The 56,729-nt window shown below is 70.0% G+C and carries 52 protein-coding genes, 1 pseudogene and 1 riboswitch (2 of these 54 running past the window's edge); of the genes and pseudogenes, 6 read left to right on the top strand and 47 right to left on the bottom strand.

The features are described 5' to 3' along the window. The 9 genes from AB0D57_RS10775 to AB0D57_RS10735 all read right to left on the bottom strand — a co-directional run. On the bottom strand, positions 1 to 1,129 hold the 5' portion of the coding sequence (locus AB0D57_RS10775) for a hemolysin family protein (RefSeq protein ID WP_362070042.1). It extends 197 nt beyond the left edge of the window; the window shows 1,129 of its 1,326 coding nt (coding positions 1-1,129); its start codon is at positions 1,127 to 1,129; the stop codon falls past the left edge of the window. A gap of 198 nt (positions 1,130 to 1,327) precedes the next feature. Then, positions 1,328 to 1,783, bottom strand: a complete 456-nt coding sequence (locus tag AB0D57_RS10770; protein ID WP_362070039.1) for a PH domain-containing protein — start codon at positions 1,781 to 1,783, stop codon at positions 1,328 to 1,330. A gap of 14 nt (positions 1,784 to 1,797) precedes the next feature. After that, the gene (hisG, locus tag AB0D57_RS10765) at positions 1,798 to 2,655 is read right to left on the bottom strand and encodes an ATP phosphoribosyltransferase (RefSeq protein WP_362070036.1); all 858 of its coding nucleotides are present in this window, start codon (positions 2,653 to 2,655) and stop codon (positions 1,798 to 1,800) included. A 67-nt stretch (positions 2,656 to 2,722) separates the two neighbouring features. Further along, positions 2,723 to 2,995, bottom strand: a complete 273-nt coding sequence (locus AB0D57_RS10760) for a phosphoribosyl-ATP diphosphatase (RefSeq protein ID WP_020128904.1) — start codon at positions 2,993 to 2,995, stop codon at positions 2,723 to 2,725. Between the two features lie 34 nt (positions 2,996 to 3,029). Beyond that, the gene (gene ribH, locus AB0D57_RS10755; RefSeq protein WP_362070031.1) at positions 3,030 to 3,515 is read right to left on the bottom strand and encodes a 6,7-dimethyl-8-ribityllumazine synthase; all 486 of its coding nucleotides are present in this window, start codon (positions 3,513 to 3,515) and stop codon (positions 3,030 to 3,032) included. 19 nt (positions 3,516 to 3,534) lie between these two features. Next, positions 3,535 to 4,833 (bottom strand): bifunctional 3,4-dihydroxy-2-butanone-4-phosphate synthase/GTP cyclohydrolase II, encoded by a 1,299-nt coding sequence (locus AB0D57_RS10750; protein WP_362070028.1) that lies wholly within the window; start codon positions 4,831 to 4,833, stop codon positions 3,535 to 3,537. Beyond that, on the bottom strand, positions 4,830 to 5,474 hold the full coding sequence (locus AB0D57_RS10745; protein WP_362070025.1) for a nicotinamide mononucleotide transporter family protein: 645 nt from the start codon (positions 5,472 to 5,474) through the stop codon (positions 4,830 to 4,832). Before AB0D57_RS10745 ends, AB0D57_RS10750 begins: the two co-directional genes overlap by 4 nt. Then, positions 5,471 to 6,106 (bottom strand): riboflavin synthase, encoded by a 636-nt coding sequence (locus AB0D57_RS10740; protein WP_362070022.1) that lies wholly within the window; start codon positions 6,104 to 6,106, stop codon positions 5,471 to 5,473. Before AB0D57_RS10740 ends, AB0D57_RS10745 begins: the two co-directional genes overlap by 4 nt. A gap of 150 nt (positions 6,107 to 6,256) precedes the next feature. Next, positions 6,257 to 6,387, bottom strand: a riboswitch (FMN riboswitch). Positions 6,388 to 6,833: 446 nt separating this feature from the next. Beyond that, positions 6,834 to 8,027: an ROK family transcriptional regulator gene (locus tag AB0D57_RS10735; protein ID WP_362070019.1), complete on the bottom strand. Its 1,194-nt coding sequence runs from the start codon at positions 8,025 to 8,027 to the stop codon at positions 6,834 to 6,836. A gap of 193 nt (positions 8,028 to 8,220) precedes the next feature. Between AB0D57_RS10735 and AB0D57_RS10730 the strand changes: the two genes are divergently transcribed. Continuing rightward, positions 8,221 to 9,411: an MFS transporter gene (locus AB0D57_RS10730; protein ID WP_362070016.1), complete on the top strand. Its 1,191-nt coding sequence runs from the start codon at positions 8,221 to 8,223 to the stop codon at positions 9,409 to 9,411. Here the strand turns inward: AB0D57_RS10730 and AB0D57_RS10725 are convergent. Then, a complete protein-coding gene (locus AB0D57_RS10725) occupies positions 9,371 to 9,832 on the bottom strand; it encodes a thioesterase family protein (RefSeq protein ID WP_362070013.1) in 462 nt (153 codons plus the stop codon). The genes AB0D57_RS10730 and AB0D57_RS10725 overlap by 41 nt on opposite strands. A 177-nt stretch (positions 9,833 to 10,009) precedes the next feature. Between AB0D57_RS10725 and AB0D57_RS10720 the strand changes: the two genes are divergently transcribed. Then, on the top strand, positions 10,010 to 11,401 hold the full coding sequence (locus AB0D57_RS10720; RefSeq protein ID WP_362070010.1) for a solute carrier family 23 protein: 1,392 nt from the start codon (positions 10,010 to 10,012) through the stop codon (positions 11,399 to 11,401). Here AB0D57_RS10720 and AB0D57_RS10715 read toward each other — a convergent pair. Beyond that, positions 11,383 to 12,501, bottom strand: a complete 1,119-nt coding sequence (locus tag AB0D57_RS10715) for a glycoside hydrolase family 6 protein (RefSeq protein ID WP_362070109.1) — start codon at positions 12,499 to 12,501, stop codon at positions 11,383 to 11,385. The genes AB0D57_RS10720 and AB0D57_RS10715 overlap by 19 nt on opposite strands. 181 nt (positions 12,502 to 12,682) lie before the next feature. On the opposite strand from AB0D57_RS10715, the gene AB0D57_RS10710 reads away from it, so the two are divergent. Together AB0D57_RS10710 and AB0D57_RS10705 are read left to right on the top strand one after the other, a co-directional pair. Further along, positions 12,683 to 13,387, top strand: a complete 705-nt coding sequence (locus tag AB0D57_RS10710) for a DUF5995 family protein (RefSeq protein WP_362070007.1) — start codon at positions 12,683 to 12,685, stop codon at positions 13,385 to 13,387. 67 nt (positions 13,388 to 13,454) lie between these two features. Further along, positions 13,455 to 14,384, top strand: coding sequence for a TIGR03619 family F420-dependent LLM class oxidoreductase (locus AB0D57_RS10705; RefSeq protein WP_362070004.1), 930 nt, complete (start codon positions 13,455 to 13,457; stop codon positions 14,382 to 14,384). A 23-nt stretch (positions 14,385 to 14,407) separates the two neighbouring features. On the opposite strand, the gene AB0D57_RS10700 is transcribed toward AB0D57_RS10705, so the two are convergent. The 11 genes and pseudogenes from AB0D57_RS10700 to fmt all read right to left on the bottom strand — a co-directional run bounded on the left by AB0D57_RS10700 (position 14,408) and on the right by fmt (position 24,977). Continuing rightward, positions 14,408 to 16,117, bottom strand: coding sequence for an NAD(P)/FAD-dependent oxidoreductase (locus AB0D57_RS10700; protein ID WP_362070001.1), 1,710 nt, complete (start codon positions 16,115 to 16,117; stop codon positions 14,408 to 14,410). Positions 16,118 to 16,162: 45 nt separating this feature from the next. Then, positions 16,163 to 16,975, bottom strand: a complete 813-nt coding sequence (locus AB0D57_RS10695; RefSeq protein ID WP_362069998.1) for a carbon-nitrogen hydrolase family protein — start codon at positions 16,973 to 16,975, stop codon at positions 16,163 to 16,165. A gap of 209 nt (positions 16,976 to 17,184) precedes the next feature. Then, the gene (locus AB0D57_RS10690) at positions 17,185 to 17,637 is read right to left on the bottom strand and encodes an Lrp/AsnC family transcriptional regulator (protein WP_362069995.1); all 453 of its coding nucleotides are present in this window, start codon (positions 17,635 to 17,637) and stop codon (positions 17,185 to 17,187) included. 10 nt (positions 17,638 to 17,647) lie between these two features. Further along, positions 17,648 to 17,818, bottom strand: a pseudogene (locus AB0D57_RS10685) (amino acid permease C-terminal domain-containing protein); the annotation flags it as partial. 118 nt (positions 17,819 to 17,936) lie between these two features. After that, positions 17,937 to 19,403: a GuaB1 family IMP dehydrogenase-related protein gene (locus tag AB0D57_RS10680; protein WP_362069992.1), complete on the bottom strand. Its 1,467-nt coding sequence runs from the start codon at positions 19,401 to 19,403 to the stop codon at positions 17,937 to 17,939. Positions 19,404 to 19,650: 247 nt separating this feature from the next. Beyond that, a complete protein-coding gene (locus tag AB0D57_RS10675) occupies positions 19,651 to 19,983 on the bottom strand; it encodes a barstar family protein (protein ID WP_362069989.1) in 333 nt (110 codons plus the stop codon). Beyond that, positions 19,980 to 20,408, bottom strand: a complete 429-nt coding sequence (locus AB0D57_RS10670; protein WP_362069986.1) for a ribonuclease domain-containing protein — start codon at positions 20,406 to 20,408, stop codon at positions 19,980 to 19,982. Before AB0D57_RS10670 ends, AB0D57_RS10675 begins: the two co-directional genes overlap by 4 nt. A 124-nt stretch (positions 20,409 to 20,532) precedes the next feature. After that, a complete protein-coding gene (locus AB0D57_RS10665) occupies positions 20,533 to 21,579 on the bottom strand; it encodes a sugar-binding domain-containing protein (protein ID WP_362069983.1) in 1,047 nt (348 codons plus the stop codon). 78 nt (positions 21,580 to 21,657) lie between these two features. Beyond that, positions 21,658 to 22,344, bottom strand: coding sequence for a ribulose-phosphate 3-epimerase (gene rpe / locus AB0D57_RS10660; protein ID WP_362069980.1), 687 nt, complete (start codon positions 22,342 to 22,344; stop codon positions 21,658 to 21,660). A 173-nt stretch (positions 22,345 to 22,517) separates the two neighbouring features. Further along, complete coding sequence (locus AB0D57_RS10655; RefSeq protein ID WP_362069977.1) at positions 22,518 to 23,948, bottom strand: transcription antitermination factor NusB; 1,431 nt, start codon at positions 23,946 to 23,948, stop codon at positions 22,518 to 22,520. A gap of 96 nt (positions 23,949 to 24,044) precedes the next feature. Further along, on the bottom strand, positions 24,045 to 24,977 hold the full coding sequence (fmt, locus tag AB0D57_RS10650; RefSeq protein WP_362069974.1) for a methionyl-tRNA formyltransferase: 933 nt from the start codon (positions 24,975 to 24,977) through the stop codon (positions 24,045 to 24,047). A gap of 570 nt (positions 24,978 to 25,547) precedes the next feature. On the opposite strand from fmt, the gene AB0D57_RS10645 reads away from it, so the two are divergent. After that, positions 25,548 to 26,090, top strand: a complete 543-nt coding sequence (locus AB0D57_RS10645) for a hypothetical protein (protein WP_362069971.1) — start codon at positions 25,548 to 25,550, stop codon at positions 26,088 to 26,090. Positions 26,091 to 26,169: 79 nt separating this feature from the next. Here AB0D57_RS10645 and AB0D57_RS10640 read toward each other — a convergent pair whose 3' ends face one another. The 14 genes from AB0D57_RS10640 to pyrR all read right to left on the bottom strand — a co-directional run bounded on the left by AB0D57_RS10640 (position 26,170) and on the right by pyrR (position 42,926). Continuing rightward, positions 26,170 to 28,317: a primosomal protein N' gene (locus AB0D57_RS10640; RefSeq protein ID WP_362069968.1), complete on the bottom strand. Its 2,148-nt coding sequence runs from the start codon at positions 28,315 to 28,317 to the stop codon at positions 26,170 to 26,172. 227 nt (positions 28,318 to 28,544) lie between these two features. After that, on the bottom strand, positions 28,545 to 29,753 hold the full coding sequence (gene metK / locus AB0D57_RS10635) for a methionine adenosyltransferase (RefSeq protein WP_362069965.1): 1,209 nt from the start codon (positions 29,751 to 29,753) through the stop codon (positions 28,545 to 28,547). A 240-nt stretch (positions 29,754 to 29,993) separates the two neighbouring features. Then, entirely contained in the window at positions 29,994 to 31,196 is a 1,203-nt protein-coding gene (coaBC, locus tag AB0D57_RS10630; protein ID WP_362069962.1) for a bifunctional phosphopantothenoylcysteine decarboxylase/phosphopantothenate--cysteine ligase CoaBC, read from the bottom strand. A gap of 126 nt (positions 31,197 to 31,322) precedes the next feature. Next, complete coding sequence (rpoZ, locus tag AB0D57_RS10625) at positions 31,323 to 31,595, bottom strand: DNA-directed RNA polymerase subunit omega (RefSeq protein ID WP_003982715.1); 273 nt, start codon at positions 31,593 to 31,595, stop codon at positions 31,323 to 31,325. A gap of 47 nt (positions 31,596 to 31,642) precedes the next feature. Beyond that, positions 31,643 to 32,200 (bottom strand): guanylate kinase, encoded by a 558-nt coding sequence (gene gmk / locus AB0D57_RS10620; RefSeq protein WP_362069959.1) that lies wholly within the window; start codon positions 32,198 to 32,200, stop codon positions 31,643 to 31,645. A gap of 37 nt (positions 32,201 to 32,237) precedes the next feature. After that, complete coding sequence (locus tag AB0D57_RS10615; RefSeq protein ID WP_016638838.1) at positions 32,238 to 32,561, bottom strand: integration host factor; 324 nt, start codon at positions 32,559 to 32,561, stop codon at positions 32,238 to 32,240. A gap of 310 nt (positions 32,562 to 32,871) precedes the next feature. After that, positions 32,872 to 33,714, bottom strand: coding sequence for an orotidine-5'-phosphate decarboxylase (gene pyrF / locus AB0D57_RS10610; protein ID WP_362070106.1), 843 nt, complete (start codon positions 33,712 to 33,714; stop codon positions 32,872 to 32,874). Between the two features lie 32 nt (positions 33,715 to 33,746). Then, a complete protein-coding gene (locus tag AB0D57_RS10605; RefSeq protein WP_362069956.1) occupies positions 33,747 to 34,853 on the bottom strand; it encodes a quinone-dependent dihydroorotate dehydrogenase in 1,107 nt (368 codons plus the stop codon). Between the two features lie 70 nt (positions 34,854 to 34,923). Further along, positions 34,924 to 38,232, bottom strand: coding sequence for a carbamoyl-phosphate synthase large subunit (gene carB, locus AB0D57_RS10600; RefSeq protein ID WP_362069953.1), 3,309 nt, complete (start codon positions 38,230 to 38,232; stop codon positions 34,924 to 34,926). Further along, positions 38,225 to 39,361, bottom strand: a complete 1,137-nt coding sequence (gene carA / locus AB0D57_RS10595; protein ID WP_362069950.1) for a glutamine-hydrolyzing carbamoyl-phosphate synthase small subunit — start codon at positions 39,359 to 39,361, stop codon at positions 38,225 to 38,227. Before carA ends, carB begins: the two co-directional genes overlap by 8 nt. Continuing rightward, positions 39,358 to 39,936: a hypothetical protein gene (locus AB0D57_RS10590; protein ID WP_362069947.1), complete on the bottom strand. Its 579-nt coding sequence runs from the start codon at positions 39,934 to 39,936 to the stop codon at positions 39,358 to 39,360. Before AB0D57_RS10590 ends, carA begins: the two co-directional genes overlap by 4 nt. Beyond that, on the bottom strand, positions 39,933 to 41,219 hold the full coding sequence (locus tag AB0D57_RS10585; RefSeq protein ID WP_362069944.1) for a dihydroorotase: 1,287 nt from the start codon (positions 41,217 to 41,219) through the stop codon (positions 39,933 to 39,935). Before AB0D57_RS10585 ends, AB0D57_RS10590 begins: the two co-directional genes overlap by 4 nt. A gap of 4 nt (positions 41,220 to 41,223) precedes the next feature. Next, positions 41,224 to 42,201, bottom strand: a complete 978-nt coding sequence (locus tag AB0D57_RS10580) for an aspartate carbamoyltransferase catalytic subunit (RefSeq protein WP_362069941.1) — start codon at positions 42,199 to 42,201, stop codon at positions 41,224 to 41,226. Between the two features lie 137 nt (positions 42,202 to 42,338). Further along, positions 42,339 to 42,926, bottom strand: coding sequence for a bifunctional pyr operon transcriptional regulator/uracil phosphoribosyltransferase PyrR (gene pyrR, locus AB0D57_RS10575; RefSeq protein WP_362069938.1), 588 nt, complete (start codon positions 42,924 to 42,926; stop codon positions 42,339 to 42,341). Positions 42,927 to 43,179: 253 nt separating this feature from the next. Between pyrR and bldD the strand changes: the two genes are divergently transcribed. Next, positions 43,180 to 43,680, top strand: a complete 501-nt coding sequence (bldD, locus tag AB0D57_RS10570) for a transcriptional regulator BldD (RefSeq protein ID WP_361540868.1) — start codon at positions 43,180 to 43,182, stop codon at positions 43,678 to 43,680. Positions 43,681 to 43,881: 201 nt separating this feature from the next. Here the strand turns inward: bldD and nusB are convergent, their stop codons facing one another. The 11 genes from nusB to alaS form a co-directional block, all read right to left on the bottom strand. Next, positions 43,882 to 44,316, bottom strand: coding sequence for a transcription antitermination factor NusB (nusB, locus tag AB0D57_RS10565; RefSeq protein WP_362069935.1), 435 nt, complete (start codon positions 44,314 to 44,316; stop codon positions 43,882 to 43,884). 2 nt (positions 44,317 to 44,318) lie between these two features. Then, entirely contained in the window at positions 44,319 to 44,885 is a 567-nt protein-coding gene (efp, locus tag AB0D57_RS10560) for an elongation factor P (protein ID WP_010988257.1), read from the bottom strand. A gap of 59 nt (positions 44,886 to 44,944) precedes the next feature. Next, positions 44,945 to 46,051 (bottom strand): aminopeptidase P family protein, encoded by a 1,107-nt coding sequence (locus AB0D57_RS10555; RefSeq protein WP_362069932.1) that lies wholly within the window; start codon positions 46,049 to 46,051, stop codon positions 44,945 to 44,947. Positions 46,052 to 46,230: 179 nt separating this feature from the next. Then, positions 46,231 to 47,106 (bottom strand): Pro-rich N-terminal domain-containing protein, encoded by an 876-nt coding sequence (locus AB0D57_RS10550; protein ID WP_362069929.1) that lies wholly within the window; start codon positions 47,104 to 47,106, stop codon positions 46,231 to 46,233. Positions 47,107 to 47,314: 208 nt separating this feature from the next. After that, entirely contained in the window at positions 47,315 to 48,406 is a 1,092-nt protein-coding gene (aroB, locus tag AB0D57_RS10545) for a 3-dehydroquinate synthase (protein WP_362069926.1), read from the bottom strand. Beyond that, positions 48,403 to 48,918, bottom strand: coding sequence for a shikimate kinase (locus tag AB0D57_RS10540; protein ID WP_362069923.1), 516 nt, complete (start codon positions 48,916 to 48,918; stop codon positions 48,403 to 48,405). Before AB0D57_RS10540 ends, aroB begins: the two co-directional genes overlap by 4 nt. After that, positions 48,915 to 50,099, bottom strand: coding sequence for a chorismate synthase (aroC, locus tag AB0D57_RS10535; protein ID WP_362069920.1), 1,185 nt, complete (start codon positions 50,097 to 50,099; stop codon positions 48,915 to 48,917). Before aroC ends, AB0D57_RS10540 begins: the two co-directional genes overlap by 4 nt. Positions 50,100 to 50,276: 177 nt before the next feature. Then, positions 50,277 to 51,116 (bottom strand): shikimate dehydrogenase, encoded by an 840-nt coding sequence (locus tag AB0D57_RS10530; RefSeq protein ID WP_362069917.1) that lies wholly within the window; start codon positions 51,114 to 51,116, stop codon positions 50,277 to 50,279. A gap of 1,365 nt (positions 51,117 to 52,481) precedes the next feature. After that, positions 52,482 to 54,230, bottom strand: a complete 1,749-nt coding sequence (mltG, locus tag AB0D57_RS10525) for an endolytic transglycosylase MltG (RefSeq protein ID WP_362069914.1) — start codon at positions 54,228 to 54,230, stop codon at positions 52,482 to 52,484. Between the two features lie 123 nt (positions 54,231 to 54,353). Continuing rightward, a complete protein-coding gene (gene ruvX, locus AB0D57_RS10520) occupies positions 54,354 to 54,818 on the bottom strand; it encodes a Holliday junction resolvase RuvX (RefSeq protein ID WP_362070103.1) in 465 nt (154 codons plus the stop codon). Between the two features lie 38 nt (positions 54,819 to 54,856). Next, positions 54,857 to 56,729 carry the 3' portion of an alanine--tRNA ligase gene (gene alaS / locus AB0D57_RS10515; protein WP_362069911.1) on the bottom strand. It continues 800 nt past the right edge of the window, so only the last 1,873 of its 2,673 coding nucleotides appear in the window; its start codon lies beyond the right edge, outside the window — the gene reads right to left on this strand; its stop codon occupies positions 54,857 to 54,859.

Here is a 56,729-nt window from a genome sequence, read left to right as displayed (position 1 = left end):
GCTGCAGGACATCCACCCGGCAGCTGCCGTCGGCGTCCCACGCGGGCCGCCCGTCCTCGCTCGGCGCGGCGGCGAGTTCCGGCAGGTCCTGACCGTCGTGCTCGTCGCGGACCTCGCCGACGAGTTCCTCGACGATGTCCTCCAGGGTGACGACACCGGCCGTGCCGCCGTACTCGTCGACAACCACGGCGATGGGCTGCTGGTTGCGCAGCTGCTCCAGGAGGGGCTGCACGGGCAGTGTCTCCGGGACGAGCAGCGGCGCCTGCGCGATCCGGCCGACGGGGGTGCGCAGCCGGTCGTGCGCGGGGATCGCGAGGGCGTCCTTGAGGTGCACCATGCCGACGATTTCGTCGATCCGCTCCCGGTAGACGGGAAAGCGGGAAAGGCCGGTGGCGCGGGTGAGGTTGACGACGTCCTCGGCCGTCGCCGACGACTGGAGCGCGCTGACCTTCACGCGCGGGGTCATGACGTGCTGCGCGGTCAGGTCGGCCAGGGAGATGGTCCGTACGAAGAGATCCGCGGTGTCCTGCTCCAGGGTGCCTGCCTGTGCCGAGTGCCGGGCCAGGGAGACGAGTTCGCCGGGGGTGCGGGCGGAGGCCAGCTCCTCGGTGGGCTCGACGCCGAGGGCTCGGACGAGCCGGTTGGCGACCGTGTTGAGCGCGGCGATCACCGGGCGGAACAGGCTGGAGAAGACATGCTGCGGGCCGGCGACGAAGCGGGCGACCTGCAGCGGCTTGGACACCGCCCAGTTCTTGGGCACGAGTTCGCCGACGACCATCTGCACGGCCGCGGCGAGCAGCATGCCGACCACCACGGCGACGCCGGCCACGGCGCCCTCGGGCAGTCCGGTGGCGGTGAAGGGTCCGTGCAGCAGTTCGGCGAGCGCCGGTTCGGCGAGCATGCCGACGACGAGTGAGGTGATGGTGATGCCGAGCTGGGTGCCGGAGAGCTGGAAGGACAGCTCCTTGAGCGATTCGACGACCGTAGCGGCCCGTCGATCGCCGTCGGCCGCGGCCTTCTCGGCGTCGGGCCGCTCGACCGTGACGAGGCCGAACTCCGCCGCCACGAAGAAGCCGTTGGCGAGAATCAGCAGGAACGCCGCCCCAAGGAGCAGCAGGGGGATGGTCATGCCGCCGCCTCGATATGTCGGGAGGGGGCGGCGCAGGTACTACAGGACGATCCGTCCATCGCTGGAGGGAGTCACTCCTCGGGTAGCAGGGGGCCTCTGAATGCCGGGGGGCACATCAGTGGCGGAGGCGCAAAGAAACGCCTCCGCCAACAGATTAATCAAGACATGGGCCACTGCGGCAGGTTGGAAGGCCGCGAGTCAGCCGTGATGTTGCTCGGGGTCACGGATGGAGCGGGCTTCGGCCAGTGCGCGTAGGGTGCGGGCGTCGTCGATGGCGTGCTGTTTGGCGATGCCCGGCTGGATGCCGAGGGCGGGCAGGCTGGTGCCGTCGCTGAGGTTGAGGAACACCCAGGGGTCGCCGGGGCGCAGGTTGACCTGGAGGATCTCCGCCCAGTCCAGATGGCGCCTGCTGGTGATGTTGACGACGGTGACACCGCTCTCGTCGGCGACGACCTTGGGCCGGGAGAGCATGAGGAGCACGCCGAAGAGCAGCGCCGCGGTGAAGACGAAGCTGAGGCGCTCCCCCGGGCTGAGTTGCTCCAGAAGCATCGCGACCACCGTGATGACCACGAAGATCGCGGCGCCCGCGGTGAGCAGGACGGCCCGGGTGCGGCCCGGCCGAAAAGTGACGGGAAGTTCGGGAAGGTCGGACATGGCTCGGAGGATCCTCAGAGGCGGCAGGCGTGGATGGCCGTGGTCAGGATGGCCCGTGCGCCGAGTGCGTACAGGTCGTCCATGATCCGCTGGGCCTCCTTGGCGGGAACCATGGCGCGGACGGCGACCCAGCCCTCGTTGTGCAGCGGCGAGATGGTCGGCGACTCCAGGCCCGGGGTGAGCGCGACGGCCTTCTCGAGGTGCTCGGCGCGGCAGTCGTAGTCCATCATCACGTACGTCCGTGCGACCAGGACGCCCTGGAGGCGGCGCAGGAACTGCTGCACCTTGGGCTCGGCGTCCTCAGAAGTGTCGGCTCCGACCCGGCGGATGACGACGGCCTCGGACTTCATGATCGGGTCGCCGAAGACCTCCAGGCCCGCGTTGCGCAGCGAGGTGCCGGTCTCGACGACGTCGGCGATGACCTCGGCGACGCCCAGCTCGATGGCGGTCTCGACGGCGCCGTCGAGGTGCACGACGGAGGCGTCGATGCCGTGGTCGGCAAGGTGCCCCGCGACAATGCCCTCGTACGAGGTGGCTACGGTCAGCCCGGCGAGGTCCTCGATGCCCTTCGCGGTGCCGGGCTTGCCGGCGAAGCGGAAGGTGGAGCGGGCGAAGCCGAGCGGCAGGATCTCCTCCGCCTTGGCCCCGGAGTCGATGAGCAGGTCACGGCCGGTGATGCCGATGTCGAGGCGGCCGGAGGAGACGTAGATCGCGATGTCGCGGGGGCGGAGGTAGAAGAACTCGACCTCGTTCTCCGGGTCGACGATCCTGAGCTCCTTGGCCTCCCGACGCTGCTGGTAGCCGGCCTCATGCAGCATCTCCGCCGCAGGGCCTGACAGGGAACCCTTGTTGGGGACGGCGATGCGCAGCATGAGGTCGGCTTCCTTTGTTCGTGCGTACGGTTGTTCGTTCGTACGGTGTGGGTGTGGCGGTTACGGCTCAGAGGTGGGCGTACACGTCGTCGAGGGAGATCCCGCGCGCCACCATCATCACCTGGACGTGGTACAGGAGCTGCGAGATCTCCTCGGCGGCGGCTTCCTTGCCCTCGTACTCGGCGGCCATCCAGACCTCGGCGGCCTCTTCGACGACCTTCTTGCCGATGGCATGGACACCCTTGCCGACGAGCTCGGCGGTGCGTGAAGTGGCGGGATCGCCGTTGGCGGCCTTCTGCTGGAGCTCGGTGAAGAGCTCCTCGAACGTCTTCTTGGACATGGTGGCGCCCACTTTACGCGTTGTGCCGGCCGACCTAACGCCACGGTTCAGATACTGAGCGGAGGGTGGCCGCCGTCGCCACGGCAGCCGTCACCGCCTCGTGTCCCTTGTCCTCGTTGGAACCCTCGATGCCCGCACGGTCGAGCGCCTGCTCCTCGGTGTCGCAGGTCAGCACGCCGAACCCGATGGGGACTCCGGTGTCGATGGAGACCTGGGTGAGGCCCTGGGCCACGCCCTGGCACACGTACTCGAAATGGGGGGTGCCGCCGCGGATGACGACGCCGAGCGCGACGATCGCGTCGTAACCGCGCCCCGCGAGGACCTTGGCGACGACCGGCAGCTCGAAGCTGCCCGGGACCCTGAGCAGGGTCGGTTCGTCGATTCCCAGCTCGTGCAGGGCGCGCAGCGCGCCGTCGACGAGGCCATCCATCACCTTTTCGTGCCACTGTGCCGCGATGACCGCGACGCGCAGGTCGCCGCAGTTGCGTACGGACAGTTCAGGTGCACCCTTGCCGCTCACGTCTCTCCTCAGTTCTCTGTTACTGGTTGCCGCAGGCCGACACGGTGGTCGTGTCCAGCCAGGGCAGGTCGTGACCCATCCGGTCCCGCTTGGTGCGCAGGTAGCGGAGGTTGTGCTCGCCCGCCTGTACGGGCATCGGCTCCCGGCCGGTGACCTTGAGGCCGTGCCGGACGAGCGCGTCGGTCTTGTCGGGATTGTTGGTCATCAGACGCAGGCTGTGGACACCGAGGTCCTTGAGGATCTGGGCGCTCGCGCCGTAGTCCCGGGCGTCGGCGGGCAGACCGAGCTCAAGGTTGGCGTCGAGGGTGTCCCGGCCGCGCTCCTGGAGCTCGTACGCGCGCAGCTTGGACATCAGACCGATGCCGCGCCCTTCGTGCCCGCGCAGGTAGACCACGATGCCCCGGCCCTCGGCCTGGATGCGCTCCATGGATGTCTGGAGCTGGGGACCGCAGTCGCACCGCAGGGAGTGGAAGATGTCGCCGGTCAGGCATTCCGAGTGGACGCGCACGACGATGTCCTCGCCGTCGCCGATCTCCCCGTGGACGAGGGCGATGTGCTCGACTCCGTCGACGGTGGAGCGATAGCCGTACGCCGTGAACTCACCGAAGGCGGTGGGCAGTTGAGTCTTGGCCTCACGGCGGACGGTGGGCTCGGCGGCACGGCGGTAGGCGATCAGGTCCTCGATGGAGATGATCGTCAGGCCGTGCTTGCGGGCGAACGGGATCAGCTCGGGCAGTCGTAGCATCCGGCCGTCCTCACCGGCGATCTCGACGATCGCGCCCGCGGGGCGCAGTCCGGCGAGGCGGGCGAGGTCGACGGCGGCCTCGGTGTGGCCGTTGCGGGCGAGGACGCCGCCCGGCTTGGCGCGCAGCGGGAAGATGTGGCCGGGGCGGACGAAGTCGTCCGCCCGGGCGCTGCCGTCCGCGAGGAGCCGAAGCGTGGTGGCACGGTCGGATGCCGAGATGCCGGTACTCACACCGTGAGCGGCGGATGCGTCCACCGAGACCGTGAACGCGGTTTTCATCGACTCGGTGTTGTCGTCGACCATCTGCGGAAGCCGGAGCCGGTCCAGTTCGTCGCCCTCCATGGGCGCGCAGATCAGCCCACGGCACTCGCTCATCATGAAGGCGATGATCTCGGGGGTCGCCTTCTCCGCGGCGATGACGAGGTCGCCCTCGTTCTCCCGGTCCTCATCGTCGACGACCACGATCGGGCGGCCTGCCGCGATGTCGGCGATGGCCTTCTCGACCGGGTCGAGCGCGAAGTCCGAAGCATCCAGATCGTGTCCGGTGCTGTACCAGGCGGGGGTGGTGGTCATGCCGGGGCTCCTTCCGGGACGGGCTGCCCGGCCTTACGGGAGCGCAGCCACCAGTCGCGCATGCCCCACAGGACGAGCGCGCCGTAGACGACGTAGACGAAACCTGAGAACGCGTAGCCGTTGGCGAAGTTGAGCGGGACGCCCACGACGTCGACCAGCAGCCAGGCGAACCAGAACTCGACCATGCCGCGCGCTTGCGCGTACATGGCGACGATCGTGCCGACGAAGATGTAGGCGTCCGGCCAGGGGTCCCAGGAGAGGGTCGGGAACGCCTTGAACAGACCGCCCACCACGAGGGTGCCGAGCGCGGCGGCGCCCACCAGGTAGGCGCGTTCACGCCAGGTGGCGAACCGTACGGCGATGGAGCCGTCCTGGCCCTCACCCTTGCCGAGGTTCCACTGCCACCAGCCCCACAGGGCGACGACGATGACCACGACCTGCTTGCCGGCGCTGCCGGAGAGGTGACTGTGGGCAAAGGCCGCGAAGAGGATGACGCCGGACAGGAGCTGCACGGGCCAGCTCCATATGGAGCGCCGCCAGCCGAGCCCGAGGGCGATCAGGCCGAACGTGTTGCCGATCATGTCGGACCACTTGATGTGCTGTCCGAAGAGCGTGAACGCCTCGGAGTCGAGCCAGTTCACTGCGCGCTCCCCTGGATGTCCGGCAGCGCGACCGGCTGCTCGCCACGCGCGCCGAGCAGTCGCTCGACGTACTTGGCGATGACATCGACCTCGAGGTTGACCGGGTCGCCGGGCTGCTTGCGGCCGAGCGTGGTCAGGTCGAGGGTGGTCGGGATGAGGCTGACGGTGAAGTAATCGGGACCCGCGTCGACGACGGTGAGGCTGATGCCGTCGACGGTGATGGAACCCTTCTCGACCACGTAGCGGGAGAGGTCCGCGGGGAGCGAGACCTTCACGATCTCCCAGTTCTCCGACGGCTTGCGCTCGATGATCGCGCCGGTGCCGTCGACGTGACCCTGGACGATGTGCCCGCCGAGGCGCTCGCCCACGGCCATGGGGCGCTCCAGGTTCACCCGCGAACCGACGGTCAGGGCGCCGAGGCTGGAGCGGTCCAGGGTTTCGGCCATGACATCGGCGGTGAACCAGTCGTCCTCGTGTTCGACGACCGTGAGACAGACTCCGTTCACGGCGATGGAGTCGCCGTGCTGTGCGCCCTGAGTGACGACGGGGCCGCGCAGACGGAAACGGGAGGCGTCGTCGAGACTCTCGACGGCGGTGACCTCACCCAGCTCTTCGACGATTCCGGTGAACACTTCCCGGGTCCTCCTGCCTCATGGGGCACGGACTCCGGGGCCTGTCGATGACGACAGAATGAACGGACCGCGACATCGGGAGCGAGCCGCATGGGACACATCCCGAAGGACGCGTCGAAACAAACGGCAGCGCGCACGAATGCCCGCCCGCCGCGCACTGCCTCCCATCCGGACTTTAACCGTCGGTCCAGGAATTTCACCTGGTCAACCGGCCGCTGGAAGCGACCGGGTCGCGGACTATAACCGCCGGTTCGGACTTTCACCGACCCCGGAGTGCGCTGCTTCTGGTACAGCATCAGTGTGCCACGCCCGATCCACAGCCATGCGGGTGAACGCCTGTGGGTTGGCTCACAGGTGATCCGGATGGACTTCTGCGGCGACGCGCCGGAGGCCAACTCCCCCGGGGCCTTTCGCCCTTGACAGCGATCCACGCATTGGTCCATACCTATTGACATGCTTTGGTCCAGCCCTCTTAAAGTCGGGCGCTCGATGTGTCGTTGCAGCCGAGATGTGCAACCCGAGGCGTGCGGGAGTCGAACCTGCCCACGAGCGACCCGGCGGCGGTGACGGAGGCCCTTGCCCCGCCGCCGGGTCTCCGCCCCGGCCCCTGCCAGGCTGGAGCCGCGCCGACGAGCCTTGCCGAAGACGCCGTGGGAGTCCCCCTGCTCGAAGAGCTTGGGGGAGCGTGCATGGCGTCGCGAGGCAGGCGGGAATGTGACGGCAGGACCTAGCGCGGCGGCGGCGCGAAGAGTTCGTCCTGGGCGCCGTCGCGCGCGGTCAGGAGCGCACCGCGCAACACCGCACCCCCACCCAGCCCACTCGCCCGCACCTCCACGGGCAACGGCGACATCCGGACCAACCGCCGCTCGACCCGCGCGGCGAGCACGTCCCCGCCCGCCTGCCCGACCTCGCCGGCCAGCACCACGCAGCCGGGATCGAGAACGGCCACAACGGACGCGGCACCGATGGCGAGACGATCGGCGAGCGCGTCGAGGAAACCGTCCGCGGCCGTCGCACCTTCGCTCCGGGCCGCCACCGCCGCCCGCACCATCGCCGCCGCCTGCGGTTCACCGGGGGACGCCGGCGCCACCACCCCGTACCTCGCCGCGAGTTCCGCGACAGCGGCGGCCCCTGCCAGGGAGTGGAAGCCCCCCTCGCAGTCCGTCGCCGACGGCAGTGTGGCGGTGCCGGGGACGGGCAGGAAGCCGATCTCGCCGGTGCCGCCGGAGGCACCGCGGCGGAGCCTGCCGTCGAGGACGACGGCCGCGCCGGTGCCGTGGCCGAGCCAGAGCAGGACGAACGTGTCGCGGTCGCGGGCGGCGCCTTCGCGCTGTTCGGCGAGGGCGGCGAGGTTCGTCTCGTTCTCGACGATCACACGAGCCGGGAGTCGTTCCTGGAGGGCGGCGACCAGCCGGCGATGCCACTCGGGCAGACCCGAGGAGTTGCGGAGTTCGCCGGTGGCGGGGTCGATCAGGCCGGGCGCACCGATGCCGACGGTGTGCAGCCGCTCGGCCCCGGCCTCCTTCGCCACGCGCTCCACCAGGGCGACCGCCTGTTCGACGGCGGGGCCCGTTCCCGTGTCGTCCGTGATGGGCACGGACGCGCGCGCGAGTTCTGCGCCGAGCAGGTCGGCGACGACGACGGAGACGCCCTCGGTACGGACGTCGAGAGCGGCCAGCTGCGCGCGGTCGGCCACGATGCCGTACAGCCGGGCGTTCGGACCGCGCCGCTGCTCCCCCGATTCCCCCACGACAGAGATCAGCCCGGCGGCCGTGAGGCGTTCGACGAGGTCGGCGACGGTGGGCCGGGACAGTCCGGTGAGCTGCTTCAACCGCCCTGCGGTCAAGGGACCTTCCTGCTGGAGCAGGCGCAGGGCGAGCCGGTCGTTGATGGCCCGGGCGGTACTCGGTGATGCGGGCATGGCGGGATCCTCCCAGATCACGGGTTGCTCCCGGACGCGTGGGGCACATGCCGCCCGGCCACCCCCGGCTCTCAAACGTCTATTTATCAGGCAGGGTTCCTGATAGTTTACGGCGGCAGCGCGGAGAGGACATCCGGGGAGGGGCAGCGGCACCATGGGTGAAATAGGCAAAGCGGTGGACATGGTCGAAGACATGCGCGAGTTGAAGCGCGCGCGGTACGCCGTGGCCGCCGTGTTCGCGGTGCACGGTGCGGTCACCGGGTCCTTCGCGACCCGCGTCCCATGGATCCAGGACCACGCCTCGGTGAGCGCGGGCCAGCTCGGGTTCGCGCTCGCCTTCACGGCGTTCGGCGCCTCCGTGTCCATGCCGCTGGCGGGACGCATCAGCCACCGCTTCGGGTCCCGCTCCGCACTGCGCGGCCTGATCGCCCTGTGGACGCTGGCCCTGATCCTCCCGTCCCTCGCGCCGAACCTGCTCACCCTGTGCCTGGCGATGTTCACCTACGGCGCGACGGCGGGCATGGCGGATGTCGCGATGAACGCGCTGGGCGTCGAAGTCGAGCGCCGGCTCGGCAAGTCGATCATTTCCGGACTGCACGGCATGTGGAGCGCGGGCGCCCTGATCGGCTCCGCGGCGGGCACCCTCGCCGCGCATCTGGGTTCGGACGCGCGCCTGCACCACGCGCTGGCGGCCGCGAGCCTCACCCTCCTCGGAGTGATCGCCTGCCGCTGGGTCCTCGATCTGCAGCCGACCGAGGACGAGGAGCCGCCGCCGAGGTTCGCGCTACCGCCCAGGTCCGCGCTGCTGATCGGCGCGGTCGGGTTCTGTGCGGTGTTCGCGGAGGGCGCGAGCCTGGACTGGTCGGCCCTCTATCTGCGGGACGAGCTGGGCACGTCGGCCGGCCTCGCGGCGGCGTCGACGACCGGCTTCATGCTCACCATGGCGCTGGCCCGGCTCGTGGGCGACTCCGTCGTGAACCGCTTCGGCGCGGTGCGCACCGTGCGGGTGGGCGGTGTGCTGGCCGTGCTCGGCGGGCTGCTCATCGTCGTCGCGGACAGCCCCGCCGTCGCGATGAGCGGCTTCGGCCTCCTGGGTCTCGGCATCGCGGTGGTCGTCCCGCTCTGCTTCGCGGCGGCGGGTCACAGCGGCCCCAACCCCAGCCAGGCCATCGCGGGCGTCGCCACCATCACGTACACCTCGGGCCTGATCGCGCCGAGCGCGATCGGCGCGCTGGCCCAGGCGACGAGCCTTGTCGTGTCGTTCGGGCTGGTCACGGTCCTGGCGGGCGGACTCGCCGCGTTCGCGGGTGTGCTGCGCGCGGGCGACCGCGACCGCCCGCGGGTCAGCCCCGCGCGCGCAGAAGTTCCCGACCTACGGCCCTGAAGCGGTCGCTCCATGGCGTCGGGCGCAGCGTTCCGGCCTCCAGCCGGACGAGAACCCGCGTGCCCTGCGCGTACGTGAGCGCGCCGTCGGCCGAGCAGAAGCGGAAGCCGTACGTCAGTCCGGTGTTCCCGAGCCGCTCCAGCCAGAGATGGACGGCGTACCCACCGGGCCGGTCGACCGGGGCGTCGTAGCTGATCCGCAGTTCCTTGACGGCGTTGCAGAAGTCGCCGGCCGCCTCCCAGTCGCCCTCGAAGCCGAAGCCGTGGCCGTTCCACAGCGTGGTCCAGGCACGCTCCACCATCACCGGGTAGCGGGCGTTGTGGAGCAGCCCGAGCGCGTCCAGGTCGTCGAAGTGAACGGTGACGGGGACCAGCCGGCCGTAGCCGAGGGTGGGGGCGGCGAGTGATGCTTCGGCGGTCACGGGCGGGGCTCCTGGGCGTACGGGACGAGAATCGATTGGCTCAAAACAACACCCCATCCTAAGCAAACGCTCAGACGCCATGCTCCGCGGGCTCACTCCACCCGCGGTCGAAAGGTCCTGGTCAGCCCGCGACAATGGTCCAGACAGATTGACGTACGAAGAAAGCGAAGCCTCACCATGGACCTCGGCGTGCGCTGGAAACTGCACGGCGACGGGCGTACCCCCGCCCCCGGAGCGGTCGTCCGCCCCGACGAACGCCTCTCCTGGCCACGCACGGCCGGGCTCGGCGCCCAGCACGTGGTGGCGATGTTCGGGGCGTCCTTCGTGGCGCCCGTACTGATGGGCCTCGACCCGAATCTCGCGATCATGATGTCGGGCTTCGCGACCGTCATCTTCCTGCTCGCCACCCGCGGCAGGGTGCCCAGCTACCTCGGCTGCTCGCTGTCCTTCGTGGGCGTCGCGGCGGTGATCCGCGCCCAGGGCGGCAGCAGCGCGACGGTGACGGGCGCGGTCTTCGTGGTCGGCGTCACGCTGTTCCTGGTGGGCCTGGCCGTACAACGGTTCGGGGCGCGGATCATCCACGCCACGATGCCGCCGATCGTGACCGGCGCGGTCGTCATGCTGATCGGCTTCAACCTGGCGCCGGTGACCGCGTCCACGTACTGGCCGCAGGACCAGTGGACAGCCCTGCTCACCATGCTGTTCACCGGTTTGGCCGTGGTGTGCCTGCGCGGTTTCTGGTCACGGATCGCGATCTTCCTGGGGCTGGTCTTCGGGTACGGGATCTCGTGGGCCTTCGACCGGATCTTCGGCAAGATCCATTCGGTGGACGCGAGCGGCAAGGTGACGGACCACTGGCGCCTGGACCTCTCCGGCGTCGGCAAGGCCGACTGGATCGGTCTGCCGTCCTTCCACGGCCCGTCCTTCCAGTGGTCGGCGATCCTCGTCGCCCTGCCGGTCGTGATCGCGCTGGTCGCCGAGAACGCGGGGCATGTGAAGGCGGTCGGCGAGATGACCGGGGAACGGCTGGACGACAAACTGGGCACCGCGATCTCCGCGGACGGCGTGGCCTCGATGCTCTCCACGGCACTCGGCGGGCCGCCCAACACCACGTACTCCGAGAACATCGGCGTGATGGCGGCGACCCGCGTCTACTCCACGGCCGCCTACTGGGCCGCAGCGGGCTTCGCGCTCCTGTTCGGCCTCTGCCCCAAGTTCGGCGCGGTCGTGGCGGCGATCCCCGGCGGTGTGCTCGGCGGCATCACCGTCATCCTGTACGGCATGATCGGCCTGCTCGGCGCCCAGATCTGGCTCAACGGCAAGGTCGATCTGCGCAACCCGCTGAACCTGGTCCCGGCCGCCGCGGGCATCATCATCGGCGTCGGCGGCGTCACGCTGGAGTTCACGGACAACTTCTCCCTGAGCGGCATCGCGCTGGGCACGCTCGTCGTGATCACCGGCTACCACGCGCTGCGCACGATGGCCCCGGCCCACCTCAAGACGCAGCACCCACTGCTGGACGAGGGCACCTCCTCGTACGACGAGGACTCTCAGCGCGCCAGCTCATAGGCGTAGTCCGCCGAGAAGGTGCCCGGCGTGCCCTTGCACCCGTCGGACTCCCCCGGCAGCTTCACCCACAGATAGGCGTCGATCCTGGCCTCACCGGTGTTCAGGGTCGGCGCCTCTCCGATCTTCCGGCCCGCGGGATCGCACCACTCGCCGTCGGCCGGGGCGCCGTTGCCGTTGCGGCTGGTGTCGATGACGGCGCCCAGGCTCGCGGGGCCGCCCAGCGCGGACAGCACCTGCCGGGCGTACGCGATCTCCGCGCTCGTACGGTGGAAATTGGACACGTTGGTGAAGATGCCGTCGGATGAGACGGCCGAGGCGGCGCCCGCCTGTTTGAGGAACGCGGCCTGGGCGGCGGCCGGTTTCCAGCCGGAGTGGCCCGCGTCGTAGTAGACCCGGGCCTTCGGGTTGGCGGCCTTGAGGACGCGGCCGGCGCGGGCCAGCGAGGCGAAGCGGTCGGCCCGCACGCCCGCCGAGAGGCAGTCGGCCTGGGCGATCGAGTCGGGCTCCAGGATGACGACGACCTCGTCGGAGCCGAGGCCCGCCGCGAAGTTGTCGATCCACCCGTCGTACGCGGCGAGGTCACTCGCCCCGCCCTGGGAGGCGCCGCCGCAGTCGCGCTGCGGGATGGCGTACGGCACGACGACCGGGACCCGGCCCTCGGCCACGGCGCCCGCCGTCACCGCCCTGACCCGCGCGGTGATGGTGGCCGGTGTGAAGTCCGCGAACCAGACGGCGGCCGGGCGGTCGGCTATGCGGGACTCGATGACCGTGCGCCGGGAGTCGCCGGGATGGGACGCGACCCAGTCGAGGACCTGGGACTCGGGGTGGCGGTAGAGACGGACGGGGGCGGCCACGGCCTCCTGCTTCGGTTCGCTCCTGGCGGGCGTCGGGCTCCGCTTCACGGCAGCGGACTTCGACGGAGACGGCGAGGCCGACGTCGGCGTGGGCGACGGAGCCGGTACGTCGGGCGGTGGCAGCAGCAGGCTGGGCGATCGGGTCACCAGCGGTTCGGCGTCGTCGGAGGGACGTCCATCGCCGAACGCGGACATCATCCCCGTCACCGCGCCGACCGCCGCGACGAGCGAGGCGGCCGCGACCATGGCACCGCGCCGGGCGGCACGCCTGCGCTCGGCCCTGCGTGCGGCCAGGCGCTGACCACGTAAGCCTGACACGTACTGATCCCCCCACTTCCACCCTCCCGCCACGACCGCGTTCCCCCATTCCGGGGAAGTGTCCGGCCCGGCGGCACTCGAGTCAGCCTAGGACTGGGACCCTGCCCCCATGGCGCAGTTGGAACAGTTCGCCCATCGCGTGAACACCGTGGACGCAGTCGTCGCCCGTATGCGTGTGCTGGCGGCGACCCTGCCGGAGCGGGACGGGGTCGCGGTCTTCAACCGCGTCTACCTCGCCGTCACCGAGGAGTTCGACCGGCGCCTGGACACCGGGGAATTCCCCGACGCCGAGGCCGCGATCACGCTGGATGTACGTTTCGCCGAGCGCTATCTGAGGGTGGCCGAGGAGGGGCGCCCGCCCGCCTGTTGGCGGCCGCTGCTGCAGTTCCGGCGCCATCCCGGAGTACGCCCGCTGCAGTTCGCGCTCGCGGGCATCAATGCGCACATCGGACACGATCTGGCCCTGGCCGTCGTGGACACCTGTCGTACGCTGGGCTGCGAACCGGCCGATCTGGAGGATGAGTTCGACCGCGTGGGCGACCTCCTCGTCTCGATGGAGGAGCGCATCCGCGAAGATCTGATGCCGGGCCCCGATCTGCTCCAGATCGCCGATCCGCTCACCCATCTGCTCGGCTCCTGGAGCCTGGAGCGGGCGCGCGACGCCACCTGGTCGGCGGCGCGGGCCCTGTGGGCGCTGCGCGGCCTCCCCGAACTCGCCCAGGAGTTCGGCGACGGCCTCGATGCCGCGGTGGGCCTGGCGGGCCGGATACTGCTCACGCCCCTACGGGACAGATCTGGCCATACCACCGCATAGGACACAGAAATCGACGCCGTACGCGATACGTTGACGATTCAAAGGCCTGATGCAAAGGAGCACAAGCATGGCTACTCGACTGGGTCTGAGTCTTCCTCAAACGCGGCAGTACGACATCGGACGTGATGTGCCGGACGTGGCGCGCGTGGCCGAGGAGATCGGCTACGAGAGCCTGTGGGTGTTCGAGCGCGCCCTGTTCCCCGAGCCCGCGACCCAGGGGCTGTACAACGTGCCGAACCTGCCCTGGCCCGATGCGTACCGCGGCGTCGCCGAACCGCTGGTGACGCTAACCCTGGCCGCGGCGGCCACCCGGCGGGCCCGGCTCGGCACCAGTGTCCTGGTCGCCCCGCTGCACGGCCCGTTCCAGCTGGCCAGGACCCTCGGCACGCTGGACGCGGCGAGCGGTGGCCGGGTCGTGGCGGGCCTCGGCACGGGCTGGTCGCTCGACGAGTACGCCGCCGCGGGGGTGGCGCCGTTCGAGGAGCGCGGCCAGGTCCTGGACGAGATCCTCGACGTGTGCCACGCGGTCTGGGGCCCGGACCCGGTGTCGTACGAGGGCCGCCTGACCAAGATCGCATCGGCGGTCGTCGCCCCCAAGCCCGCCCGGCCGATCCCGATCCTGCTGCCCGCCTTCAGCAAGAAGGCGATGACCCGGCTCGTCGAGCGCGGCGACGGCTGGATGCCGGTGGCCATGGGCGTCGACCAACTCGCCACGCAGTGGCAGCAGTTGCGGGACTTCGCGGCCGAGCGCGGGCGCACCGAGCCGCTCCGGTCGGTGGGGCGGATCAATCTGCAATACACGGCCAAGGCGTACGACGGCACGGACCGCCGGCCCTTCCAGGGCAACATCGACCAGATCGTGACGGACCTCGCGGCGCACGCCGAGGTCGGCCTCGACGAATTCTTCCTCGACTTCGTCGACGCCCCGCGGGACGCCGAGGAGCTCAAGGACCTGGCCGCCGAGGTGTACTCGGCGGCGCGAGCTGCCGGGGTGTGATCCGCCGGCGGACCGGCCCGGCCTCAGTCCTCGGGCAGTTCCACCGGCGCGATCTCGTCGTAGACGTCGCCGGGCCCGGGGTTGGTCGGGTCGGTCGCCCCACCCAGCTGGTGCATGACCCCCCAGACCGCGTTCAGCGCGGTCTGCACGGCGCCCTCGGCCCAGCCGGCCGTCCAGGAGATGTCGTCGCCCGCGAGGAAGATGCCCCGCTTGTCCTCGGGCAGCGCATCCTGCATGAAGTGGGTGAACAGGCGGCGCTGGTAGCGGTAGTGGCCGGGCAGGTTGGCCTTGAACGCGCCCATGAAGTAGGGCTCGTTCTCCCAGGAAACGGTCACCGGGTTGCCGATGATGTGCTTCCTGATGTCGACCTGCGGATAGATCTCGCCGAGCGACTTCAGCATGACCTCCATCCGCTCGTGCGCGGACAGCGGCAGCCACTTCAGGCTGTCGTCGCACCAGGTGTAGGAGAGGCAGATGACGGCGGGCCTGTCCGGGCCGTCGTCCAGGAGGTAGGTGCCGCGGGTCATCCGGTCGGTGAGCGTCATCGACATGACGTCACGGCCGGTCGGATTTCCCCTGTCGTCGACGGCCTTGTCGAGCCAGAAAGGCCGGTCGACAGGCACGAACAGCTTCGAGCTCTCCATGTAGTGCGTCCGCTCGATCGCCGTCCAGTGGTCGATCGGGAAGAGCGAGTCGTCGCAGTCGATCTTCGACAGCAGCATCCAGGACTGGGCGGTGAAGATCGCCGCCTTGTAGGTACGGATGTCGCCGTTCGCGTCCGTCACCGTGATCCGGTTGCCCGCGGTGCGGTGGAGGCGGGTCACGGCGGGCCTCGGGGCCCCTTCGTGCAGCGTGGCCAGCGAGGTCCCGTACGCCCAGTGCACGATCTTCTGCGGCTCACGCTCCCACAGCCGCAGCGGCAGCTGCTGGGAGCCGCCGACGATGCCGCGGTGGTGGTCGTCGGCCTCGGTGTAGACGACACGCAGGATTTCGAGGATCGAGTTCGGGAAGTCGGTGTCCCAGCCTCCCGTGCCGAAGCCGACCTGACCGAAGATCTCACGGTGCCGGAAGGACTTGAAGGAGTCCGACGCGCAGAGGAAGCCGTAGAAGGTCTGGTTGTCGAGCTTCTCGACGAGCTTCGCCCAGATCTCACGGATGCGCGGCACATCGCGCTCGCGCATGGCCTGGTTCATGTCGGAGAAGTCGGCGCCCTCTTCGAGGCAGGCGTTCCAGGCGTTCATCACGTCGCGATAGACCTGCGGCAGGTCGTCGACGGTGGTCGCGTAGTGCGACTCGCCCTTGAGGTCCACGACCGTCGAGGGCGTGGACTCGGCGAGAGGGTTGGGGAACGGCCGGGTCTCCAGGCCCACCAGATCGATGTAGTGCTGGAGGGCGGTGGAGGACGGGGGAAAGCGCATGGCGCCCATCTCGGCGGTGAGCGAGGGGTCGCACCCGTCGAAGCCGACCGTCCGCAGCCGTCCGCCGATCTGGTCGGCCTCGTACACGACGGGCTTGAGACCCATCTTCATCAGTTCGTACGCGGCCACGATGCCGGACAGACCGCCACCGACGACCGCGACCTCGGTACCGAGTTCGGTCGCGGGTATCTGGCCGAGGCCCGCGGGGTGCGCGAGGAAGTCGTCGTACGCGTACGGGAAGTCCGGGCCGAACATGGTGATCGGCGGCTGAGCCGCGTCGGCGTGCTGGACGGCGGTGGGCACCGTGGACGTCATGGGGTACGGACTCCTTGCACGAAATTCAAAGAAAAGACAGGGGGGTCAGACCAGCGAGCCGTAGAGGCCGGGGCGGCGGTCCTGCAGATACGGGTTCGCCGCACGGGAGGCCGCGAGGAGGACGGGGTCCGCGTCGGCGAGGACGAGTTCCTCGGCGCGTCCGGCCCGGGTGCGGGCGACCCCGTCGGGCCCGGCCAGCGTGGACAGCCCGACGAACTCGAACTCCCCCTCCGGGCCGACCCGGTTGACGTACGCGATGTACATCTGGTTCTCGAAGGCGCGGACCGGCACGACGGACTCGGCGACGAACTGGAAGGGGTGCATCTGCGCGGTCGGTACGACGAGGAGGTCGGTGCCCGCGAGGGCGTGCGCCCGGACGTTCTCCGGGAACTCGACGTCGTAGCAGATCATCAGGCCGACGCGGAGGCCGTTCAGCTCGGCCTGGACGACCGGCTGGTCCCCGGGCGTGAAGTGGTCGCGCTCGAAGCAGCCGAAGAGGTGGGTCTTGCGGTAGTTCGCGAGCCTCGTGCCGTCGGCGGAGATGAGCTGCACGGAGTTGTAGACCCTCCCCCCGCCTTCGGTCTCGCTTCGCTCACCGGAGCGCTCGGGGTAGCCGTAGGCGACGGCGATGCCGTGGCGGGTGGCGATCTCGGCGATCGCGTCCGCCGAGTCTCCGTCGGCGGGCTCGGCGAGGCGGGCGATGTCGTCGCCGATCGCGTACCCGGTGAGGAACATCTCCGGCGCCGCCAGCAGCCCGGCACCCGCGGCGGCGGCACGGCCCGCGGCCTCGTCGAGGACCTTGAGGTTCTCGACGATCGAACCGGGGCGGCCGGGGCTCTGGAGCAGGGCTGTGCGCATGCGTGTTCCTCACCGGTACGGAGGGGTTGGGGGGCCAGATAGACGGTACGGTCGGCAGTCACGACCGGACAAGAAGCACCCGTTGCGCGCCGACGAACGATTCATTGCGTCCACCGCGGCCCCGGCAGCGATTCGTTGTGCGCCCGGCCCGACAGGGGCGCGACCAGCCACCACCGACCCGCAACCGCCGACGCCCCCCGGAGCACCCCCTACGTGGGCGACCCGGAAGAAAACCTCCGCAGCAACGGCGACAGCACCAGCACGGACTTGGTCCGCTCCACGAACGGCTCTCCCGCAATCCGCTCCAACACCCGCTCAAAATGTCGCATATCGGATGCGAATACCTGAACGACCGCATCCGCCTCACCCGTGACGGTGGACGCGGCCACGACCTCCTGGTACCGCTCCAGGCCCCGCTGGATGGTCTCCGGCGAGGTGTTGCGTCGGCAGTAGATCTCGACGAACCCCTCGGTTTTCCAGCCGAGCGCCGCCGGGTCGACCCGTACGGTGAAGCCGGTGATGGCCCCGGTGGCGCGTAGCCGGTCCACGCGCCGTTTCACGGCGGGCGCGGACAGGCCGACCAGTTGCCCGATGTCCGCGTAGGAGCGGCGGGCGTCCTCGGCGAGGGCGTGCACGATGCGTTCGTCGAGATCGTTCAGCACTGCGGGTGGTTCACTTCACTTCTGATACGGCTGTTACAGCAAGACGGGCACGGCGAAAGCCGTACAGGAAGTAGAACACGAGACCCGCGGCCATCCAGCACCCGAAGACGACCCAGGTCACGGTGTCGAGGCTGAACATGTCGTACGCGCAGAAACCGAAGCCCAGGACGGGCAGAACCGGCCCGAACGGGGGGGGTCGTTTCAACGCCCCGCGGACGTCAGGTGCGCCCACCGCATGCGCACGGCCCCCAGTTCTCCCGGCGGGCGGGACAACGGGGGCCGTATGCAAGGGAGTTGCGTCAGCTCCAACTGGCGTGCAGCGGCTTGCCCTCGGCGTAGCCCGCAGCGCTCTGGATGCCGACGACCGCCTTCTCGGCGAACTCCTCGAGGGAGCCCGCGCCGGCGTAGGTGCAGGAGGAGCGGACGCCCGCGATGATCGAGTCGATCAGGTCCTCGACGCCCGGACGAGCCGGGTCCAGGAACATGCGGGAGGTGGAGATGCCCTCCTCGAAGAGGGCCTTGCGGGCGCGGTCGTACGCCGACTCCTCGCTCGTGCGGTTGCGGACCGCGCGCGCGGACGCCATGCCGTACGACTCCTTGTACAGACGCCCGTCGGCGTCCTGATGGAGGTCGCCGGGGGACTCGTACGTCCCGGCGAACCAGGAGCCGATCATGACGTTGGAGGCGCCGGCGGCCAGCGCCATGGCGACGTCGCGCGGGTGGCGGACACCGCCGTCGGCCCACACGTGCTTGCCGTACTTCCTGGCCTCGGCGGCGCATTCCAGGACGGCGGAGAACTGCGGTCGGCCGACGCCGGTCATCATGCGGGTGGTGCACATGGCGCCTGGGCCGACCCCGACCTTGATGATGTCCGCGCCCGCCGCGACGAGGTCGCGGACGCCTTCCGCCGCGACGATGTTGCCCGCGACGATCGGGACCTGCGGGTCCAGCGCGCGCACGGTCCTGATCGCGCTGATCATCGACTCCTGGTGGCCGTGCGCCGTGTCGATGACGAGCGTGTCGGCTCCCGCGTCGAGCAGCTGCTTGGCCTTGCTCGCGACATCGCCGTTGATCCCGACGGCCGCGGCGATGCGCAGCTTGCCGTCGGCGTCGGTGGCCGGGGTGTAGAGCGTGGCCCGCAGGGCGCCCTTGCGGGTGAGGATGCCGGCGAGCTTGCCGTCCTTGTCGACGGCGGGGGCGTAGCGGCGGTTGGCGTGGTCGAGCTGGTTGAAGGCCTCGCGCGGCTCGATGTCCGCGTCGAGCAACAGCAGGTCCCGGGACATGACCTCGGTCAGCTGCGTGAAGCGGTCCACGCCGGTGAGGTCGGCGTCGGTGACCACGCCGACCGGGCGGCCGTCCTCGTCCACGACGACGCCCGCGTTGTGCGCGCGCTTGGGCAGCAGTGCCAGAGCGTCGGCGACGGTCTGGTGGGGGGCGAGGACGATCGGGGTGTCGAGGACCAGGTGGCGTCCCTTGACCCAGGAGATGACCTCGGTGACGACCTCGATCGGGATGTCCTGCGGGATGACGACGAGGCCACCTCGGCGGGCTATGGTCTCGGCCATCCGTCGGCCCGCGATCGCGGTCATGTTGGCGACGACCAGCGGGATCGTGGTGCCCGTGCCGTCCGGGGCGGTGAGGTCCACACTCTGCCGCGAGCCGACCGCGGAGCGGCTGGGAATCATGAAGACGTCGTCGTACGTCAGGTCATAGGGGACCGGAGCTGAATCTACGGGCCGTCCCGTACCGGGCTCAAGAAAACGCATGAGTCTCACATTTTCACGCGAAACGATGCAGGTCACTCCCACAGAGACACAACAAAACACCCCCGCCGTCGTGTGGTCCTCCAAAGCGGAGGTGCGGGGGCTCCGGTGCCGACAGGGAACCTGCCTTACGTCGAAACGTTACCCGAGTGGTCGCACGGCCCGCGAGCCGGGAACCCTCCCGGTCAGTCTCGGCGACCGCTCCGCCGCGTGCATCGGATACCGCTGTCGTCGAGGTTGCCGGCGCCCGCTAGCGGGCCGCGCCCCCGAGGACGAGCACCACGGTGAGCGTCTCCGTCCGGTCCACCGCCTCGGCGAACACGTCCTGCGCGATCCCCCACTCGTCCGGCCGCGCCTTCGCATACGGCCGCCAGCCCCGTACGACGACCAGCAGTCCCTGCTCGACGGCACCTTCGGGCCAGACGGAGTGGTCGCTCAGGGAGTCGGCGAGCGCGTCCCAGTTGCGGCCGAACCAGTCGGGCAGCTGAAGGGCACGGGCGCAGCGGTCCATCAGGCCCGCCTTGTCCGTGACCCCGTCGAGGTCCAGCGTGACCGTGTACCGATCCGCCGGGTCTTGCGTCATCTCAACACCGCCCTGAACGAGTTGTAGTGATCGTCGGTGTAGTAGATCTCACCGCCCTGCCCGGTGACAATGCGGCGGGCTCCGCGATCGCGCTCACCGGGGGTTTTGACCGTGTACTCGCGGTAATAGCCGCGTGGGTGCTTCGGCAGCAGTCGCTCGAAGTTGCCGAAGACGGCGCCGTCCCTGGCGTACGGGAAGGGGCCGCCCTTGTCGATGAGGGCGAGGGTCTCGCGGGCTTCAGCGGGAAGCCGGGCCGCGGTGACCGTCCGCATGCCGCCGACCCAGGACGGGGTCGACACGGCCGAAGCCGTGGCTGAAGGGGTGCCGGCGGTACCGGGATCCGTCGACGAGCAGCCCGTCAGCAGGACCGTCAGACAGACGACCAGAAGGCCCGCGCGTACGCGGGGGCCGGACCGCAGCAACATGACGCCGATGCTGCCACGCCCGTCCCCTCGCGGCGCGCCGTACAAAGCCCTCACGGCACTCCGTGGGCCAAGCCCTCACGACGCGCCCCGTACAGAACCGTTCACGACGCGTCGTACGCAACCCTCAGGGCCCGTCCGGGTCCGCCCGGTTCAGTGCGGGGCGCGGCGCGGGGCCCGCCGCCATCAGGTAGTCCGCCGCCGACGTGTCCGTCACCAAGCTCGTCACGAGCCCGGACCGCAGCACCGCGTCGATGGCGGCCGCCTTGCGCTGTCCGCCCGCGATCGCGACGACCTCGGGGATGCGCCGCAGCCGGTCCGCCTCGACCGTGATGCAGCGCTCGCCCAGGTCCCTGCCGACGCGTCGGCCCTCAACGTCGAAGAGGTGCGCGGACATCTCGGCGGCCACGCCGAGGGTCGCGTAGTGGGAGCGCTCGTCCTCGGTGAGCATGTCGTGCACCGTCGAGATGCCGGGCTCCCAGGAGCCGATGGAGACGCAGGCGACGGTCACCTTGTCGAAGTACTCGAAGGCGCGCGCGATCCCTGTCTGGTTGCGCAGCGCGGCCGCGGTGGCCGCGTCGGGCAGCAGCATCGGCGCGTAGATGGGGTGGGCGTCCCCGCCCGACACCTGGGCGGCCCGCCGCACCGCCTCCACCGAGCCGCGCTCGGCGGTCCCGGCGTCGTACACACCCGTCAGCTGTACCACCGTGCACGGCGGGAGCCGGTCGAGGGCCGCCGCCATGTGAATGGTGGAGCGGCCCCAGGCCAGGCCGAGCACATCGCCTTCGTTGACCAGCTCACCGAGCAGGTCGGCGGCCACTTCGCCGAGGTTCTCGGGGTCGGGCGACGTCTCCTCGGCCTCGGCCGGGGATTCGACCACCACAGCGTGCCGAAGGCCGTAGCGGGCGCGCAGCGCGTCGGAGCGCTCCGCGTCCAGCTCGGCCGGCACACGGATCTCGATCCGCACGAGATCACGCTCGAGAGCGGTTTCCAGTACCCGGGCCACTTTGAAGCGGCTGACGCCGAACTCCTCGGCGATCTGGATCTTGGATTTGCCCTCGAGGTAGAAGCGGCGGGCCATGGCCGCCGCCTGCACCAGCTCAGCGGGTCCCATCCGCATGGCTGACCGGCCCGCCGACATACCCGACACGGCGATCTCCTCACTTCTGTTCACACTGTGGGTTCGCCGTTCATCCTTGCAGATCCGGCGTACTTGATCAGCCCTGATGGGCGGCGTTCACGTTCCCTTGGTTCAGTGGTCGCACGCCCACGCCGCGGATGCCGTCGCGGCCTGAGCCTGGGTGCGCAATGCACGTACCGCCTGGGCCGGGTCCGCGGCGCCGTACACCGCTGAACCGGCGACAAAAACGTCCGCGCCCGCCTCGGCGCACCGCTCGATGGTGGAGGCCGACACACCGCCGTCGACCTGGAGCCACAGCTCAAGACCGTGCTTGCCGATCAACTCACGGGTGCGGCGGATCTTCGGCAGCATGATGTCGAGAAACGCCTGGCCGCCGAAACCGGGCTCGACCGTCATGATCAGCAGCATGTCGAGCTCGGGGAGCAGATCCTCGTACGGCTCGATCGGGGTCGCGGGCTTGAGCGCCATGGAGGCGCGGGCGCCCTTGGCCCGGATCTCGCGGGCGAGCCGCACCGGCGCGGCGGCGGCCTCGGCGTGGAAGGTGACGGAACCGGCACCCGCTTCCACGTACTGGGGCGCCCACCGATCGGGGTCCGCAATCATCAGATGGCAGTCCAGCGGTGTGTCCGTCGCACGGGCCAGGGACTCTACGACCGGTACACCGAGCGTGAGGTTCGGTACGAAATGGTTGTCCATGACGTCGACATGGAGCCAGTCCGCCCCTTCTACCGCCCTTGCCTCCTCGGCAAGACGGGCGAAGTCGGCGGACAGGATGCTGGGGTTGATCTGCACGGCCATGCCCCAAGCCTGCCATGTCCCGGACCGGTTGCTCTCCCCGGTCCAGGACTGGGCCGTTCCGCGGAGGTACGGGCCCGGGGTTCTGCGGACATACGGGCTCGGGCGGCTCGACGCCGCGGGCGGTTTTGCCCCTGCGCCGCCTTCGCGCCTTCGCCCCCTTCGCCGCCTGGAAATCAGGCGGTCCGCCGGATCAGCGCCAGGTACATGGCGTCCGTCCCGTGCAGATGCGGCCACAGCTGTACGTCGGGGCCGTCGCCCAGCGCCGGTACGTCCGGCAGGAGCGGGCGGGCGTCCAGCAGCTCGGTGTCGCCGTCGTAGTGCTTGAGCACGTCGTCGACGACCGCGCGGGTCTCGGCGAGGTGCGGCGAGCAGGTCGCGTACCCGACGACACCGCCGACCCGCACCGAGTCGAGCGCCGTGCGCAGCAGCCCGCGCTGCAGCGGTGCGAAGCCTGCCAGATCCTCGGGGCGGCGCCGCCAGCGGGCCTCGGGACGACGGCGCAGCGCGCCCAGCCCCGTACAGGGCACATCCATGAGCACCCGGTCGAAGGTGCCGGGCAGCCACGGCGGACGGGTGCCGTCGGCGGCGATGACCTGGTACGGCCCGGGGTTCCCAGCGAGCGCCTTCGCGACGAGCCCGGCCCGGTGCGGCTGCTTCTCGGAGGCGAGCAGCACGGCGCCGCGTTCGGCGGCGAGCCCGGCCAGCATGGCGGCCTTGCCGCCGGGTCCGGCGCAGCCGTCCAGCCACGCCTTGTCGGGTCCGTCGAGCGGCGCGTTCGCGAGGGCGAGCGCCACCAGCTGGCTGCCCTCGTCCTGGACGCCCGCACGGCCCCCCCGTACGGCGTCGATGGCACCCGGCTCGCCGCCCTCGGTCAGTCGCACGGCGTACGGCGACCAGCGACCGGGCAGCGCGGACTCGTCCCCGAGTACGTCGAGCAGTTCGTCGGCGGTGGAGCGTCCGGGCCGGGCGACGAGCGTCACCTCGGGCCGCTCGTTGTCGGCCTCCAGCAGATCCTCGATCCCGGCCCGCCCGCCGCCCAGCGAGTCCCACAGCGCGGAGACGACCCACCGCGGATGCGAGTGCACGACGGCGAGATGGTCCTCCGGGTCCGCGTCGTAGGGCGGCGCGACCTGTTCCAGCCAGCCGTTCAGGTCGTGTTGCGCGACCTTGCGCAGCACGGCGTTGACGAACTTGGCGCGCCCGTCACCGAGCACGACCCGGGCGAGCTCCACGGAGGCGGAGACGGCGGCATGGGTCGGGATGCGCGTCCCGAGCAGCTGGTGGACGCCCAGGCTGAGCACATCCAGCACCGGCGGGTCGACCTCGCGCAGCGGCCGGTCGACACAGGCCGAGATGACGGCGTCGTACGTGCCCTGGCGGCGGAGCGTCCCGTACACCAGCTCGGTCGCCAGCGCCGCGTCCCGTCCGTCGAAGTCGCCCTTCTCGCGCGCCTTGCGCAGCAACGGCGGCAGGACGAGGTTCGCGTACGCGTCCCGCTCGTCCACGGCCCGCAGCGCCTCGAAGGCGAGCATGCGGACCGGGTCCTTCTGAGGACGGCGGTAGGGCTTGCCGGGCTTGTGCGGCCGACGGGACTGCTCACTCACGAAAAAGGTGCTCCGGATCCAGGAAAAAAGGTGCGTCTATCAGCGTACGCCGCGAGGTTCGTGCCCGGCGGTGACGGTGTCGGGGCCGGCGGTGGTTCAGGCCCCGAGGCGCTCCCCGGAGACGATGCGCACCCCGCGCGCCCAGTCCGCGGCGCGCATCGGCTTCTTGCCCTGGGCCTGGACCCAGAGCAGTTCGACGGCGCACGAACCGGTCCCGACGTACACGTTGTTCTTGCCGACGGACAGCTCGCCCGGGGCGAGGTCGGTGCGCTCGGGCACGGGCGCGGCGTGGATGAGCTTCAGCCGCTCGCCGCGGAAGGCGGTCCACGCGCCGGGCGCGGGGGTGCAGCCGCGCACGACCCGATCGACCCGCAGCGCCGGTGCGGACCAGTCGATGTGCGCGTTCTCGACGGTGATCTTCGGCGCCAGGGTGACGCCGTCGGTCGGCTGCGGTACGGCCTTCAGGGCGCCGTCCTCGATGCCGTCCATCGTCGCGACGAGCAGCCCGGAACCGGCGAAGGCGAGCCGGGTGAGCAGGTCCCCGCTGGTGTCGGTGTGCCGGATCTCCTCGGTGACGGTTCCGTACACGGGCCCCGAGTCGAGCCCCTCCTCGATGAGGAAGGTGGAAGCCCCGGTGATCTCGTCCCCCGCCATGATCGCGTGCTGGACGGGGGCGGCTCCGCGCCAGGCGGGAAGCAGCGAGAAGTGGAGATTGACCCACCCATGGACGGGAACGTCGAGGGCGACCCGAGGCAGCAGCGCACCGTACGCCACCACAGGGCAGCAATCGGGTCCGATCTCCCGCAGCCGCGCCAGGAATTCCTCGTCCCGCGGCTTGACCGGCTTCAGCACTTCGATCCCGGCCTCCTCCGCCCGCTCGGCGACCGGACTCGCGACAAGCCGCCGTCCCCGCCCGGCCGGCGCATCGGGCCGGGTGACAACAGCGGCCACCTCATGCCGCCCGGAGGCGATCAGGGCGTCCAGAGCCGGAACGGCGACCTCGGGGGTACCTGCGAAGACAAGCTTCATGGGTGGCGGTTGGCCTCTCGGACGGGAGCTCTTCAGACCCCGCACACGTGCCGGTCCAGGCGGGGTACGGGACAGCGCACCAGTCTATGCGGCGTGGGGGTGTTGCGGCGTGCGGGCGTTGGGGCTCGAGGGCGTGGGCCTCGATGGCTCGCGACTCGGGCGCTCAGGGGCTCGCCGCTCAGGCACTCAGGGGCTCGCGTTCTCGGCGCACGGGCGCTCTGCGCGCGCCAGGGCCGGACGACCCGCGCGGGCATCCGCGACCCACACCACGGAGCTCGTCACACTTCCATGTCACCCGCAGCAACCGACGGCGACCCCCGCAGGACAATCGGCACCCGGCAACGCACTCGCACGGGCGATCCGGTTGGGAACACCCGAGCCAAGGCCGAAAGCGAGGCGAGTCAAGGCCGCACCGGGGGCGTACGCCCCTACTCGCGCCCCGTGCATATGCCCCTACGCCCCCGCAGCGTGACCACTCACCCGGAAATGCGTTGGTCAAGAGAGAGTTGACCACAAGGGGCCGCAATCGCGGCCCGATCCTTTTCAACGCCGGTTTCGAGAGGCTTGTTCATGGCCGACCACGCAACCCACGACGCCCAGGCTCGGGCCAGCCTGCACTTGCTGGTGCGGGACATCGAGCGGGTCCGCCGGCAGGTGGACGCACTGCGCACGCTCACCGCCCAACTGGGCAACGTCTATCGCCCGCGCCGCTCCGGCCCCTCCACGGGCTTCGTCGTCTACGGACGCGCCCCCGCCCCGACCGTCCGCCTCGCCCAGGAGCTGCGGGACAGCGTCGAGACCCTGGTCACGGCCGCCGTGGACTTCGACCGCTCACTGGGCTTCTCGTGGGACGCGGTCGGCTCGGCACTCGGGGTCACCAAGCAGGCGGTGCACCGCCGTTACGGCGCCCGCCGCGCCGCCGCCCAGGCCGCCGCCGATGCCGAGCGCGCCACGGAGACGTCGGGCACCCGCGCGGTAACCGTCAACACCGGCATTCCCACCGTCCCGACGGTCCCCGCGGCCCGCTCCATGCCGACCCAGCCGACGGCGGGCAGCCCCACGCTCCGCGACGAGGTCAGGCCCACGGCGTTCCCGGGCCCACGCAACGGCTGACCCACTTTCGGCCTGCCTCTCGGAGCCACCGAGCCCCGGGAGGCAGCCCCTTGCTCACGCCTCCGCTCATGTCCCGGCGTCACCCGATGTCCGGCGGATCGATCCGAATCCGTACGGGCTCGCTCCCCCCACGCGCCATCCGCGCCGCCTGCGCGGCCTTCAACGCGGCCGCCAGCGCCGCGCCACTGCCCGGGGGCACCCGAACGAGCGCCCGCTCCCACTGCTCCCCCGGAGGCGGCGCCCCCACCCGACGCGGCCGCCCGGCATCCGTGACAGGCAACGGCACGGGCCCCAACACCTCGGCGTCACCGGGAAGTTCAACCACGGCGAGAAACCCGCCGACAGCCTCCGCCGTCCCCGAGACGGCCGCCATCCGCGACACCGGCGGAAACCCCAACTCGGCCCGCTCGGCGAGCTCCCGCACCGCGTGCCCGACCGGATCCCACCGTACGAGCGCCTGCACGGGCCGCAGGGTCGGCTCGGCCACGACCACCACCGTGCCCCCCGCGCCCTGGCCGCGCACGAGCGACGCCGCCCCGATCCACCGCCGCAGCGCGTCCTCGCCGGCCCGCAGATCGGGCCGCGACAGCATCGCCCAGCCGTCGAGGAGCAGCGCGGCGGCGTACCCGCCCTCGGCGACGGGCTCGGCCCCCGGAGTGCTCACGACGAGCGCGGGCGCCCCGGGCACGGTGTCGAGCACTTGCTCCCGCCCCGACGTTCGCACGGGCACGGCCGGGAACGCCCGGCCCAGCTCCTCCGCGGTCCGCCGGGCGCCCACGACCTGCGCCCGCAGCCGGAACCCGCCGCACTCGGGGCAGTGCCAGGCCGCCTCGTCCCGTCCGCACCACGTACACCGCGGCACCCCGGCGTCCGGCGCCTCCAGCGGCCCGGCACAGTGCCGACAGCGCGCGGGCGCCCGGCACTGCGCACAGGCCATCCGCGGTACGTACCCACGCCGCGGCACCTGCACCAGGACCGGCCCGTGCCGCAGCCCCTCTCTCACCACCTGCCAAGCCATCGTCGGCAGCCGGGCGGCCCGCGCGGCCTCGTCCCGGGCGAGGTCCCCGTCCCCCACGGTCCGTACGAGCGGCGCCGCCTCCCGCACCTGCTCCCGGTCCGCGATCAGCGGCAGCGCCCAGCCGCTCTCGACCAGCTGCGCGGCCTCGACGGTGCAGCCCCAACTGCCCAGCAGGAAGGCGCACTTGTCATGGGCCGCCCGCAGTAGCAGCACTTCCCGCGCATGCGGCTGCGGCGCGTGCGGTTCACTGTGGCTGTCGTCCCCGTCGTCCCAGATGGCGACCAGCCCCAGATCCCGCACGGGCGCGAACATGGCGGCCCTGGTCCCCACCACGGCCCGTACGGACCCACGGCGCACGGCGAGCCACTCCCGATACCGCTTCTCGGGCCCGGCCTCGGCGGTGAGCACCGCGTGCCGCCCCTCCCCCAGCAACGAGGTCAGCGCGGCGTCCACGCGGGACACGGCCCGACCGTCCGGCACGACGACGAGCGCGCCGCGCCCCGAGGCGAGCGTCGCGGCCACGGCTCGCGCCAGCTCCTCGGCCCAACCGGGACCCGGCAGCGCGTTCCACACGGCCCGCGGCGCCCCACCCGCGGCGAGGGATTCCAGAAAGGCCGCCCCCCGCCCGTACCGCACCCAGGACCCGACCGCGGGCACGCCGGGAGGGGGAAGCGGCGGGGGTGAGGGCTTCCCCTCTGCTCGCGCGCTGCGCGGCGGCAGGGCGAGCTGCAGCACATCGGCGAGACTGCCCGCGTACCGATCGGCGACGGCCCGCGCGAGCCCCAGCAGCTCCGGCCCGAGCACGGGTTCGGGAGACACCACCTGGGCCAGCGCGGCGAGCGGGCCGGAGTAGTCGGACTCGGCCAGCCGCTCGACGAGAAACCCGTCGATCAGCCCGCCGCCCTCACGCCGCCCGTCCCGCACCCGATGCCGCCCGGCCCCGAACCGCACCCGGACCCGGACGCCCGGCTGCGCATCGGCGTCAAGCTCCTCGGGCACGGCGTAATCGAAGTACCGATCAAGATGCAGGACGCCCTTGTCGACGAGCACGCGCGCGACAGGCAACTCCTTGGCGAGTGCCGCCCCCCGCCAGGTCCGCGGCTTCGCCTTGGGCGCCCTGGCCTGCCGCACACCCTCTCGAATCAACGCAAGCTGCTCGGGCGGCGCACCCTCCGTGCCGCCCTCTCCCCGCCCATTCACGCTGCTCACACCACCATTCCTACCAGAGCGCACTGACACCGCCGCGAGCCCGAGATCCAGCGCGATCACCCGCGCGAGATCCGGCCCACGACGAGCCTGATCGCGCTGACCGTGGGGTCTGGCGGGGGGGCAGAGAAGGGTTCCGTCCTGCTGAGGACGGGGAGAGGCACGGCAGGTGACACAGCGAGGCCCGGCACCCCCGAGGGGCACCGGGCCTCACCACAAAACCGCAAGGACTACAGGCCGACAGCCTTGCGCAGCGCCTCCACACGGTCCGTCCGCTCCCACGTGAAGTCGGGCAGCGCCCGCCCGAAGTGGCCGTACGCGGCCGTCTGGGAGTAGATCGGGCGCAGCAGGTCGAGGTCGCGGATGATGGCCGCCGGGCGAAGGTCGAAGACCTCGGTGATGGCGGTCTCGATCTTCTCGGCGTCGACCTTGGCGGTGCCGAAGGTCTCGACGAAGAGACCGACCGGCTCGGCCTTGCCGATGGCGTAGGCGACCTGGACTTCGCAACGGGAGGCGAGGCCCGCGGCGACCACGTTCTTCGCGACCCAGCGCATCGCGTAGGCGGCGGAACGGTCGACCTTGGACGGGTCCTTGCCGGAGAAGGCACCACCGCCGTGGCGGGCCATGCCGCCGTACGTGTCGATGATGATCTTGCGGCCGGTGAGGCCGGCGTCGCCCATGGGGCCGCCGATCTCGAAGCGGCCGGTCGGGTTGACGAGGAGGCGGTAGCCCTCGGTCTCCAGCTTGATGCCGTCGTCGAGGAGGGCCTTCAGCTCCGGCTCGACCACGAACTCGCGGATGTCGGGCGCGAGCAGGGACTCCAGGTCGATGTCGCTCGCGTGCTGCGAGGAGACGACGACCGTGTCCAGGCGGACCGCCTTGTCGCCGTCGTACTCGATGGTGACCTGGGTCTTGCCGTCGGGGCGCAGGTACGGGATGGTCCCGTTCTTGCGGACCTCGGAGAGGCGACGGGAGAGGCGGTGCGCGAGGTGGATCGGGAGCGGCATCAGCTCCGGGGTCTCGTCCGTCGCATACCCGAACATCAGGCCCTGGTCGCCGGCGCCCTGCTTGTCCAGCTCGTCCTCATCGCCCTCGACACGCTGCTCGTACGCCGTGTCGACGCCCTGCGCGATGTCCGGAGACTGCGAGCCGATCGACACGGACACGCCGCAGGACGCTCCGTCGAAGCCCTTCTTCGACGAGTCGTAGCCGATCTCCAGGATCTTGTCGCGGACCAGCTGGGCGATCGGCGCGTACGCCTTGGTCGTGACCTCTCCGGCCACGTGCACCAGGCCGGTCGTGATCAGCGTCTCCACGGCGACCCGGGACTTCGGGTCCTCGCGCAGAAGCGCATCGAGAATGGTGTCGCTGATCTGGTCAGCGATTTTGTCGGGGTGACCCTCGGTCACGGACTCCGAGGTGAACAGGCGACGGGACACAACGCTCCCTGTGGTTGCAGCGGCTGCTGGCTGATCATTGGCGGACGGGACGGGAGCTGCGCCCGGCATCGTCCGAGAACAGTTTATCGGTCACGCTCGCCCGCAGGCTCCCTTGTCTCGCTTCTCGGAAGCGCTGTGACCTGCGGCACGCGCATTCTGCGCCATGACGACCGGCTTCCACCAGTGCCGTCACGCCAGATTTCGCGCGGATGGAGGCATCCGTTGAGGCGAATGAGACATTCACCGCAGGCGGGGTGTCACCAGATCCCACACGGTCTCGGCCAGAGCTTCCTTGGGCCCGTACGGCACCGGAGTCTCGCTGCCGTCAGCGCCGAGAACCACCGCCTCGTTCTCCTCGGAACCGAAGGTCTTGCGCTCCCCCACCTCGTTCACGACGAGGAGGTCACACCCCTTGCGCTCCAGCTTCGTACGACCGTTGGCGAGGACGTCGTCCGTCTCGGCGGCGAAGCCGACGACCACCTGGCCGGGGCGCGGACGGTCCGCGGAGATCTCCGCGAGGATGTCCGGATTCCGGACCAGAACGATCGGCTCCGGTTCCTGGCCGTCCTTCTTCTTGATTTTTCCGGCCGCGTACGTACCCGGGCGGAAGTCCGCCACCGCCGCCGCCATCACCACGGCGTCGGCGTCCGAGGCCGCCTTCAACACCGCCTCGCGCAGCTGCACGGCCGTCCCGACCTGGACGACGTCCACGCCCGCCGGGTCCGGCAGCCCGGTGTTCGCGGCGATCAGCGTGACCCGGGCGCCCCGCGCGACCGCCGTGCGCGCCAGCGCGTACCCCTGCTTGCCGGAGGAGCGGTTGCCGAGGAAGCGGACCGGGTCGAGGGGCTCGCGGGTGCCGCCCGCACTCACGACGACGTGACGGCCGGCGAGATCCGGCTCGGTCACGCCCCGGGCGAGCACGCGGCGACAGACCTCGAAGATCTCCGCGGGGTCGGGCAGTCGCCCCTTGCCGGTGTCCACACCGGTGAGGCGCCCCACCGCGGGCTCGATGACCACGGCGCCGCGGCGGCGCAGCGTAGCCACGTTCTCCTGGGTCGCCGGGTGCTCCCACATCTCGGTGTGCATGGCGGGCGCGAAGACGACCGGACAGCGGGCGGTGAGCAGGGTGTTCGTGAGGAGGTCGTCGGCCAGGCCATGGGCCGCCTTGGCGAGCATGTCGGCCGTCGCCGGGGCCACGACCACCAGGTCCGCGTCCTGCCCGATGCGGACATGCGGGACCTCGTGGACGTCCGACCAGACCTCGGTGGACACGGGGTGGCCGGAGAGCGCGGACCAGGTGGCCGCGCCGACGAAGTGCAGTGCGGACGCGGTGGGTACGACGCGTACGTCATGGCCCGACTCCGTCAGCCTGCGCAGCAGCTCACAGGCCTTGTACGCGGCGATGCCACCGCTGACCCCCAGCACGACCTTCGGCTTGTCCACCGGGCCTCCCCACACTCGAAAACGTACAACCCCATGCTGCATCACTGCGTGGGACGACCTCCGCGCCCCCGAGCAGACCACAGGCCCGACAGTCGAGCTGCCGGGCCTGCGATGAGCAAGAAATGATTACTGCGCGGGGCCCTCGACGGCCTCCGACGTCAGCAGACCCGCGTTGATCTCGCGCAGGGCGATCGAGAGCGGCTTCTCGTGGACGTGGGTGTCGACGAGCGGACCGACGTACTCGAGGAGACCCTCGCCGAGCTGCGAGTAGTACGCGTTGATCTGACGGGCGCGCTTGGCCGCGTAGATCACGAGGCTGTACTTCGAGTCGGTGGCCTCGAGGAGCTCGTCGATCGGAGGGTTGATGATGCCCTCGGGAGCAGTGATGGAAGAGGACACGCTCTGCCTTCCGAAAGGTGGAAATTGACCTGAAGGTGACCTAAAGATCAAACAACTTCCATCAAGGCTAGCAGCTCACGCGCCACGTCCTCGACGGAGGTGTTGACCAGGGTGACATCGAACTCGGGCTCGGCCGCCAGTTCGATCTTGGCAGCCTCCAGACGGCGCTCGATCACCTCGGGCGGCTCGGTGCCCCGCCCGGTGAGCCTGCGCACCAGCTCCTCCCAGGAGGGCGGAGCCAGGAACACGAGCAAGGCCTCCGGCATGGACTCGCGAACCTGTCGGGCCCCTTGGAGGTCGATCTCCAGGAGGACCGGCACGCCCGCCTCCAGGTGCTCGATGACGGCCGCGCGGGGCGTCCCGTAGCGGTTGCCGGCGAATTCGGCCCACTCCAGCAGCTCGCCGTTGGCGATCAGCTTGTCCATCTCCTCGTCGGAGACGAAGAAGTAGTGGACTCCGTGCTTCTCACCGGGGCGCGGCCTGCGGGTCGTCGCCGACACCGAGAGCCAGACCTCGGGGTGTTCCTTGCGCATATGAGCGACGACCGTGCTCTTGCCGACCCCTGAGGGGCCGGAGAGCACGGTCAGCCGCGGACGTTCACTCATGCAGCGATTATTCCAGCAATCCCGGTGTGCCCAGGACTCAAGCGCCGGAGCCGCCGAACTCGCGCTCCAGGGAGGCGATCTGGTTCGAGCCGAGGCCGCGCACGCGGCGGCTCTCGGAGATCCCGAGTCGCTCCATGATCTGCTTGGCGCGGACCTTGCCCACGCCCGGCAGGGACTCGAGGAGAGCGGAGACCTTCATCTTGCCGATGACGTCATTCTCCTGACCCTGCTTGATGACCTCGTGAAGCGAGGCACCGGAGTGCTTGAGTCGATTCTTGACCTCGGCCCGCTCCCGGCGAGCCGCGGCGGCCTTTTCGAGCGCGGCTGCGCGCTGTTCAGGGGTAAGGGGCGGAAGAGCCACGCCTACGTCACCTCGGATGTCGAACTGTCGGATACGGACCGGTGAGGAACCTAGTAGCCCCACACCTGGGGAGCTACGAGCAACACGCTTGCCCGTTCTCCCCCACTGCCTTGAGGGCGTGGGAGGTGCCCTCACTCGACGGAGACTAGCGGGCAAGTGCGCCAGAGTCAGCGAGAACAGAGGAAAAGTCCTGGTCAGCCTCCCTGGAGCCGGGCATTTACGACATACTGCCCCGGATTTGAGGATGTATTCAGACTCGGGTCGCTCCGGAGACAGTCATCGGAGGACTGTCGCGCGGCCGTCCGAGCACTCAGGCGGCCGCCACAGCGGCCCTGATCTCCTCCGCGAAGCGGTCCGCGGACTCCCGCAGCGCGAGGACATCGGGACCGTGACGAAGAACACCCCGGCTGACGTTCGGGACGACATTGCGCACCGCCGTACCGAAGACACCCGCGAGATCGGCCGCCGTGGCCCCCTGGGCGCCGATTCCGGGTGCGAGAAGCGGTCCGTTGATGTCCAGGTCGTAGGAGGAGAGATCGCCCAGCGTGGCACCGACGACGGCGCCGAAGGACCCCAGGGGCGTCTCCCCGGCATTCTCGGCGGCCAGATGCCCGAGCATGGTCGCTCCGACGTTGCGGCCGTCCCCGCGGACCGCGTGCTGCACTTCGGCGCCCTCCGGGTTCGAGGTCAGGGCGAGCACGAACAGCCCGGCGCCGCTCTCGCGCGCCAGCTCCACCGCGGGCTTCAGGGAGCCATAGCCCAGATACGGCGACACGGTCAGCGCGTCCGAGAACAGGGGCGCGTCCTTGCGCAGGAAGGTCTCCGCGTACGCGGCCATGGTCGAGCCGATGTCGCCGCGCTTGGCGTCCATCACGACCAGCGCCCCGGCCGCCCGCGCCTGTTCGACCGACTTCTCCAGGACGGCGATGCCGCGCGACCCGAAGCGCTCGAAGAACGCGCTCTGCGGCTTGAGGACCGCGACCCGCTCGGCCAGCGCCTCGACGACGGTGCGGCTGAATCGCTCCAGGCCCGCGAGGTCGTCGTCCAGGCCCCAGTCGGTGAGCAGCGAGGCGTGCGGGTCGATGCCCACGCACAGGGGGCCCCGGTCGTCCATGGCGCGGCGCAGCCGGGCGCCGAAGGGTTCCGGGCTCATGCTGCCTTCCTCACCCATGCCGCCTGCCTCGCTCATGCTGCCTTCTTCACATCGGCGCCGACCGCGTCGGCGAGAGTGGCGTACGGGCTCGTGCGCAGGCGCGCGGCGAGCCCCTTGTGGATGGCGCGGCCCCAGAAGGGACCCTCGTAGATGAAGGCGCTGTAGCCCTGGACCAGCGTGGCGCCGGCCAGGATGCGCTGCCAGGCGTCCTCGGCGTTCTCGATGCCGCCGACGCCCACCAGGGTGATCCGGTCGCCCACGCGCGCGTAGAGGCGGCGCAGCACCTCCAGGGAGCGTGCTTTGAGCGGCGCTCCGGAGAGTCCGCCGGTCTCCTTGACCACGGAGGGTTCGGACTTCAAACCGAGTTCCTCGCGCGCGATGGTGGTGTTCGTGGCGATGATCCCGTCCAGGCCCAGCTCGACGGCGAGGTCGGCGACCGCGTCGATGTCCTCGTCGGCGAGGTCGGGAGCGATCTTGACGAGCAGCGGCACGCGCCGGTCGGTGACCGCGCGGTCGGCAGCTTCGCGGACGGCGCTCAGCAGGGGCCGCAACGCTTCGGTGGCCTGCAGATTGCGCAGGCCGGGCGTGTTCGGCGAACTCACGTTGACCACGAGATAGTCGGCGTGCCGAGCCAGTCGCTCCGTCGACTTCACGTAGTCGCCGACGGCCTCCGCCTCGGGAACCACCTTGGTCTTGCCGATGTTGACGCCCACGACGGTCCTGAACACGGGCGTACGGGCCGCCAGACGCTCGGAGACGGCCGCGGAGCCGTCGTTGTTGAATCCCATGCGGTTGATCAGCGCCCGGTCCGGCACAAGCCGGAACAGCCGCTTCTTGGGGTTGCCGGGCTGCGGCTCCCCCGTGACCGTGCCGATCTCGATGTGGTCGAAGCCGAGCATCGACATCCCGTCGATCGCGACGGCGTTCTTGTCGAAGCCCGCCGCGAGTCCGAACGGGCCGTGCATCCGCAGCCCGAACGCCTCGGTGCGCAGCTCCTTGTGGCGGGGCGCGAGCGCGGCGGCGACGAAGGTGCGCAGGACCGGGATGCGGGCGGCGAGGCGGATCCAGCGGAAGGCGAGGTGATGGGCCTGCTCGGGGTCCATCCGCTGGAAGACGAGGTTGAAAAAGATCTTGTACATGGTGTCCTCACGAAGACATGGAGTCCTCACGAAGAGGGGGACACCGTTTCCGATGTCCCCCTCAGGGCTGCTAGTCGCGGGCCGCGGTCAGATGCTCGGCGTGTTCCTGGAGCGAACGCACGCCCACGTCACCGTGGTTGAGCGCGTCGATGCCCTGGACGGCGGCGGCGAGCGCCTGCACCGTCGTCAGGCACGGGACGGACCGCGCCACGGCCGCCGTACGGATCTCGTAGCCGTCGAGTCGGCCGCCGGTGCCGTACGGCGTGTTGACGATGAGGTCGACCTGGCCGTCGTGGATGAGCTGGACGATGGTCTTCTCGCCGTTCGGGCCCTCGCCCTCGCTCTGCTTGCGCACGACCGTCGCGTTGATGCCGTTGCGCTTGAGCACCTCGGCGGTGCCGGACGTGGCGAGCAACTCGAAGCCATGGGCGACGAGTTCACGTGCCGGGAAGATCATCGAGCGCTTGTCGCGGTTGGCGACGGAGATGAAGGCACGGCCCTTCGTCGGCAGCGGACCGTAGGCCCCCGCCTGGGACTTGGCGTATGCCGTCCCGAACACCGAGTCGATGCCCATGACTTCACCGGTCGAGCGCATCTCCGGGCCCAGCACCGTGTCGACGCCACGTCCGTGGATGTCGCGGAATCGCGACCACGGCATGACGGCCTCCTTGACGGAGATCGGCGCGTCGAGCGGCAGCTCACCGCCGTCACTGGTGGCCGGAAGCAGCCCCTCCGCCCGCAGTTCGGCGACGGTCGCGCCCAGCGAGATCCGGGCGGCGGCCTTCGCCAGCGGCACCGCGGTCGCCTTCGAGGTGAAGGGGACGGTGCGCGAGGCACGCGGGTTGGCTTCGAGGACGTACAGGATGTCGCCCGCCATGGCGAACTGGATGTTGATCAGTCCGCGAACCCCGACGCCCTTCGCGATGGCCTCGGTGGACGCCCTCAGCCGCTTGATGTCGAACCCGCCGAGGGTGATCGGCGGCAGCGCGCACGCCGAGTCGCCGGAGTGGATACCGGCCTCCTCGATGTGCTCCATGACGCCGCCGAGGTAGAGCTCCTCACCGTCGTACAGCGCGTCGACGTCGATCTCGATCGCGTCGTCGAGGAACCGGTCGACCAGGACGGGCCTCGAAGGGCTGATCTCGGTCGACTCGGCGATGTACGAGGACAGCCGCGTCTCGTCGTACACGATCTCCATGCCGCGCCCGCCGAGCACGTACGACGGCCGTACGAGGACGGGGTAGCCGATCTCGTCGGCGATGGCCTTGGCCTCGGCGAAAGTGGTGGCCGTGCCGTGCTTGGGGGCCGGGAGACCGGCCTCGGCCAGGACCCGCCCGAAGGCGCCGCGGTCCTCGGCGGCGTGGATCGCCTCGGGGGGCGTACCGACGACCGGCACGCCGTTGTCCTTGAGCGCCTGGGACAGACCCAGCGGGGTCTGTCCGCCGAGCTGCACGAGCACACCCGCGATCGGACCGGCCAGCGACTCCGCGTGGACGATCTCCAGCACGTCCTCGAGCGTCAGCGGCTCGAAGTACAGGCGGTCGGAGGTGTCGTAGTCCGTGGAGACGGTCTCGGGGTTGCAGTTGACCATCACGGTCTCGTAGCCCGCGTCGCTGAGCGCGAAGGAGGCGTGGACGCAGGAGTAGTCGAACTCGATGCCCTGGCCGATGCGGTTCGGGCCGGAGCCCAGGATGATCACCGCGGGCTTCTCACGCTGCGCGACCTCCGACTCCTCGTCGTAGGAGGAGTAGAAGTACGGCGTCTTCGCCGCGAACTCGGCGGCGCAGGTGTCGACCGTCTTGTACACCGGGCGCACGCCCAGCGCGTGCCGCACCTCGCGCACCACGTCCTCGCGCAGGCCACGGATCTCGGCGATCTGCGCGTCGGAGAACCCGTGCCGCTTGGCCTCGGCGAGCAGCTCCGGTTCCAGCTTGTCGGCGGCGGACAGCTCGTCCGCGATCTCCTTGATCAGGAACAGCTGGTCGACGAACCACGGGTCGATCTTGGTCGCCTCGAAGACCTCTTCGGGGGTGGCGCCCGCGCGGATGGCCTGCATGACGCAGTTGATGCGACCGTCGGTCGGACGGACCGCCTCGGCCAGCAGCTCACCCTTCTCGCCCGGGTCGCCCACGAACGTGAACTGCGAGCCCTTCTTCTCCAGCGACCGCAGCGCCTTCTGCAGCGCCTCGGTGAAGTTGCGGCCGATCGCCATGGCCTCGCCGACCGACTTCATGGTCGTGGTCAGGGTCGAGTCGGCGCTCGGGAACTTCTCGAAGGCGAAGCGCGGGGCCTTCACGACGACGTAGTCGAGGGTCGGCTCGAAGGATGCCGGCGTCTGCTCGGTGATGTCGTTCGGGATCTCGTCGAGCGTGTAGCCGACGGCGAGCTTCGCGGCGATCTTGGCGATCGGGAAGCCGGTCGCCTTGGAGGCGAGGGCCGAGGAGCGGGACACGCGCGGGTTCATCTCGATGACGATGACCCGGCCGTCCTCGGGGTTCACCGCGAACTGGATGTTGCAGCCGCCGGTGTCGACGCCGACCTCGCGGATGACGGCGATGCCGATGTCGCGCAGGACCTGGTACTCGCGGTCGGTGAGCGTCATCGACGGGGCGACGGTGATCGAGTCACCGGTGTGCACGCCCATCGGGTCGAAGTTCTCGATGGAGCAGACGACCACGACGTTGTCGTGCTTGTCGCGCATCAGCTCCAGCTCGTACTCCTTCCAGCCGAGGATGGACTCCTCCAGGAGCACCTCGGTGGTGGGAGACAGGGTCAGGCCCTGACCCGCGATGCGGCGCAGCTCCTCCTCGTCGTGCGCGAAGCCGGAGCCCGCGCCGCCCATGGTGAAGGAGGGCCGGACGACGACGGGGTAGCCGCCGAGGGTCTCGACGCCGTTCAGCACGTCGTCCATGGAGTGGCAGATGACCGACCGGGCGGACTCGCCGTACCCGATCTTCGCGTTCACCGCCTCCACGACGCCCTTGAAGAGTTCGCGGTCCTCGCCCTTGTTGATCGCCTCGACATTGGCGCCGATGAGCTCGACGCCGTACTTGTCGAGGGTCCCGGCCTCGTGCAGCGAGATGGCCGTGTTGAGGGCCGTCTGGCCGCCGAGGGTGGGCAGGAGCGCGTCCGGGCGCTCCTTGGCGATGATCTTTTCGACGAACTCGGGGGTGATCGGCTCGACGTACGTGGCGTCGGCGATCTCCGGGTCGGTCATGATCGTCGCCGGGTTGGAGTTGACCAGGATGACCCTCAGGCCCTCGGCGCGCAGGATGCGGCACGCCTGGGTGCCGGAGTAGTCGAACTCGGCGGCCTGGCCGATGACGATCGGGCCGGAGCCGATGACCAGGACGGACTGGATATCGGTGCGCTTAGGCACGCTGGCCCTCCATCAAGGATACGAAGCGGTCGAACAGGTAGGCGGCGTCGTGCGGGCCCGCTGCCGCTTCGGGGTGGTACTGGACGCTGAACGCCGGCTGGTCGAGGAGCTGGAGCCCCTCGACGACCTGGTCGTTCAGGCAGACGTGCGAGACCTCGGCACGCCCGTAGGGGGTCTCGGACACCTTGTCGAGCGGGGCGTCGACGGCGAAGCCGTGGTTGTGCGCGGTGACCTCGACCTTGCCGGTCGTACGGTCCTGCACGGGCTGGTTGATGCCGCGGTGGCCGTACTTCAGCTTGTACGTGCCGAAGCCGAGGGCGCGGCCCAGGATCTGGTTGCCGAAGCAGATGCCGAAGAGGGGGGTCTTGCGCTCCAGCACCGCCTTGACCACGGTCAGGTCCACGGTGGACGGGTCACCGGGGCCATTGGACAGGAAGAAGCCGTCCGGGTTGACCGCGTACACGTCCTCGACCGTGGCGGTCGCGGGCAACACGTGCACCTCGATGCCACGCTCGGCCATCCGGTGCGGGGTCATGCCCTTGATCCCCAGGTCGAGGGCGGCGACGGTGAAACGCTTCTCCCCGATCGCGGGGACGACGTACGCCTCCTTGGTGGCGACCTCCTCGGAGAGGCTGGCACCGACCATCTCAGGCGCCTGACGCACCTCGGCGAGCATGGTGCCCTCGTCGGGCAGTGCATTGCCGGAGAAGATGCCGACGCGCATGGCGCCGCGCTCGCGCAGGTGCCTCGTCACAGCACGCGTGTCGATGCCGGAGATACCCACGACACCCTGGTTGCGCAGCTCCTCGTCCAGCGAGCGCTGGGCGCGCCAGTTGGACGGCACGCGCGCGGGGTCGCGCACGACGTAGCCGGAGACCCAGATGCGCTTCGATTCGGGGTCCTCGTCGTTGACGCCGGTGTTGCCGACGTGCGGGGCGGTCATCACGACGACCTGGCGGTGGTACGACGGGTCGGTGAGGGTCTCCTGGTAGCCGGTCATGCCGGTGGAGAACACCGCTTCACCGAAGGTCTCCCCCACGGCCCCGTAGGCGCGGCCGCGGAAGATCCGGCCGTCCTCCAGGACGAGTACGGCGGGAACCTTCGCGGCTCCCCTGGTGGAGGTCGTCATCGTGCGCCTTCCGTGTCGATCGTTTCGATGCTCTTGTTGATCAGGCTGTTCAGGGTGTCGACCCACTCGTTGTGCTCGGCCGCGTGGTCGGAGCGGAAGCCGGAGTCGATCAGCTTGTCGCCGTGCGCCCAGGTGACGACGAGCAGACCGCCCTCGCTGAGGACCTTCCCGGCGATGCCCTTGCCGAGCAGGGCCTCGCGCAGTGCTTCGGCCGGGATGAAGAAGTCGGTGGCCCCGGGGCGTACGACGTCCAGTCCCGCGTCCGTCAGCGTGAGCTCGACCCGGCTGCGGGTGCCCAGGCCGTGCGCCACGATGCGGTCCAGCCACTGCCCGGCGGTGGTGGAGCCGTGATAGCGGCCGCTCATGCTCAGTTTCGCCGGACCGAGGTCTTCCGGCGCGGTGGGCAGCTCGGGCAGGTCGCCCTGGAGGGTGCCGCGCCACTTCCAACCCTCGCGCATCAGCCAGTAGACGAGCGCGACGAAGAGGGCGAGGCCGACGAGCCAGCCGATCCGGGCGGCCCAGTCGGTCACTTCGGCCGATTTCTGTTCCGCTGCGAGCAGAGTTACAGGTGTCACGAGAGCTTCCCGTCGATGAGCGTCGCCTTGCCCCGGAGCCACGTGTGTGTCACACGACCCGGCAGCTCACGCCCCTCGTACGGGGTGTTGCGGCTGCGCGAGGCGAAACCCGCGGGGTCCACGGACCCACGGTATTCCGTGTCGACGAGCGTGAGGTTCGCGGGCTCACCAGCCGAGACGGGACGGCCGTGCCCGTCTGCCTGCCCGATCCGCGCGGGCTTGACGGACATACGGTCGGCGACCCCGGCCCAGTCGAGGAGCCCGGTGTCGACCATCGTCTCCTGGATCACTGACAACGCGGTCTCCAAGCCGACCATGCCCATGGCCGCGGCGGCCCACTCGCAGTCCTTGTCCTCGTGCGGGTGCGGCGCGTGGTCGGTGGCGACGATGTCGATGGTGCCGTCGGCGAGCGCCTCGCGCAGGGCCATGACGTCACGTTCGGTGCGCAGCGGAGGATTGACCTTGAAGACCGGGTTGTACGTCCGCACGAGCTCGTCGGTGAGGAGGAGGTGGTGCGGGGTGACCTCGGCGGTGACGTCGATACCGCGGGACTTGGCCCAGCGCACGATCTCGACCGATCCCGCGGTCGAGAGGTGGCAGATGTGGACGCGCGAGCCGACGTGCTCGGCGAGCAGGACATCCCGGGCGATGATCGATTCTTCGGCCACCGCCGGCCATCCCCCGAGCCCCAGCTCGGCGGAGACGACGCCCTCGTTCATCTGGGCGCCCTCGGTGAGGCGGGGCTCCTGCGCGTGCTGGGCGACGACGCCGCCGAATGCCTTCACGTACTCCAGCGCCCGGCGCATGATCACCGCGTCGTCCACGCACTTGCCGTCGTCCGAGAAGACCGTGACCCCGGCCGCGGACTCGTGCATCGCGCCCAGTTCGGCGAGCTTCTTGCCCTCCAAGCCCACGGTGACAGCGCCGATGGGCTGTACGTCGCAGTAGCCGTGCTCCTGGCCGAGCCGGTAGACCTGCTCGACGACACCGGCGGTGTCGGCGACCGGGAAGGTGTTGGCCATGGCGAACACGGCCGTGTAACCGCCGGAGGCCGCCGCCCGGGTACCGGTCAGCACGGTCTCCGAGTCCTCACGGCCCGGCTCACGCAGATGGGTGTGCAGGTCGACGAGGCCGGGGAGCAGCACCTTGCCGTCGGCTTCGACGACCTCGGCACCCTCTTCGGACAGCCCGGTGCCGACCGCCTCGATGACCGCGCCGTCGATGAGTACGTCCTGCTGCTCGCCGCCGAGCACCTTCGCACCACGGATCAGGATCTTGCTCATGGTCTTACTTCTCCTCGGTACGGGTGTGGGTGACGGCGGGCTCATTGCCGCCAAGGAGCAGGTAGAGCACGGCCATGCGGATCGAGACACCGTTGGTGACCTGCTCGACGACCGTGCAGCGGTCGGAGTCGGCGACCTCGGCGGTGATCTCCATGCCGCGGACCATCGGGCCGGGGTGCATCACGATGGCGTGCTCGGGCATCCGCGCCATGCGGTCGCCGTCGAGGCCGTAGCGCCGCGAGTACTCGCGCTCGGTCGGGAAGAACGCGGCGTTCATCCGCTCACGCTGCACGCGCAGCATCATCACCGCGTCGGACTTGGAGAGCGTGCTGTCGAGGTCGTACGAGATCTCGCAGGGCCAGGTCTCGACGCCGACCGGCACCAGGGTCGGCGGGGCGACAAGGGTGACCTCGGCGCCGAGGGTGTGCAGCAGGTCGACGTTGGAGCGGGCGACCCGGCTGTGCAGCACATCGCCGACGATCGTGATGCGCTTGCCGGACAGGTCCTGCCCTATCCCGGCGTCACGGCCGACCAGACGGCGGCGCATGGTGAAGGCGTCGAGCAGGGCCTGCGTGGGGTGCTGGTGGGTGCCGTCACCGGCGTTGATGACGACGGCGTCGATCCAGCCGGAGGTGGCGAGCCGGTACGGGGCTCCGGAGGCGCCGTGGCGGATGACGACGGCGTCGACGCCCATCGCCTCCAGGGTCTGGGCGGTGTCCTTGAGGGACTCGCCCTTCGACACCGAGGAACCCTTGGCGGTGAAGTTGATGACGTCCGCGGAGAGGCGCTTCTCGGCGGCTTCGAAGGAGATCCGGGTGCGGGTCGAGTCCTCGAAGAAGAGGTTGACGACGGTGCGGCCGCGCAAGGTCGGCAGCTTCTTGATCGGCCGGTCGGCGACCCGGGCCATCTCCTCGGCGGTGTCGAGGATCAGGACGGCGTCGTCGCGGGTGAGGTCGGCGGCCGAGATGAGATGACGCTGCATCTGTCAGGCTCCGTAAGGCAGTTCGGTTCGGGAGGCGAAGGTCTGGGGGTGTCCCCAGAGGGCGCAGCCAGGCGCGTGGGCGTGCATGGAGTGCACTCAGGAGGCGTACGTCACAGGCGCACGCCCGCGAGTGGCTGCTACTCCCCGCCCGGGGAGGTCCGCTTCGCACCGAGCAGCACGGTGTCGCGACCGTCCTCCTCGGCGAGCTGGACCTTGACCGTCTCCCGCAACGACGTGGGGAGGTTCTTGCCGACGTAGTCGGCGCGGATGGGCAGTTCGCGGTGGCCCCGGTCGACGAGGACCGCGAGTTGGACGGCGCGCGGGCGTCCGATGTCGTTCAGCGCGTCGAGCGCGGCGCGGATGGTGCGACCGGAGAAGAGCACGTCGTCGACGAGGACGACCAGTCGGCCGTCGATGCCGTCACCGGGGATGTCGGTGCGGGCCAGCGCACGCGGCGGGTGCATACGCAGGTCGTCGCGGTACATGGTGATGTCGAGCGAGCCGACCGGGATCTTGCGGTCGGTGATCTCCTCGAGCTTGGCGGCGAGCCGCTGGGCGAGGAAGACGCCTCGGGTCGGAATGCCGAGGAGCACCACGTCGTCGGCACCCTTGGCGCGCTCGACGATCTCGTGGGCGATGCGGGTCAGCACCCGCGCGATGTCGGGGCCTTCGAGAACGGGCCGCGCATCGGACGCGTACTGCTGGGGGTTCTGCTCTGTGTCCATACGAAACGGACCTCCTTCTCCGCCTCACGGGACGGATCATTAAAGGACGTCGGAATTGCGCCACCCACGGTACCAGTCCGGAAACGTGCCTGATCACCCCCCTTCAGGCCACCACCGGTGACTCCCACGGAAGGGTCGGCCCGGACCGTTCGGCTTGACGGGGAAGAGTAACGCTGCGTAACCTCACAGTGAGTCACCAGAGTCACCAGCCGCGCGGCCGAGCCGCACGTTGATACAGCGTCCGGGGAGCTATATGTCCAGCGAATACGCCAAACAGCTCGGGGCCAAGCTCCGGGCCATCCGCACCCAGCAGGGCCTTTCCCTCCACGGCGTCGAGGAGAAGTCCCAGGGACGCTGGAAGGCGGTCGTGGTCGGTTCGTACGAGCGCGGCGACCGCGCCGTCACCGTGCAGCGCCTTGCCGAACTGGCGGATTTCTACGGGGTCCCCGTGCAGGAGCTGCTGCCGGGCACCACTCCGGGCGGGGCCGCCGAGCCGCCGCCCAAGCTCGTCCTGGACCTGGAGCGTCTGGCGCATGTGCCGGCGGAGAAGGCCGGTCCCCTGCAGCGCTACGCGGCGACGATCCAGTCGCAGCGCGGTGACTACAACGGCAAGGTGCTGTCGATCCGCCAGGACGACCTGCGCACGCTCGCCGTCATCTACGACCAGTCGCCCTCGGTCCTCACCGAGCAGCTGATCAGCTGGGGCGTCCTGGACGCGGACGCGCGCCGCGCCGTCACCCACGAAGAGGGCTGAGCCCTTCGGACAGCTGTGCAGAAACGTGCCGCCGGGGTGGCCGGGACCAACAGGTTCCGGCCACCCCGGCGGCTTTCTGCGGGCCTCGGGAGCCTCATGGGTACCCGGCCGAGGCACCACCGGACCGGAATGCCGGAGGGCCCGCAGCATCCGCTGCGGGCCCTCCGGCATTCTCGTAGCTTTCACGTACGTCGCGTACGTCTAGTCCTCGTCCCGGCGGAGCGACGGCTTCAGGTCCTTCAGCCGGCCCAGCAGGCCGTTCACGAACGAGGGCGACTCGTCCGTGGAGAACTCCTTCGCCAGCTGCACCGCCTCGTCGAGCACCACGGCGTCCGGGGTCGCGTCGACCCAGATCAGCTCGTAGGCACCGAGGCGCAGGATGTTGCGGTCGACGACCGGCATCCTGTCCAGCGTCCAGTCGACGGCATACGTCGCGATGAGCTCGTCGATCCGCCTCGCCTTCGTGGCGTAGCCCTCGACCAGCTGCATCGTGTACTCGCTCACCGGCGGCTGCCGGGTGTCGGTCCGGGAGTGCCGGATCCAGTCCGCGAGGACCGTCAGGACGTCCACGCCGCGCTGGTCACCCTCGAAGAGGATCTGGAAGGCGCGCTTGCGGGCCGTGTTGCGGGCAGCCACGGTTAGCTGTTCACCCGGCCGAGGTAGTCGCTCGTACGGGTGTCGACCTTGATCTTCTCACCGGTGGTGATGAAGAGCGGGACCTGGATCTGGTGGCCGGTCTCCAGGGTGGCGGGCTTGGTGCCACCGGTGGAGCGGTCGCCCTGGACACCCGGCTCGGTCTCCTGGATGACGAGCTCGACGGCGGCCGGCAGCTCGACGAAGAGCACCTCGCCCTCGTGCTGCGCGACGGTGGCGGTGAAGCCCTCGATCAGGAAGTTGGCGGCGTCGCCGACGGACTTGCGGTCGACCATCAGCTGGTCGTAGGTGTCCATGTCCATGAAGACGAAGTACTCGCCGTCCATGTACGAGAACTGCATGTCGCGCTTGTCGATCGTGGCCGTCTCGACCTTGACGCCGGCGTTGAACGTCTTGTCGACGACCTTGCCGGAGAGCACGTTCTTCAGCTTGGTGCGCACGAAGGCCGGGCCCTTGCCGGGCTTGACGTGCTGGAACTCGACGACGGACCAGAGCTGGCCTCCGTCGAGCTTGAGCACCAGGCCGTTCTTGAGGTCGTTCGTGGAAGCCACGGTTGCGGAATCTCCTGGACTGACGTGGACGACCCCGGGGACACGCGCGTAGCTCGAAGCTAGAGCGCGAGCAGTTCCTTGGTCGTGATGGTGAGTAGCTCGGGTCCGCCATCCGCCTCGGGGCGGACGACGAGCGTGTCATCGATCCGGACACCGCCCCGGCCCGGGAGGTGGACCCCCGGTTCGACGGTGACCGGCACGCAAGTCTCCAGTTTACCCATGGCCGCGGGGGCCAGCTGCGGGTCCTCGTCGATTTCGAGCCCTACACCGTGCCCGATCAGCGGAGGAAGGCCTTCCGTGTGCCCCGCGGAGTCGAGCACCTGGCGGGCCGCGCGGTCCACGTCACGGTAGGCGGCGCCGGGTGCCAGCGCCTCGCGTCCGGCACGCTGGGCGGCGAAGACGAGGTCGTACAGCTCGACCTGCCAGTCGGCGGGCGAGGTACCGATCACAAAGGTACGGCCGATCTCGCAGCGGTAGCCCCGGTAGGTCGCGCCGAGACAGACGGACAGGAAGTCGCCCTCCTCGACCCGCCGGTCGGTGGGCCGGTGACCGCGCCGCCCGGAGTTCGGCCCGGTGCCGACCGAGGTCGCGAAGGCGGGCCCTTCCGCGCCGTGATCGACGAGACGGCGCTCCAGTTCCAGGGCGAGATGGCGCTCCGTACGGCCGACGAGGATGGATTCGAGCAGTTCACCCAGCGCCTGGTCGGCGATTTCGGCGCCGATCCGCAGACAGGAGATCTCCTCCTCGTCCTTGGTCACCCGCAGCTGCTCCACCGCAGCGCCCAGGTCGGTGAGCCGTAGCCGCGGCGCCACCGAGCCCATGGCCCGATGCCGGCTCACGGTCAGATGGTGCTCCTCGACCGCGACGGAGTCGGCGCCCTGACCTGCGGCGACGTCGGCCGCGGCGACAGCGGGGTCCCCGCCCGGGCTGGACAGCACCTGAACGCGCAGCGCTTCATCGGGCCGCCCTTCGTCGGCCTCGCCCCTCGGCGGGCCTCCGCAGAGCAACACGTCCTCGCCCCTGCCCAGCAGGAGGACGGCACCTCGCGGGGCCGCCCCGGCGAGATACCTCACGTTGGCCGGGCGGGTGACGAGCGCGGCCGCGCTGCCGCCCGCGGTACAGCGCTCTCGTAGCCGCTCGCGGCGGGCCCCGTACACCTCTGACATGAATCGAGCCTACGAGCGCTGACCGAATACCGCCGGTCCAGCGGGGCCGGACGGGCGGTTGAGGGCCGGATGGGCGGCAGGGGCGCATGCATTACCGCAGGTGCGTTGACCGCAGGTTCATGGACCGCAGACCTCATGGCCGCAGATCTATCGGCCGCGGGTCTATTGCCGCAGGCGGACTACCACTGCGGCGGACTGGCGATCGATCGGGCGAGTACGTCCTCCAGGACCCGGGCCGTGGCCGGTACGTCGAGCTGCGAGTTGTCGATGATGGGCAGCCCCGACCCGTACCAACCGGCCATCCGGCCGTGGATGCGGGCGACTTCCTCGTCGGCCAGGCGGCGGTTTCCGGAGCGCTGGGCGTTGCGCTCCAGGACGATCTCCAGTCCGGGCAGCAGGACGACGGGCAGCAGACCCGGCCCGACGTGCCGCTTCCATCCGCCGAGGCCGACGACCGGGCGGTCCGGGAAGACGGCGTCGTCGAGGATGCAGGAGATGCCGTTGGCCAGGAAGTTCCGCGCGGCGAAACCGCAGGTGCGGCGGGCCAGGCGGTACTGCGCCTCCGAATGGTCGTTCCACCCCGACTGGGGGTCGGCAAAGCCCGAGCGCACCCATTCACGTACGTCGTCGAGGCTGATGTGGGCCGTCGGGACCCGGCGGTGGTCCGCCCAGTACTTGGCGACGCTGGTCTTGCCCGCGCCCGCGGGGCCGATGAGCAGCACGGCGAGCGTGGTCGACGTGAAGTCGGAGGCGCCCGTGGCGGGCGGCGCGCTCGGCATGCCGACCGGGCCGCCCGGGGGCAGCTGCACATGGCCCGTGGTGTCCGGCGCGGGGGCGTGCTGCGGAGGCGCGGGCGGTGGCAGGTGTGACGGTGGCGCCGGAGGATGTCCCGGGGGAGGGCCGACGAAACCGGGGGCCGGCGGGCTCGAGGGTGCCGGACCGGGGTGCCCGCCCGGGTGTCCCGGGTGCTGCGCGGCCGGCGGCCAGCCGCCGGCGGCCGGTCCGTGCCCCGGCTGGTGGGGCGGCGGCAGCGGAGCCCCCACTGCGTGCTGCATCCGGTGCCACTCCGTCTCGTGTCTCTTGGCTCGTTCGCCTCCGGGACGCGTCTCACTCGCGGCAGGCCATTGGCGCCGGCGAATGGGGCCTCGGTCCCGTCGCTACCGAACGGTACCTTCCCCGGCCGCCGTTGTGTGAACGGCCGGGGAAGGGATGAAGTGCCCGCCGACGAAGGGCAAATCGGGCCAAGTGCGGGCCCGTTGGGCGTTACTCCCCTACTTCGCCGTAGGCGGCGAGGAGAACGGCCGGGTCGGGGCCCTCCAGGACGGTGGGCTTGGCCAGTCCGTCGAGGACGATGAAGCGCAGCAGGTCGCCGCGGGACTTCTTGTCGACCTTCATGTTCTCCAGGAGCTTGGGCCACTGGTCGTAGCGGTAGCTCAGCGGGAGACCCACGGATTCGAGGATCGTGCGGTGCCGGTCCGCGGTCGCGTCGTCCAACCGGCCCGCCAGCCGGCCGAGTTCGGCGGCGAAGTGCATCCCCACGGCGACGGCCGCACCGTGCCGCCACTGGTAGCGCTCGTTCTTCTCGATGGCGTGCGCGAGGGTGTGGCCGTAGTTGAGGATCTCGCGGAGGCCCGACTCCTTGAGGTCCCCGGAGACGACCTCGGCCTTCACCTTGATGGACCGCTCGATGAGCTCGGCGGTGTGCGGGCCCGCGGGCGTGCGGGCCGCCTCGGGATCGGCCTCGATGAGCTCCAGGATCGTCGGGTCGGCGATGAAGCCGGCCTTGATGATCTCGGCGAGGCCGGAGACGTAGTCGTGGACGGGCAGCGAGTCGAGCGCGGCCAGGTCGCAGAGGACGCCCGCGGGCGGGTGGAAGGAGCCGACGAGGTTCTTGCCCTCGGCGGTGTTGATGCCGGTCTTGCCGCCGACCGCCGCGTCCACCATGGCCAGCACCGTGGTGGGGATGGCGATCCAGCGCACCCCGCGCAACCAGGTCGCGGCGACGAAACCGGCCAGATCGGTGGTGGAACCGCCGCCCACACCGACGATGATGTCGCTGCGGGTGAAGCCGGACTGGCCAAGAGCCTTCCAGCAGTAGGCGGCGACCTCGGCGGTCTTGGCCTCCTCCGCGTTCGGCACCTGGATGGCGACGGCCTCGAAGCCCTGCCCGGCCAGGTCGGCACGGAGCGCCTCACCGGTCTCGGCGAGCGCCTCGGGGTGGATCACGGCGACCCGCTTGACCTTGTCGCCGATCAAACCGCCCAGCTCACCGAGGAGTTGACGGCCGACCAGGACCTCGTAGGGGTCGGTGCCCGCGGTGCCGCCGACCTGGATACGGGTCACTGCCTCGCTCATGCTTCCTTCAACTCCAGTGCGTCGAGGACCGCTTGGGCGACCTCTTCAGGGGTGCGGCCGTCGGTGGCCACGACCGCGCGGGCGACTTCGGTGTACAGGTGACGGCGCGCCTCCATCAGCTCGCGCCACTGCCGGCGCGGGTTGACGGCGAGCAGCGGCCGGGCCGCGTTCAGGCCGGTGCGCTGGACCGCCTCCTCGACGTCCATCGAGAGGTAGACCACGGTGTGTCCGGCGAGCAGCGCGCGGGTGTCCGCGTCGAGGATCGCGCCGCCACCGAGCGCCAGTACGCCGTCGTGCTCGGCCAGTGCGGTGTGTACGGCCCGCTTCTCGATCGCGCGGAAGACCGGCTCGCCCTCGTCGACGAAGATGTCGGCGATGGAACGGCCCTGCTCGGCCACGATGTCGTCGTCCGTGTCCCGGAAGGCGCAGTCGAGCCGCCCGGCGACCAACTCGCCCACCGTGGACTTGCCGACGCCCATCGGGCCGACCAGGACGACGCGCGGAGCGGTCACCGCACGACCAGGTTGTCGAGGTACGACCGCACGTTGCGGCGGGTCTCCGGGACGCTGTCGCCGCCGAACTTCTCGGCCACCGCGTCCGCCAGGACGAGGGCGACCATGGCCTCGGCGACGATACCGGCGGCCGGGACCGCGCAGACGTCGGAGCGCTGGTGGTGCGCCTTGGCGGCCTCGCCGGTGGCCACGTCGATGGTGGCCAGGGCGCGCGGCACGGTCGCGATCGGCTTCATCGCGGCGCGTACCCGCAGCAGCTCACCGGTGGTGAGACCGCCCTCGGTGCCGCCGGAGCGGCCGGAGGTGCGCCGGATGCCGTCCTCGGTGTGGACGATCTCGTCGTGCGCCTTGGAGCCCGGCACCCGCGCGAGCTCGAAGCCGTCGCCGACCTCGACGCCCTTGATCGCCTGGATGCCCATCAGCGCGGCGGCGAGCCGAGCGTCGAGCCGTCGGTCCCAGTGCACATGTGAGCCGAGGCCGACCGGCACGCCGTACGCGAGGACCTCGACGACGCCGCCGAGGGTGTCGCCGTCCTTGTGGGCCTGGTCGATCTCGGCGACCATCGCCTTCGACGTGTCGGCGTCCAGGCAGCGCACCGGGTCGGCGTCGAGCTTCTCGACGTCGGAGGGCTTGGGGTAGACGCCGTACGGCGCCTTGGTCGCGGCCAGCTCGACGACGTGCGAGACGATCTCGATCCCGGCCGTCTCCTTCAGGTACGACCGGGCCACCGCGCCCAGCGCCACACGGGCGGCGGTCTCACGGGCGGAGGCGCGCTCCAGGATCGGCCGGGCCTCGTCGAAGCCGTACTTCTGCATGCCCGCGAGGTCGGCGTGACCGGGCCGCGGCCGGGTCAGCGGGGCGTTGCGGGCCACGTCGGCGAGGATCGCCGGGTCGACCGGGTCGGCCGCCATGACCTGCTCCCACTTGGGCCACTCGGTGTTGCCGACCATGACGGCCACCGGCGAACCGAGCGTGAGCCCGTGGCGAACACCGCCCAGGAAGGTGACCTCGTCGCGTTCGAATTTCATCCGGGCACCGCGTCCATAGCCCAGGCGCCGCCGGGCCAGGTGGTCGGCCACCATCTCCGTGGTGATCGGCACGCCGGCGGGAAGGCCCTCCAGCGTCGCGACTAGTGCGGGACCGTGGGACTCCCCCGCGGTCAGCCAGCGCAACCTGCTCAACGGTGCTCCTCATGCTCGCGCCCTGGTGCTGCTGCTGCGTACGCGCGTCCTCGCGTACGGCGACGGCGCGACCGGGTGCGCGGCCCTGGCCCGCCACCTCCGATCCTCCCATGTCCTGGGTCGTTGTCCGGCCGCAGGTCCACCAGGCGGACGGATCCGCCCCCGCAGGAGCGGCGCTCAGCGACGCGCGAGCGCCTGCTCGCCCGCCTTCCGCATGGCGTCGAGCGGCGCGGGGGAACGCCCGGTCATCTGCTCGACCTGGAGCACCGCCTGGTGCACGAGCAGATCGAGTCCGCTGACGACGGCGCCGCCGTAGGCCGACCAGCGGGCCGCGAGATCGGTGGGCCACGGTTCGTACAGCACGTCAAAAAGGGTCGCGGGCCGCTCCGGGACCGCCGCGGCGAGCGCGTCCGTCGTGCCCGCCGGGGTCGTGGCGATCACGAGCGGGGCGCGCAGGGCCTGGTGGGCGTCCGCCCAGTCCCGCGTGCGCACCTCCACGTCGAGCCGCTCGCCCCACTGCCGCATCTCGGCGGCGCGCTCGGCGCTGCGGACGTAGGCGACGACCTCGCCGGTGCAGATCCGTGCCAGTGCGGCAAGCGCGGACGAAGCGGTGGCGCCCGCGCCGAGGATGGCGGCGGAGTCCACCTGTTCGATGCCGCACTCGCGCAGGGCGGCGACCATCCCGGGAATGTCGGTGTTGTCACCGACACACCGGCCGTCCTCGGTGAACACGACGGTGTTCACGGCCTCCACCGACGCCGCCGTGTCACTGATCTCGTCGAGCAGCGGAATCACGGCCCGCTTGAGCGGCATGGTCAGCGAAAGGCCCGCCCACTCGGGCCCCAGCTCCCCGAAGAACCCGGGCAACCCCTCCTCCTCGACCTGAAAACGGTCGTACGACCAGTCGTCGAGTCCCAGTGCCCGGTACGCGGCGCGGTGCAGCACCGGCGAGAGGGAATGGGCGATCGGGGAACCGAGTACGGCGGCTCGGTGGGCGTCAGTTGCCTGTGCTGTCATTGAACCTGTCCTTGAACCTCGCGAAACCGGTGTACGTCTCCGCGGATTTGGTCTTTGCCCCCCGTCGGCCACCCGTCAAGCGGGAATCCCGAAAATCGCCACTCAACGGCCTAGGACCCCCTACAGCACCATGACACACGTTCTTACTGACCAATCGTGAAGTCATCGTCGAACCTTGATCTTTCCGAGGGCCGCCAGCTTGCCGACGGCCCTCGGAAAGATCGATCCTAGCTTCACATCCGGAACGACCGTGAGACGACCTGGACCCGCCAAGCAGCTCACCGCATCACTTACCGATGCTCAGCCCGCGTAGCGAGGAGGTACCGCCCGATGAATCGACCAATCACCACCGCGAACCGCAAGCAGGTGCGCCACCTCCACGCCAAGGGCAAGGCACGTAAGCGAGACCGCCCGCGAGTCCGGGCCGTCCACCGTGCGACGGCCTAGCTCCAGCAGCTCGCGACGCCACGCCCCGCACCCAGTCACAGTTAGGCGTGGTCGGACCTGCTGACACAAGTGCTGGTCCAAATGTCAAGGCTGCCGTATTCACCAATGCAGGCCTTCATGGTGACAGGGGTACCCTCGGCTATCCAGCTAAGGCTGTACCCATCGCAAGTGTTAGCCCCACGCGAGTTCCAGTAATCGTCGTGAAATTTGCCATCGATATAAAATCTGGCAACTGCGGAGTGGCCATCCGCCTTTTCTTCGCAAAGATTGAATATGTCTCCGTTGGACTGCCGGCCGACGGACGCGCCTCCCTCTGATGAATAGATAATACCGTCAGCATGCTGGCACTGCCGCAAGACCGACGATAGCGACCCCCATGGCCGCAATGGATCCAAATCGGGCGATTCTCACTCTCTCCCTCCCGTATTACAAATAAAGCAGCGAGGCTTTTGTCACCACCGAATAGTGATCACCGCGAAGAGATTAGAATTCTTAATGATCAAGCGCGATACCCGAGCCTCGATCCTTCAAAGCGGTCCGCCGACTTGTCCGGCGAGGCAATTTCGGCCACCCTGACCAATTATGGGCAGGGCTATAAGCCTGGCTTTCGCATCGAGTGGGCGCCGCGTTCCACAATTCCGGTGAGTTGGTGTTACTCGCGAGCACGGGATGCCGCTGGTCAACCGGGGCTCAGGAGGGTACCGAACCACTGGATCCCACTGGTGATCAGGTTGCCCCAACGCCGGTGAGCCCCGAGGCGGAGGACGCGGGCTCGGCGGGCTACAACTGCCTTGTCACCGCTGGCATCCGCACCGAAGACAGCAGCTGGATCAAGTCGACCCGCTAGTGGGGCTCCTCGTCGCCATATACCGACGAGTACCCCTCCCGACATTGCGGCGAGTGGCGGGACGCCCGTCGTCAGTCCTTGTTTCTCGACGCGTTCCACTGGTTGACCAGCTCCTCGTGTTCCGCGAGGGTCTTCGTGAACCGGCTGGTCTTCCCGTCCATCGAGATGAAGTAGTACCAGCCGTCGTCTGTCGGGTTGAGCGCACCCTGGAGCGCTTCTTCACCGGGATTGTCGATGGGACCCGGCGGCAGTCCTTTTTCGTAGTAGGTGTTGTAGGGGTTGTCGTACTGCCGCAGTTCGGAAATGCTCAGGTCGATCTTGCTCTGGTTCTTCACGTAGTTGTACGTGGAGTCAAACTCGAGGGAACCGTAAGTCTCGGGATTACCGGGCTCGAGGCGGTTGTAGACGACCTCGGCCATTTTGCGGAAGTCGTCGTGGCTCGTGCCCTCGGCCTGCGCCAGGCTCGCCACGGTGAGTAGCTGCCAGGGATCGTCGAGACCCAAGCTCTTGGCCTTCTTCTCAATGCCGAGCTCTTCGTACTTGGCGTTGGCCCGGGCGACCATCTCCTTCAGGACGGTCGCGGGCTCCTGCCCCTTGGTGACCCCGTAGCTGGAGGGATAGAGGAACCCTTCCAGCGGGTCCTTCAGGTCGGGGTGATTCAGCGCCCAGTCGGGAAGGCCGAGACTCTTGTACTCCTTCCTCGCGACCTTCGCCGTGGTGCCCTTGGACACCCCCAGGCGCTTGTCGATCTGTGCGAAGACAGCCGTGTTGCGAGAGCCCTCGGCGATGATCAGGTTGTTGCGGCTCGTCGGGCTGAGCATCAGTTCGACCGCGCTGGCGGCCGACATCTGCTTCTCCAGCATGTAGACGCCGTCCTGAATCGTCTTGCCGTCGGGGTTCGACTCCTGCGCGGAGACGAACGCGTCGACGCTCTGGACGACGCCCGCCTCCTTGAGCTTCTGCCCCATCACATAGCCACCCGCGCCCTGGGGGATGACGACGGTGATCTGCTGACCGTTTCCGTCACCCGCATAGTCGGGAGCCAGGCCAAAACGATCTTGATAGAACTGGTACCCGAAGTATCCGACCCCGCCGATGCCGCCGCCAAAAACCAGGACGACCACCAGGCAGGCACAGCCATTGCGACGCTTCTTGTCCTTGCCGCCCTTGCCCTTCCGGCCGCTGCGGCCGGCCTTCGGGTCATCGTCGACGACATCGTCATCGTCGCCCCCCGCGAAGAAGGCGTGCTCGCCCTGGTCGGGACCGGGATCCCAGTCGGGCTGCGGCTCCGGCTCGGCACGGCGGCGGGCGGGCGGCTCCGGCGGCGGGTAGGCGTCGGGGGTGCCGTAGAAGTCGGGCTGCCCGCCGCCGTAGGCGACGGTCTGGTTCCCGTACGGGTCGACCGGGTCGGCGGCGTAAGCGACCTGGTGCTGCGTCCCGTTGTCCCAGCCGCCGTTGTCGTAACCCTGCGGCTCCTGGCCGTTGTAGGGCTGCTGCCCCTGATCGACGTACTGCTGCTGCGTCTGGTCCACGTACTGCTGCTGGCCCTGGCCGGCGAACTGCTGGTGCCCCTGCTCGGGGAAGTGCTGCTGGCCCTGGTTGTGATACTGCTGCTGATCCTGGCCGTAGGCGCCCTGCTGGCCACTGCCCCAGTCGCCGTACTGCGCCTGCTGCTGTTGCGGCTGCTGCGGATAGTGCTGCGGCCGGCCGCCGTAGGGGGACTGGCCGTCGGCGGCCTGCCCTCCCCATCCGCCGTCCCCGTACAACGGGTCCTCCGGATTCCACGGTTCGGAGCCTGGGCCCCGGCCATACTCAGTCATCGATCCCCTAGAGCCGCGAGGCGGTGGCTGCTGGCGCTGGTGGCTCGGCTCCCGTCCGCCTCTTCGCTGTGCGGTGGCTGCTCGAAACACCGCCGCATCGCGCGGAACGTTACCGCACCGCGATCAGATGACCACTTCGACGCCCTCGCCCGGTACCTTTCCAGACGCCCTTTCGGACTCCAGGGCCTGTTGCAGGATGATGACGGCGGCCGCCTGATCGATGACGGACCTACCCTTTTTGGACTTCACGCCCGAGGCGCGCAGCCCCTGACTGGCCGTCACTGTGGTCATCCTCTCGTCGAGGAGCCGCACCGGAACTGGCGCGATCCCCTGGGCGAGGGTCTGTGCGAAGGCTCGGACCTTGACGGCGGCCGGGCCCTCGCCCCCCTTCAGGGAGCGAGGGAGCCCGACGATGACCTCGATCGGCTCGTACTCCTCGACGAGTTGCCTCAACCGGCGCTGGGCGGCGGGCACATCGCGTCCCGGCACCGTCTCGACCGGAGTCGCGAGGATCCCGTCAGGGTCGCACGAGGCGACCCCGATCCGGGCGTCCCCGACGTCGATCGCGAGCCGACGGCCGCGGCGCATGCCCCGGCCGTCTCCGCCCTGTTCCTGACCGTCCGCGCTCACTTGGCCGTCTCGGCGACGAGCCGCTCGACCGCGTCGACGGCCTCGCCGATGGCGGCCGGGTTCTGGCCGCCGCCCTGGGCGACGTCCGGCTTGCCGCCACCGCCGCCACCGAGGGTCTTGGCGGCCGTGCGGACCAGGTCGCCGGCCTTGAGGCCGCGCTCGCGGGCGGCTTCGTTGGTGGCGATGACCGTGAGCGGCTTGCCATTGACTGTGGTGAACAGGGCCACCACGACGGCCCGGCCGCCCTGGATACGGCCGCGCACGTCGAGGACCAGCTTGCGCAGGTCGTCGGCGGTCGTGCCGTCCGGGACCTGGCCGGTGACGACAGCGACACCGCGTACGTCCTTGGCGGAATCGGCGAGACCGGCGGCGGCCTGGAGGACCTTCTCCGCGCGGAACTTCTCGATCTCCTTCTCGGCGTCCTTCAGCTTGCCGAGCATGGCGGAGACCTTCTCCGGGAGCTCCTCGGGGCGGCCCTTGATCAGCTCCTGGAGCTGGGCGACGACCGTGTGCTCCCTGGCGAGGAAGTTGTAGGCGTCGACGCCCACCAGAGCCTCGATGCGGCGCACACCGGAGCCGATCGACGACTCGCCGAGCAGCTTGACCAGGCCGAGCTGGGCCGTGTTGTTGACGTGCGTGCCGCCGCACAGCTCCTTGGAGAAGTCGCCGATGGTGACGACGCGCACCCGCTCGCCGTACTTCTCGCCGAACTCGGCGATGGCGCCCTGCTTCTTGGCCTCATCGATGGACATGACCTCGGCCTGGACGTCCAGCTCGCGGGTCAGGATCTCGTTGATCTTCTGCTCGACGTCGGTCATCACGGCCGTGGGCACGGCCGCCGGGGAGCCGAAGTCGAACCGGAAGCGGCCCGGCTGGTTCTCGGAACCGGCCTGGGCGGCCGTCGGGCCGAGGGCGTCGCGCAGCGCCTGGTGGGTGAGGTGCGTGGCCGAGTGAGCGCGGGCGATGGCCGTGCGACGGCGGGCGTCGATGGTGGCCTGGGCGCTCGCGCCGACGGTCACCTCGCCGACCTGGACGACGCCCTTGTGGACGTACACGCCAGGAACGGGCTTCTGGCAGTCGCGGACCTCGATGACGGCGCCGGTGTCGACCTTGATGCGGCCTGTGTCGCCGATCTGGCCGCCGCCCTCGGCGTAGAACGGGGTGCGGTCGAGGACGATCTCGACCTCGTCGCCCTCGGTGGCGGCGGGTGAGGGCACACCGTCGACGAGGATGCCGACGATGCGCGACTCGCCCTCGGTCCGGTCGTAGCCGATGAAGTCGGTCTCACCGGCGGCGTCGGCGATCTGACGGTAGGCACCGAGGTCGGCGTGGCCGGTCTTCTTGGCCCGGGCGTCGGCCTTGGCCTTGTCCCGCTGCTCCTTCATCAGGCGCCGGAAGCCGTCCTCGTCCACGGAAAGGCCCTGTTCGGCGGCCATTTCGAGGGTGAGGTCGATCGGGAAGCCCCAGGTGTCGTGGAGCAGGAACGCCTTGTCGCCGGCGAGGACGGCGCCGCCGGACTCCTTGGTCTCGGTGATGGCCGTGTCGAGGATGTTCGTGCCGGCCTTCAGCGTCTTGAGGAAGGCGGCCTCCTCGGCGAGGGCCACGGTCTCGATGCGCTGGCGGTCGGTGACGAGCTCCGGGTACTGCTGGCCCATCATCTCGATCACGACGTCGATGAGGTCCTTGACGACCGGACCGGTGGCGCCGAGCAGACGCATGTTGCGGATGGCGCGGCGCATGATGCGGCGCAGCACATAGCCACGGCCCTCGTTGCCGGGGCTCACGCCGTCGCCGATGAGCATCACGGACGTGCGCATGTGGTCGGTGACCACACGCAGCGAGACGTCGGAGTCGTGGGCGGCGCCGTAC

This window comes from Streptomyces sp. NPDC048275 (genome assembly GCF_040652275.1).
Taxonomy (GTDB): Bacteria; Actinomycetota; Actinomycetes; order Streptomycetales; family Streptomycetaceae; genus Streptomyces.
The sequence above is the reverse complement of the archived record's forward strand: the minus strand, read 5'-3'. Positions and strand labels throughout refer to the sequence as shown.

Excerpts from the sequence above, each read along its gene's own strand:
- AB0D57_RS10770 (WP_362070039.1), bottom strand. The coding sequence starts at position 1,783 with ATGTCCGACCTTCCCGAACTTCCCGTCACTTTTCGGCCGGGCCGCACC.
- hisG (WP_362070036.1), bottom strand. The coding sequence starts at position 2,655 with ATGCTGCGCATCGCCGTCCCCAACAAGGGTTCCCTGTCAGGCCCTGCG.
- AB0D57_RS10760 (WP_020128904.1), bottom strand. The coding sequence starts at position 2,995 with ATGTCCAAGAAGACGTTCGAGGAGCTCTTCACCGAGCTCCAGCAGAAG.
- AB0D57_RS10750 (WP_362070028.1), bottom strand. The coding sequence starts at position 4,833 with ATGACCACCACCCCCGCCTGGTACAGCACCGGACACGATCTGGATGCT.
- AB0D57_RS10735 (WP_362070019.1), bottom strand. The coding sequence starts at position 8,027 with ATGCCCGCATCACCGAGTACCGCCCGGGCCATCAACGACCGGCTCGCC.
- AB0D57_RS10730 (WP_362070016.1), top strand. The coding sequence starts at position 8,221 with ATGCGCGAGTTGAAGCGCGCGCGGTACGCCGTGGCCGCCGTGTTCGCG.
- AB0D57_RS10720 (WP_362070010.1), top strand. The coding sequence starts at position 10,010 with ATGGACCTCGGCGTGCGCTGGAAACTGCACGGCGACGGGCGTACCCCC.
- AB0D57_RS10715 (WP_362070109.1), bottom strand. The coding sequence starts at position 12,501 with ATGGTCGCGGCCGCCTCGCTCGTCGCGGCGGTCGGCGCGGTGACGGGG.
- AB0D57_RS10710 (WP_362070007.1), top strand. The coding sequence starts at position 12,683 with ATGGCGCAGTTGGAACAGTTCGCCCATCGCGTGAACACCGTGGACGCA.
- AB0D57_RS10705 (WP_362070004.1), top strand. The coding sequence starts at position 13,455 with ATGGCTACTCGACTGGGTCTGAGTCTTCCTCAAACGCGGCAGTACGAC.
- AB0D57_RS10700 (WP_362070001.1), bottom strand. The coding sequence starts at position 16,117 with ATGACGTCCACGGTGCCCACCGCCGTCCAGCACGCCGACGCGGCTCAG.
- AB0D57_RS10695 (WP_362069998.1), bottom strand. The coding sequence starts at position 16,975 with ATGCGCACAGCCCTGCTCCAGAGCCCCGGCCGCCCCGGTTCGATCGTC.
- AB0D57_RS10680 (WP_362069992.1), bottom strand. The coding sequence starts at position 19,403 with ATGCGTTTTCTTGAGCCCGGTACGGGACGGCCCGTAGATTCAGCTCCG.
- AB0D57_RS10675 (WP_362069989.1), bottom strand. The coding sequence starts at position 19,983 with ATGACGCAAGACCCGGCGGATCGGTACACGGTCACGCTGGACCTCGAC.
- AB0D57_RS10670 (WP_362069986.1), bottom strand. The coding sequence starts at position 20,408 with ATGTTGCTGCGGTCCGGCCCCCGCGTACGCGCGGGCCTTCTGGTCGTC.
- rpe (WP_362069980.1), bottom strand. The coding sequence starts at position 22,344 with ATGGCCGTGCAGATCAACCCCAGCATCCTGTCCGCCGACTTCGCCCGT.
- fmt (WP_362069974.1), bottom strand. The coding sequence starts at position 24,977 with ATGAAGCTTGTCTTCGCAGGTACCCCCGAGGTCGCCGTTCCGGCTCTG.
- AB0D57_RS10645 (WP_362069971.1), top strand. The coding sequence starts at position 25,548 with ATGGCCGACCACGCAACCCACGACGCCCAGGCTCGGGCCAGCCTGCAC.
- gmk (WP_362069959.1), bottom strand. The coding sequence starts at position 32,200 with ATGAGTGAACGTCCGCGGCTGACCGTGCTCTCCGGCCCCTCAGGGGTC.
- pyrF (WP_362070106.1), bottom strand. The coding sequence starts at position 33,714 with ATGAGCCCGGAACCCTTCGGCGCCCGGCTGCGCCGCGCCATGGACGAC.
- AB0D57_RS10605 (WP_362069956.1), bottom strand. The coding sequence starts at position 34,853 with ATGTACAAGATCTTTTTCAACCTCGTCTTCCAGCGGATGGACCCCGAG.
- carA (WP_362069950.1), bottom strand. The coding sequence starts at position 39,361 with ATGACGACCTCCACCAGGGGAGCCGCGAAGGTTCCCGCCGTACTCGTC.
- AB0D57_RS10585 (WP_362069944.1), bottom strand. The coding sequence starts at position 41,219 with ATGAGCAAGATCCTGATCCGTGGTGCGAAGGTGCTCGGCGGCGAGCAG.
- AB0D57_RS10580 (WP_362069941.1), bottom strand. The coding sequence starts at position 42,201 with ATGCAGCGTCATCTCATCTCGGCCGCCGACCTCACCCGCGACGACGCC.
- pyrR (WP_362069938.1), bottom strand. The coding sequence starts at position 42,926 with ATGGACACAGAGCAGAACCCCCAGCAGTACGCGTCCGATGCGCGGCCC.
- bldD (WP_361540868.1), top strand. The coding sequence starts at position 43,180 with ATGTCCAGCGAATACGCCAAACAGCTCGGGGCCAAGCTCCGGGCCATC.
- AB0D57_RS10555 (WP_362069932.1), bottom strand. The coding sequence starts at position 46,051 with ATGTCAGAGGTGTACGGGGCCCGCCGCGAGCGGCTACGAGAGCGCTGT.
- AB0D57_RS10550 (WP_362069929.1), bottom strand. The coding sequence starts at position 47,106 with ATGCAGCACGCAGTGGGGGCTCCGCTGCCGCCGCCCCACCAGCCGGGG.
- aroB (WP_362069926.1), bottom strand. The coding sequence starts at position 48,406 with ATGAGCGAGGCAGTGACCCGTATCCAGGTCGGCGGCACCGCGGGCACC.
- AB0D57_RS10530 (WP_362069917.1), bottom strand. The coding sequence starts at position 51,116 with ATGACAGCACAGGCAACTGACGCCCACCGAGCCGCCGTACTCGGTTCC.
- mltG (WP_362069914.1), bottom strand. The coding sequence starts at position 54,230 with ATGACTGAGTATGGCCGGGGCCCAGGCTCCGAACCGTGGAATCCGGAG.
- ruvX (WP_362070103.1), bottom strand. The coding sequence starts at position 54,818 with ATGCGCCGCGGCCGTCGGCTCGCGATCGACGTCGGGGACGCCCGGATC.